This is a genomic window from Streptomyces sp. NPDC041129 (assembly GCF_055592265.1).
This window is the reverse complement of sequence record NZ_JBVIYV010000009.1, coordinates 170195-227233: the sequence shown is the minus strand read 5'-3', so window position 1 is coordinate 227233 and position 57039 is coordinate 170195. Positions and strand designations below refer to the sequence as shown.

General features: G+C 71.8%; 49 protein-coding genes and 3 pseudogenes. 10 read left to right on the top strand and 42 right to left on the bottom strand.

Going from position 1 to position 57039, the window contains the following annotated elements; genetic code table 11:
- Positions 1-130: 130 nt before the first annotated feature.
- The 17 genes and pseudogenes from ACZ6B1_RS26755 to ACZ6B1_RS26675 form a co-directional block, all read right to left on the bottom strand.
- Positions 131-688, bottom strand: a complete 558-nt coding sequence (locus tag ACZ6B1_RS26755; protein ID WP_468782586.1) for a TetR/AcrR family transcriptional regulator — start codon at positions 686-688, stop codon at positions 131-133.
- Between the two features lie 65 nt (positions 689-753).
- Positions 754-1593 (bottom strand): RNA polymerase sigma factor WhiG, encoded by an 840-nt coding sequence (gene whiG / locus ACZ6B1_RS26750; protein ID WP_468782385.1) that lies wholly within the window; start codon positions 1591-1593, stop codon positions 754-756.
- A gap of 349 nt (positions 1594-1942) precedes the next feature.
- Positions 1943-3103: a DNA-processing protein DprA gene (dprA, locus tag ACZ6B1_RS26745; RefSeq protein WP_468782383.1), complete on the bottom strand. Its 1161-nt coding sequence runs from the start codon at positions 3101-3103 to the stop codon at positions 1943-1945.
- Positions 3100-4719 (bottom strand): YifB family Mg chelatase-like AAA ATPase, encoded by a 1620-nt coding sequence (locus tag ACZ6B1_RS26740; protein WP_468782381.1) that lies wholly within the window; start codon positions 4717-4719, stop codon positions 3100-3102. Before ACZ6B1_RS26740 ends, dprA begins: the two co-directional genes overlap by 4 nt.
- A 1-nt stretch (position 4720) precedes the next feature.
- Positions 4721-5116 (bottom strand): YraN family protein, encoded by a 396-nt coding sequence (locus ACZ6B1_RS26735; protein WP_468782379.1) that lies wholly within the window; start codon positions 5114-5116, stop codon positions 4721-4723.
- Between the two features lie 86 nt (positions 5117-5202).
- Positions 5203-5511: a DUF2469 domain-containing protein gene (locus ACZ6B1_RS26730; RefSeq protein WP_003965949.1), complete on the bottom strand. Its 309-nt coding sequence runs from the start codon at positions 5509-5511 to the stop codon at positions 5203-5205.
- A gap of 56 nt (positions 5512-5567) precedes the next feature.
- Entirely contained in the window at positions 5568-6092 is a 525-nt protein-coding gene (locus ACZ6B1_RS26725) for an NUDIX hydrolase (RefSeq protein ID WP_468782378.1), read from the bottom strand.
- A complete protein-coding gene (gene lepB / locus ACZ6B1_RS26720; RefSeq protein WP_468782376.1) occupies positions 6082-6858 on the bottom strand; it encodes a signal peptidase I in 777 nt (258 codons plus the stop codon). The genes ACZ6B1_RS26725 and lepB (ACZ6B1_RS26720) overlap by 11 nt, the downstream gene beginning before the upstream one ends.
- A gap of 111 nt (positions 6859-6969) precedes the next feature.
- Positions 6970-7983 (bottom strand): signal peptidase I, encoded by a 1014-nt coding sequence (gene lepB, locus ACZ6B1_RS26715; RefSeq protein ID WP_468782374.1) that lies wholly within the window; start codon positions 7981-7983, stop codon positions 6970-6972.
- Positions 7874-8968 (bottom strand): annotated as a pseudogene (gene lepB, locus ACZ6B1_RS26710) (signal peptidase I); the annotation flags it as partial. The gene lepB (ACZ6B1_RS26715) and the pseudogene lepB (ACZ6B1_RS26710), both read right to left, overlap by 110 nt.
- Complete coding sequence (gene lepB / locus ACZ6B1_RS26705; RefSeq protein ID WP_468782372.1) at positions 8961-9665, bottom strand: signal peptidase I; 705 nt, start codon at positions 9663-9665, stop codon at positions 8961-8963. The gene lepB (ACZ6B1_RS26705) and the pseudogene lepB (ACZ6B1_RS26710), both read right to left, overlap by 8 nt.
- A gap of 45 nt (positions 9666-9710) precedes the next feature.
- Positions 9711-10061 carry a 50S ribosomal protein L19 gene (gene rplS, locus ACZ6B1_RS26700; protein ID WP_199212174.1) on the bottom strand — a complete coding sequence of 117 codons (351 nt, stop codon included), beginning with the start codon at positions 10059-10061 and terminating at the stop codon, positions 9711-9713.
- Between the two features lie 135 nt (positions 10062-10196).
- Complete coding sequence (gene trmD / locus ACZ6B1_RS26695; protein WP_468782370.1) at positions 10197-11030, bottom strand: tRNA (guanosine(37)-N1)-methyltransferase TrmD; 834 nt, start codon at positions 11028-11030, stop codon at positions 10197-10199.
- Positions 11027-11572 (bottom strand): ribosome maturation factor RimM, encoded by a 546-nt coding sequence (gene rimM / locus ACZ6B1_RS26690; RefSeq protein ID WP_468782368.1) that lies wholly within the window; start codon positions 11570-11572, stop codon positions 11027-11029. Before rimM ends, trmD begins: the two co-directional genes overlap by 4 nt.
- Positions 11573-11655: 83 nt before the next feature.
- The gene (locus tag ACZ6B1_RS26685) at positions 11656-11895 is read right to left on the bottom strand and encodes an RNA-binding protein (RefSeq protein WP_005479813.1); all 240 of its coding nucleotides are present in this window, start codon (positions 11893-11895) and stop codon (positions 11656-11658) included.
- Between the two features lie 5 nt (positions 11896-11900).
- Complete coding sequence (gene rpsP / locus ACZ6B1_RS26680) at positions 11901-12320, bottom strand: 30S ribosomal protein S16 (protein ID WP_468782365.1); 420 nt, start codon at positions 12318-12320, stop codon at positions 11901-11903.
- A gap of 325 nt (positions 12321-12645) precedes the next feature.
- Positions 12646-13242 (bottom strand): hypothetical protein, encoded by a 597-nt coding sequence (locus ACZ6B1_RS26675; RefSeq protein ID WP_468782363.1) that lies wholly within the window; start codon positions 13240-13242, stop codon positions 12646-12648.
- Positions 13243-13767: 525 nt separating this feature from the next.
- Here ACZ6B1_RS26675 and ACZ6B1_RS26670 point away from each other — a divergent pair.
- Positions 13768-14634: a class I SAM-dependent methyltransferase gene (locus tag ACZ6B1_RS26670; protein WP_468782361.1), complete on the top strand. Its 867-nt coding sequence runs from the start codon at positions 13768-13770 to the stop codon at positions 14632-14634.
- 33 nt (positions 14635-14667) lie between these two features.
- Here the strand turns inward: ACZ6B1_RS26670 and ftsH are convergent, their stop codons facing one another.
- The 6 genes from ftsH to nsdA form a co-directional block, all read right to left on the bottom strand.
- Positions 14668-16605, bottom strand: coding sequence for an ATP-dependent zinc metalloprotease FtsH (gene ftsH / locus ACZ6B1_RS26665; protein ID WP_468782359.1), 1938 nt, complete (start codon positions 16603-16605; stop codon positions 14668-14670).
- A 90-nt stretch (positions 16606-16695) separates the two neighbouring features.
- A complete protein-coding gene (gene ffh / locus ACZ6B1_RS26660; RefSeq protein WP_468782357.1) occupies positions 16696-18243 on the bottom strand; it encodes a signal recognition particle protein in 1548 nt (515 codons plus the stop codon).
- Between the two features lie 114 nt (positions 18244-18357).
- Entirely contained in the window at positions 18358-20808 is a 2451-nt protein-coding gene (locus tag ACZ6B1_RS26655; protein ID WP_468782355.1) for a [protein-PII] uridylyltransferase, read from the bottom strand.
- 26 nt (positions 20809-20834) lie between these two features.
- Positions 20835-21173, bottom strand: coding sequence for a P-II family nitrogen regulator (locus tag ACZ6B1_RS26650; protein ID WP_100828472.1), 339 nt, complete (start codon positions 21171-21173; stop codon positions 20835-20837).
- Positions 21170-22519, bottom strand: coding sequence for an ammonium transporter (locus tag ACZ6B1_RS26645; protein WP_468782353.1), 1350 nt, complete (start codon positions 22517-22519; stop codon positions 21170-21172). The genes ACZ6B1_RS26650 and ACZ6B1_RS26645 overlap by 4 nt, the downstream gene beginning before the upstream one ends.
- Before the next feature lie 331 nt (positions 22520-22850).
- Positions 22851-24329 (bottom strand): transcriptional repressor NsdA, encoded by a 1479-nt coding sequence (nsdA, locus tag ACZ6B1_RS26640; protein ID WP_468782584.1) that lies wholly within the window; start codon positions 24327-24329, stop codon positions 22851-22853.
- Between the two features lie 456 nt (positions 24330-24785).
- Here nsdA and ACZ6B1_RS26635 point away from each other — a divergent pair, with 456 nt between their 5' ends.
- Positions 24786-25448 (top strand): bifunctional DNA primase/polymerase, encoded by a 663-nt coding sequence (locus ACZ6B1_RS26635; protein WP_468782351.1) that lies wholly within the window; start codon positions 24786-24788, stop codon positions 25446-25448.
- Between the two features lie 157 nt (positions 25449-25605).
- On the opposite strand, the gene ftsY is transcribed toward ACZ6B1_RS26635, so the two are convergent.
- On the bottom strand, positions 25606-26808 hold the full coding sequence (gene ftsY, locus ACZ6B1_RS26630) for a signal recognition particle-docking protein FtsY (protein ID WP_468782349.1): 1203 nt from the start codon (positions 26806-26808) through the stop codon (positions 25606-25608).
- A 169-nt stretch (positions 26809-26977) separates the two neighbouring features.
- Here ftsY and ACZ6B1_RS26625 point away from each other — a divergent pair, with 169 nt between their 5' ends.
- The gene (locus ACZ6B1_RS26625) at positions 26978-28450 is read left to right on the top strand and encodes a cytosine permease (RefSeq protein ID WP_468782347.1); all 1473 of its coding nucleotides are present in this window, start codon (positions 26978-26980) and stop codon (positions 28448-28450) included.
- Between the two features lie 96 nt (positions 28451-28546).
- Positions 28547-29525, top strand: a pseudogene (locus tag ACZ6B1_RS26620) (LLM class flavin-dependent oxidoreductase).
- Between the two features lie 139 nt (positions 29526-29664).
- On the opposite strand, the gene ACZ6B1_RS26615 reads toward ACZ6B1_RS26620, so the two are convergent.
- From ACZ6B1_RS26615 to ACZ6B1_RS26600, 4 genes are all read right to left on the bottom strand, one after another.
- Positions 29665-31083 carry a sugar porter family MFS transporter gene (locus ACZ6B1_RS26615; RefSeq protein ID WP_468782345.1) on the bottom strand — a complete coding sequence of 473 codons (1419 nt, stop codon included), beginning with the start codon at positions 31081-31083 and terminating at the stop codon, positions 29665-29667.
- Positions 31084-31308: 225 nt separating this feature from the next.
- Complete coding sequence (smc, locus tag ACZ6B1_RS26610; protein ID WP_468782343.1) at positions 31309-34881, bottom strand: chromosome segregation protein SMC; 3573 nt, start codon at positions 34879-34881, stop codon at positions 31309-31311.
- Between the two features lie 244 nt (positions 34882-35125).
- On the bottom strand, positions 35126-35329 hold the full coding sequence (locus ACZ6B1_RS26605; protein ID WP_018544743.1) for a hypothetical protein: 204 nt from the start codon (positions 35327-35329) through the stop codon (positions 35126-35128).
- A gap of 381 nt (positions 35330-35710) precedes the next feature.
- Positions 35711-35992, bottom strand: coding sequence for an acylphosphatase (locus ACZ6B1_RS26600; protein WP_468782341.1), 282 nt, complete (start codon positions 35990-35992; stop codon positions 35711-35713).
- A 181-nt stretch (positions 35993-36173) separates the two neighbouring features.
- On the opposite strand from ACZ6B1_RS26600, the gene ACZ6B1_RS26595 reads away from it, so the two are divergent.
- Entirely contained in the window at positions 36174-37271 is a 1098-nt protein-coding gene (locus tag ACZ6B1_RS26595; protein ID WP_468782339.1) for a CAP domain-containing protein, read from the top strand.
- 20 nt (positions 37272-37291) lie between these two features.
- On the opposite strand, the pseudogene ACZ6B1_RS26590 reads toward ACZ6B1_RS26595, so the two are convergent.
- A pseudogene (locus tag ACZ6B1_RS26590) lies at positions 37292-37659 on the bottom strand (tyrosine-type recombinase/integrase); the annotation flags it as partial.
- 370 nt (positions 37660-38029) lie between these two features.
- Between ACZ6B1_RS26590 and ACZ6B1_RS26585 the strand changes: the two are divergent.
- Positions 38030-38269 (top strand): hypothetical protein, encoded by a 240-nt coding sequence (locus ACZ6B1_RS26585; protein WP_468782337.1) that lies wholly within the window; start codon positions 38030-38032, stop codon positions 38267-38269.
- Positions 38270-38743: 474 nt separating this feature from the next.
- Here ACZ6B1_RS26585 and ACZ6B1_RS26580 read toward each other — a convergent pair whose 3' ends face one another.
- The gene (locus ACZ6B1_RS26580; protein WP_468782335.1) at positions 38744-39115 is read right to left on the bottom strand and encodes a DUF7144 family membrane protein; all 372 of its coding nucleotides are present in this window, start codon (positions 39113-39115) and stop codon (positions 38744-38746) included.
- Positions 39116-39500: 385 nt separating this feature from the next.
- On the bottom strand, positions 39501-40085 hold the full coding sequence (locus ACZ6B1_RS26575) for a flavodoxin family protein (RefSeq protein ID WP_468782333.1): 585 nt from the start codon (positions 40083-40085) through the stop codon (positions 39501-39503).
- Positions 40086-40202: 117 nt separating this feature from the next.
- On the opposite strand from ACZ6B1_RS26575, the gene ACZ6B1_RS26570 reads away from it, so the two are divergent.
- Positions 40203-40601, top strand: coding sequence for a winged helix-turn-helix transcriptional regulator (locus ACZ6B1_RS26570; RefSeq protein ID WP_468782331.1), 399 nt, complete (start codon positions 40203-40205; stop codon positions 40599-40601).
- 13 nt (positions 40602-40614) lie between these two features.
- Here the strand turns inward: ACZ6B1_RS26570 and mutM are convergent, their stop codons facing one another.
- The 8 genes from mutM to recG form a co-directional block, all read right to left on the bottom strand.
- Complete coding sequence (gene mutM / locus ACZ6B1_RS26565; protein WP_468782329.1) at positions 40615-41472, bottom strand: bifunctional DNA-formamidopyrimidine glycosylase/DNA-(apurinic or apyrimidinic site) lyase; 858 nt, start codon at positions 41470-41472, stop codon at positions 40615-40617.
- An 83-nt stretch (positions 41473-41555) separates the two neighbouring features.
- Positions 41556-42350: a ribonuclease III gene (rnc, locus tag ACZ6B1_RS26560; protein ID WP_468782327.1), complete on the bottom strand. Its 795-nt coding sequence runs from the start codon at positions 42348-42350 to the stop codon at positions 41556-41558.
- Between the two features lie 8 nt (positions 42351-42358).
- Positions 42359-42532, bottom strand: a complete 174-nt coding sequence (gene rpmF / locus ACZ6B1_RS26555) for a 50S ribosomal protein L32 (RefSeq protein ID WP_003951102.1) — start codon at positions 42530-42532, stop codon at positions 42359-42361.
- Between the two features lie 2 nt (positions 42533-42534).
- A complete protein-coding gene (locus ACZ6B1_RS26550) occupies positions 42535-43179 on the bottom strand; it encodes a YceD family protein (protein ID WP_468782325.1) in 645 nt (214 codons plus the stop codon).
- A gap of 145 nt (positions 43180-43324) precedes the next feature.
- The gene (locus ACZ6B1_RS26545; RefSeq protein WP_468782323.1) at positions 43325-44476 is read right to left on the bottom strand and encodes a cell division initiation protein; all 1152 of its coding nucleotides are present in this window, start codon (positions 44474-44476) and stop codon (positions 43325-43327) included.
- Positions 44477-44533: 57 nt separating this feature from the next.
- The gene (coaD, locus tag ACZ6B1_RS26540) at positions 44534-45013 is read right to left on the bottom strand and encodes a pantetheine-phosphate adenylyltransferase (RefSeq protein ID WP_468782582.1); all 480 of its coding nucleotides are present in this window, start codon (positions 45011-45013) and stop codon (positions 44534-44536) included.
- Between the two features lie 26 nt (positions 45014-45039).
- On the bottom strand, positions 45040-45627 hold the full coding sequence (gene rsmD / locus ACZ6B1_RS26535) for a 16S rRNA (guanine(966)-N(2))-methyltransferase RsmD (RefSeq protein WP_468782322.1): 588 nt from the start codon (positions 45625-45627) through the stop codon (positions 45040-45042).
- Positions 45628-45739: 112 nt separating this feature from the next.
- Positions 45740-47956 (bottom strand): ATP-dependent DNA helicase RecG, encoded by a 2217-nt coding sequence (recG, locus tag ACZ6B1_RS26530; RefSeq protein WP_468782321.1) that lies wholly within the window; start codon positions 47954-47956, stop codon positions 45740-45742.
- 202 nt (positions 47957-48158) lie between these two features.
- Between recG and ACZ6B1_RS26525 the strand changes: the two genes are divergently transcribed.
- Positions 48159-49985, top strand: a complete 1827-nt coding sequence (locus ACZ6B1_RS26525; protein ID WP_468782320.1) for an HSP90 family protein — start codon at positions 48159-48161, stop codon at positions 49983-49985.
- Positions 49985-52939 (top strand): tetratricopeptide repeat protein, encoded by a 2955-nt coding sequence (locus tag ACZ6B1_RS26520; RefSeq protein WP_468782319.1) that lies wholly within the window; start codon positions 49985-49987, stop codon positions 52937-52939. Before ACZ6B1_RS26525 ends, ACZ6B1_RS26520 begins: the two co-directional genes overlap by 1 nt.
- 25 nt (positions 52940-52964) lie before the next feature.
- Here the strand turns inward: ACZ6B1_RS26520 and ACZ6B1_RS26515 are convergent, their stop codons facing one another.
- Entirely contained in the window at positions 52965-54674 is a 1710-nt protein-coding gene (locus tag ACZ6B1_RS26515; RefSeq protein WP_468782318.1) for a DAK2 domain-containing protein, read from the bottom strand.
- 260 nt (positions 54675-54934) lie between these two features.
- On the opposite strand from ACZ6B1_RS26515, the gene rpmB reads away from it, so the two are divergent.
- Positions 54935-55120 carry a 50S ribosomal protein L28 gene (rpmB, locus tag ACZ6B1_RS26510; RefSeq protein WP_003993230.1) on the top strand — a complete coding sequence of 62 codons (186 nt, stop codon included), beginning with the start codon at positions 54935-54937 and terminating at the stop codon, positions 55118-55120.
- Positions 55121-55274: 154 nt separating this feature from the next.
- Here rpmB and thiD read toward each other — a convergent pair whose 3' ends face one another.
- Positions 55275-56057 (bottom strand): bifunctional hydroxymethylpyrimidine kinase/phosphomethylpyrimidine kinase, encoded by a 783-nt coding sequence (thiD, locus tag ACZ6B1_RS26505; RefSeq protein ID WP_468782317.1) that lies wholly within the window; start codon positions 56055-56057, stop codon positions 55275-55277.
- The gene (locus tag ACZ6B1_RS26500) at positions 56054-57019 is read right to left on the bottom strand and encodes a thiamine-phosphate kinase (RefSeq protein WP_468782316.1); all 966 of its coding nucleotides are present in this window, start codon (positions 57017-57019) and stop codon (positions 56054-56056) included. Before ACZ6B1_RS26500 ends, thiD begins: the two co-directional genes overlap by 4 nt.
- Positions 57020-57039 lie beyond the last annotated feature (20 nt).

Below are 57039 nucleotides of genomic sequence, written 5' to 3'. Positions count from 1 at the left end.
GCCGGAGCAGCGGTCGCGGGCACCCGAGCCCGCGAAGCCGCGGGCATGCGTGCCGCCTGCGGCGGCACAGGTGGGCGCGGCCCAGAAGCGCGGGGCAACCCGAACCCCGGCCGGCCCCGCCGCGGCGCCCTCAGCCCTGAACCCCCCGCAGAGCCATCCGCACAGCGGCGTCCGTGATCCGAGCCGGCTCCTCCGCCGCACCCAGCTCGATCCGCCGCACGGCCGCGTCCACGACCCCCTGCAGCAGCATCGCCGCCAGCCGGGGCTGCTCGTGCCCCATCTCCGCCAGCGCCTCGACGACCATCGCCACCAGCCCGCCGTGAGCCGCACGGATCTTCTCGCGCGCCCCCGCGTCCAGCTCACTCGCCGAGATCGCCACGACGGCCCGGTGCCGCCGGTCCCCGACCAGCGCGAGCTGCTGCCGCACGTACGCCTCGACCTTGCCCTCGGGTGTCGCCGCGCGCTCCATCGCCGCCGCGACCTCCGCCGCCCAGACGGGGAAGTCGACCTCGCACAGCTCCTCGACCACGGCGGCGCGCGAGCGGAAGTACTCGTACACGGACGACCGCGCCAGGCCCGTCCGTTCGGCCAGCGCGGGAAAGGTCAGCGCGTCGGTCCCGCCGTCGGACAGCAGGGACCGAGCCGCGTCCAGCAGGGCGGCTCGCTGCATCGACCGGTGCTCGGCCACGGAGGCCGCTCGAATCCTTGGCACGTCGACCACTTTACGGACGCGCCCCCGCGAACGGGAGCGACTCAGCGTCCGAAGCCCGCCAGCTTCGCCCTCAGCTGCAGCACCGACTTGGTGTGGATCTGGCTGACCCGGCTCTCGGTGACCCCCAGCACATTGCCGATCTCGGCGAGGGTGAGCCCCTCGTAGTAGTAGAGCGTGACGACGGTCTTCTCCCGCTCCGGCAGGGTGTTGATCGCGCGGGCGAGGAACCGCCGCAGTTCCCTGTCCTCGGCGACCTCCACCGGGTTGTCGGCGGCGGTGTCCTCGAGCGTGTCCATGAGGCTGAGCCGGTCGCCGCCGTCGCCGACGTGCAGCAGCTCCTCCAGCGCGACCACGTTGGCCAGCGACAACTGGCTGAACACGGCGTGCAGCTCGTCCACCTCGATGTCCAGCTCGGCGGCGACCTCCCCCTCCGTCGGGGTCCGCCGCAGCCGGGCCTCCAGGGTGGCGTAGGCCCGTTCGACGTTGCGCGCCTTCTGCCGGACGGACCGGGGGATCCAGTCCAGCGCCCGCAGCTCGTCGATCATTGCGCCCCGGATCCGGGTGATCGCGTACGTCTCGAACTTGATCTCCCGGTCGATGTCGAACTTCTCGATGGCGTCGATCAGTCCGAACACCCCCGAGGAGACGAAGTCGGCCTGCTCCACATTGGGCGGCAGACCGACGCTGACCCGGCCCGCCACGTACTTGACCAGCGGCGAGTAGTGCAGGATCAGTTGCTCCCGCAGCCGGTCGTCCCCCGTCGCCTTGTACGACCGCCACAGTTCGTCGAGCGTCGAGGGAGCGGGCGGCCGCACGCTGCCACCGTCGCGGGCGGCTGGTGGGACCGCCGCCCGGTCGGAGCCGGAGGTGTGCTGGGGCATTCGTCGCCTTGTGCCGTTCTGCCGTGAAGTGCCGTGATCTGCCGTGAGGTGCTGGGAGGTGGGCCGGTGAGCGGAAGTGGTGCGCGGGGAGTCACCGTGGGTGAAGTGATGCACCCGGGTGAGCTGTCGGTCTTGTGTCGAGTCGGCGCGGTCTGCGCCCGGACTTCGTGAGCGTAGCGTGACTGTGGAGTCGCGGTGCGCGAACAACGAGGCACCACCCCCATGCGAAGGTCCTCCACCGGTCGGCCCACCACAGTCGGCCGTTCGCTCTGCGTGACCGGCCGGATGCGCCAACTCCGGGAAATCCCAAGGGCGTAGGGCGTTCCCTCGGACGGCCGAACACGCTCGGTCAGCATGGAGGTGGGGAGCCCCGGGCCGAGATCAGCGCCTGGCGTGTCAACTTCCAGCCATCGCCGTGTCGTTCGACGTAACCAAGTGCTCGGAGTTCGTACAGTCTGGCGATCGCCTCGTCCGGGGTGGTCCGCGCGCCGCGCGCGATCTCACCGGCGCCGGCCGGGCGGTTGCCGGGCAGGGCGGCGAGAACGGCCCGCGCGGCCGGTTCGAGCAGGTCACGCGGGAGGACGGGGCCGCGCCGGGGCGGGGCCAGCTCACCCATGTCACCGACGAGTTCGATGACGTCCGCGGCATCGGTGACCACCGTGGCCCCGCCGCGCAGCAGTTCGTGCACACCGGAGGAGAGAGAGCTGGTGACAGGACCGGGGACACCCATCGTGAATCTACCGAGCCGCTCGGCGGCCCGCGCGGTGACCAGCGAGCCGCTGCGGCAGGCGGCCTCCACGACGACGGTGCCCCGGGTGAGCGCCGCGATCACCCGGTTCCGCAGGATGAACCGGCTCGGCGTCGGATGATCGCCGGGCGGCAGCTCGCCCACCACCAGTCCCTGCTCCGCGATCCGGCTGATCAACGCGGTGTGCCCGCGGGGGTAGGGCCGGTCGACGCCGCAGGCCAGCACGGCGACGGTGGCCCCGCCGGCGGCGAGGGCGCCCCGGTGGGCGGCCCCGTCGATGCCGTAGGCCCCGCCGGACACGACCACCCATCCCCGTTCGGCCAGCTCGGCGGCGAGGGTGGCCGCCATATGCGTCCCGTACTCGGTGCAGGCGCGAGCCCCGACCACGGCGACGGAGCCGAGCGCCCATATCCGCAGACTGGGCGCGCCGCGCACCCAGAGGCCCGTGGGTCTTCCGTCGCCCAGGTCGTCGAGCCGCCCCGGCCATTCGGTGTCGCCCGGGCAGACGAACCGCACACCGGTGTTCCGCGCCGTCTCGAGATCCCGCTCAGGTTCGGCCCCTTCGGCCCGCGCCACCAGCCCGGCCCACCTCTTCCCGCTCACCCCCGGCAGCCGCGGCCCGCCGTCGCGCAGCCGCCGAACCACTTCCGCGACCCCGAACTCCCGCAGCCACCGTCCGCCGGCCTCGTCCCCCGGCTCGATGACCCGGGCGAGGAAGACCCGCCCCAGCCGCTCCTCCCTCACGTCGGCTTCCGCGCTCACGCCAGGGTCCCGAGGGCCATGGGCACGCCCCGCGGGATCCCGGTGCGCAGTTGCAGGGCGAGGCAGACGTCGCCGGCGTCCGGGCGGTCGTGGCCGACGAGGTCCGCCACGGTCCAGGCGACGCGCAGCACCCGGTCGATGCCGCGGGCCGTGAGCACGCCCCGCTCGAGGCTGCGCTCGGCCTGTTCCATCGCGCCGGCGGCGGCGTGGAAACGACTGCGCAGCTCTCTTCCGGGCACCTCGCTGTTGGTGCCCCAGGGTGTTCCGGCGAGACGGCCCGCGGCCCGCTCCCGGGCCGCCCGGACCCGGTCGGCGACGGCCGCCGAGGACTCGCCCCGGGCCCCGGGTTCGGTGAGCTGGGCACGGGTGACCGGGTCGACCTCGACCCGCAGGTCGACCCGGTCCAGCAGCGGGCCGGACAGCCGAGCCTGGTACCGGCGGATCGCCGACGGCGGGCAGTCGCACAGGGAGTCCCGCTGCGAGAACCGCCCGCACGGGCAGGGGTTGGCCGCCAGCACCATCAGGAACCGGGCGGGGAACCGGACCACTCCCGCGCTGCGGGCGATCACCACGTGCCCGGACTCCAGGGGCTGCCGCAGGGCGTCCAGGGTCTGGCCATGGAACTCGGGCGCCTCGTCCAGGAACAACACTCCTCGGTGGGCCAGGGACACGGCGCCGGGCCGCGCCACGCCCGGGCCGCCCCCGACGAGGGACTGCATCGTGGCCGAGTGGTGCGGGGCGCAGTAGGGCGCGACCTCGACGAGGGGTTTGCCCGGGGGCAGCAGTCCGGCCACCGAGTGGACCGCCGTGACTTCCAGTGACTCCTGCCGGGTGAGCGGGGGCAGCACGGCGGGCAGCCGCTCGGCGAGCATGGTCTTGCCCGCTCCCGGCGGGCCCTCGAGGAACAGGTGGTGCCCGCCGGCGGCGGCCACCTCGACGGCCGTGCGCGCCGAGGTCTGGCCCACGACGTCGGCCAGGTCGTGGTCCGGCTGCTGGGCGCCTGAGCCGTGCATGCCGGTGGCCGCCCCGGCGCCGGGCACGCGCAGGCCCGCCAGCAGGGGGTCCGGGCGTCCCTGCCCGTCCGGTTCCTCCTCGGGCACGGGCTCGTCGGTGAGCACGGCGATCAGCTGCCGCAGGCTGCGGACGCCGAGCACGGACACCCCGGGGACCAGCGAGGCCTCGGCGGCGGCGCTCTCGGGTACGACCACCTGTTCGTACCCCGCGTCGGCGGCGGAGAGGACGGCGGGCAGGATGCCCCGCACCGGCCGCACCCGACCGTCCAGGCCCAGCTCGCCGATCATCACGATCTCGGCGAGGACCCGCGGGTCGATCCGCTCGGCGGCGCCGAGCACCGCGCAGGCGACGGCCAGGTCGAAGCCGGAGCCGGCCTTGGGCACGGACGCCGGGCTCAGTCCGACGGTGAGCTTCTTCTGCGGCCATTCGCCGCCCGAGTTCACCACCGCGGCCCGGACCCGGTCCCGGCTCTCCGTCAGGCTCTTGTCCGGCAGGCCCACCAGAGTGAAGGCCGCCACCCCGGGTTCCAGGTCGGCCTGCACCTCGACGACCACGCCCTCGACGCCGACGAGGGCGACGGAGCACGTACGGGCGAATCCCATCTCAGACCACCCCCCGCGCGTGTTCGACGGCCGGGGCTCCCCGGCGGGGCAGCAGCACGCCGACCAGGTCGATGCGGACGCCGCCCGGCGGGGCCCCGCCATGGGCCTGGATCCATCGTTCGGCCAGGCCGTGCAGGCGTCGGGCCTTCTCGGGCGTGAGAGCGGCCATCGGGTGCTGGAAGACACCGGCCCTGCGGGTCTTCACCTCGCAGACGACCAGTGTGTCCCCATCCCGGGCCACGATGTCGATCTCGCCGGAACGACCGCAGCGCCAGTTGCGCCGCAGGATGGTCATCCCCGCCTCGGTCAGCCGCCGCGCAGCCAGCTCCTCGCCGTACCTGCCGAGTCCCCTGCATGCCCTGCTCATGTCGGCACCACCTCCGGCACCCACGGTCACGCAGCAGGGGAACAGAAGTGGATCTTGGTGGGCTACTCGCCGGTTGTGGAGAACCCCGTCACCCGTAAGACGGAATGCGAGGCCCGTCAGCCGCCCGGAAGCTCGAGGTCGCTCTTGTTCAGTTCCTCGATGTTCACGTCCTTGAACGTGAGGACGCGCACCTGCTTCACGAACCTGGCCGGCCGGTACATGTCCCAGACCCAGGCGTCCGCCATCGACACCTCGAAGAACACCTCGCCCTGGACCGAGTGCACCTGCATCTCGTAGTCGTTGGTGAGGTAGAAGCGCCGCTCGGTCTCGATCACGTATTTGAACAGACCGACGACATCTCGATACTCCCGGTAGAGCTTCAGCTCCATCTCGGTCTCGTACTTCTCGAGGTCCTCGGCGCTCATGGCATGTTCCCCTTCAGCCGTGCGATCCCCCCATTGTGCGCCAGTCCGACGAGCCCTCAGACGATTTCCGTGTCCAGAGTCACGGGCCTGGCGGGGGGACCTTCGTCGAGCAGCGTGCGCAGCAGCCCGGCGAGTCTGGTCGGATACACCGTCTCATGTGCCCGGGTCAGTTCCTGGCACGTCCACCAGCGCGCTCCGGCGACACTGCGCCGCTCCAGCTCGGTCAGGCCCAGGGCCGCGGTGACCGTCTGGGTCGTGCGGGCCAGGTAGTACCACTCGTCCTGGTCCCAGCGCCGGCCCGCGAACGGGAAGGAGCAGCGCCGGCGCCACAGCACGGGGCCGAGGGCGACATCGGTGATGCCGGTCTCCTCGGCGAGTTCCCTCAGCGCGGCCTCTTCGCGCGTCTCGTCGCCCTCCAGACCGCCACCGGGGGTGAACCACCAGTCGTCGGCCGGGTCGTCCGGCTCATGGCCGTGCAGCAGCAGGATGCGGTCCTCGGGGTCGAGCAGGACCACCCGGGCCACCCGGCGCAGGCCGCCCTCGTAGGTGTCCTCGCCCGGCCGCGCGGTCTCAGCGGGCACCGGCGGGCCCCGGGCGGTTGCGCTTGCGGCCCAGCCGCTTGGCGACGGAGCCGTACGCGCCGCCGCCGAGGACCAGGACGGCGCCGGCGACGATCACCAGCTCGATGGTCCTGAGCGGGCCCGGCCGGGAGAGGGCGCCCAGCGTCTCGAATCCGGCAGGGCGCTCGAGCATGCCGTTCATGGGCCAGACGACGGAGTCGACACGCGCGGAGACGGCGCCACGCGCCACCGTGCCCCGGGCGGCGTCGGTGAGGTGGGCGGTGGAGTCCAGGGAGCCCTGGCGTTCGTCGCCGAGGAGGAACAGCCGGCCCTTGGGGACGGTGACGGTGGGGAAGTTGGTGATCTCGGCCGGGCTGCCCGCGGGCAGGTAGGGCTCGTCGATCTTCTTGCCGTTGACGGTGAGCTTGCCGTCGGTGCAGCAGGAGACGGTGTCGCCGCCGACCGCGACGACCCGCTTGACCACGTTGGCGTCGGTGACCCAGCTCTTGTCGCGGAAGACGACCACGTCGCCGCGCCGCACCTCGGTGCCGTCGACACGCTGGGCCAGCACCCGGTCACCGGCGTCGATGGTCGGCGTCATCGAGCTGGTCGGCACGGTGTACGGCCGGTAGACCACGGCTCCCCAGGCGAAGCCGCCGAGGAAAAGCACCAGGCCCAGCGCCATGGCCACCCCGGACAGCCGCTCCCCGAACCGGCCGCCGCCGGCCCGTGCCGTGCCTGTGCCCGCGGTGCGCGGGGCCGTACGCGTCGTGCTCTCGCCGCTCATGGACCCGCACCCTACCTGCCGGTACCGAACGGGGGCAGCCCCTCTTTCAGGACCCTGGGAACAGCTTTCCCGGAGCTTCACAGAGGGGCCTCACACGCACGGCCGTAAGGCTCAGCGCCTTCCGGCGGCCACCGTGGCCCGGACGCCGGTCCGCGGCCGGTCCGCGCGCCTGCGGCGCCAGACCGCCACCGGCAGCACGGCCGCCAGCGCCACGCCCTGCGGCGCCACGGTCAGGGACGCCGCCGCGGAGGACTGCTTGCCGAGGCCCGTCTGGTCGAAGGTGGCCGGCACCGGCAGGGTGCCCCAGCGGTTGACCGGCCAGGCTCGCACGATGGCGCGGCCGACGACCTTGTCCACGGGGACCATGCCCTGGTGGCTGTCGGACTGGTTGTAGCGGGAGTCACGGGAGTTCTGGCGGTGGTCGCCCATCACCCAGATGTAGCCCGTGGGGACCTTCACCTTGAACTGGCCCCCCTGGTCGTCCAGGCTGCAGGGCGTGTTGCCGGGGTAGACGTACGGCTCGTTCAGCGCCTTGCCGTTGACCCTCAGCGGGCCGTTCTTGTTGCACTCGACCGTGTCGCCGCCGACCCCGATCACCCGCTTGATCAGGTCCTTCTCCTCCGCGGACGGCATCAGGCCGATCCAGCTCAGGACCTTCTGCACCGGGTTCGGATTGGGCGCGGGCTCGCCCGCCAGCCAGTTGTCCGGGTCATGGAAGACGACGACCTCGCCGCGCTCGGGCTCGGAGCCGAACCACGGGGTGAGCTTGTCGACCAGGACGCGGTCACCCTGCTGGAGGGTGTTCTGCATCGAGTCCGAGGGGATCGAGAACGCCTGCACCAGAAACGTCTTGATCAGCAGCGCCAGGACCAGCGCGATGCCGATCAGGATCGGCAGCTCCTTCCAGAAGGAGCGCGGCGCCTTCGGCCGGTTCGCCGTCCCGTCCGCGCCCTCGCCGTCGTTCTGCTGCCGGTGCTCCTCCGGCCCGCCGTCCCCGGACGCCGAGAAGCCGGAGTTCCCGGACGTCACGGCGCCGTCCGGAGCGGGGGCGTTCGCTTCCACGGGGTGCCCGCGGTGCTCCTCGCCGTCGTGTCCCGACCGTGCGCCAACCGCCACATCCCCCACGCCAACTCCTTACTCTCTGCCGCCGCCTGCGCCATCCACGGTGCAGGCCCACCACTCCCATAACGAGCGGGAGTTCCGCAGGGGTCGGGAGGCGGGTCATTCCGTTCGGATCGCCGGAGGCAACCCTATGCGACAGCGGAGGGGCCGCGGTCGACCCCGACACGGAGTTGGCAACGCTTGCGAAGGTTTTAGGTTCGTCGAGGCTGGTCCAGTGGCCGATGGGCCAGCCGATCACCATGGCGCGGCCCACCACCGAGTCCTCGGAGACCGTGCCGCCGTACGGGGTGTTCTGGTGCGCGCGGGAGTCGGCGGAGTTGTCGCGGTGGTCGCCCATCACCCACAGCCGTCCCTGCGGCACGGTGATGTCGAACGGGGTGACCGACGGGGCGCTGCCCGGATTCAGGTAGCCGGTCTCGCTGAGCGGACTTCCGTTGACGGTGACCCGGCCCTGCGCGTCACAGCACTTGACGTGGTCCCCGCCGACTCCGATGACCCGCTTGATCAGGTCCTTCTCGTTGTCGGAGGGCAGCAGGCCGATGAAGGTGAGGCCTTCCTTGAACTGCTTGACGACCACCGGGTCGTCCTTCTTCCGGGTGGTCTGCTCGTCGGCGAGCCAGCCGCCCGGGTCGTGGAAGACGACGACGTCCCCGCGCTGCGGCTTGGAGCCGAACCACGGGGTGAGTTTGTCGACCAGGACACGGTCGCCGATCCGGATCGTCTGCTCCATGGAGCCGGACGGGATCACGAACGCCTGCACGAGGAACGTCTTCAGGACCAGGGCTATGAGCACCGCGACACCGACCAGAAGGGGGATCTCCCGAACGGCTGACCGCCTGCGCTTGCGCTTCACCTTGCGCTGGAGCTTGCGCCGCTCCGCGCGCGTGCGGCCACCGCCCGTTCCGGAGCCGGTGCGGCGGGTCCCCGTGGGCAGCAGGCTCTCGGCGGCGGTCGCCGGCGCTCCGCGCGGCTTGCCACGGTTACCCATGCGCGCCCTCCGCGGGGGTCGCCGCGGGCACGCGCGCGTAGGCCGACGGCCGCGTCAGGTGCCGCCAGTGACCGTACGGCCAGGCGACCCAGTCGGCCCGGCCGATGACGTCGTCCACCGGGATCATGCCGCCGCCGGGCGAGCCCAGATGGTCACGGGAGTCGCTGGAGCGACTGCGGTGGTCCCCGAGGACGAACAGGCGGTCCGCGGGCACGACGACGTCGAAGGGGACGCTGGACGGGCTGTCCCCGGGATGGAGGAACGCCGTCTCGTCGACCGGCCGGCCGTTCACCTCGAGCCTCTCCTCCTTGTCGCAGCAGACCACGTGGTCTCCCCCTACCCCCACAACGCGCTTGACGTAGTCGGCGTCCCCGAAATACCCGGTTCCGTCGAAGACAACCACGTCACCGCGGAGCGGCTGGGCACCGAAACGGTACGCCAACTTATTTACGAGGACGCGGTCACCGATCCTCAATCCCTGTTCCATGGATCCGCTCGGAATCTGGAACGGTTGCACCACGAAAGCGTTGAGGAGGAGCAAAAACGCCAGGCAGACGAAGAGGGTGAGGGTGATCCGGCCGCCCGGCAGCCATGCGGCTGTCCGCGGCACCAACGCGAAACGCGACCGTCCCTCCGTCCCCGTGGTACCGGGTCGGGAGGAGCGGTCGCGTTGCGTCGGCTGTGCTTCGGTGTCCATCGGAGCCAGATGCTATCCGCCCCGATGTGACCGAAGGAAAAGCGCTCAGTTCTCGCGCTTCTCCTTGATCTTCGCGGCCTTGCCGCGCAGCTCACGGAGGTAGTACAGCTTGGCGCGGCGCACGTCACCACGGGTGACCAGCTCGATCTTCTCGACGATCGGGGTGTGCACCGGGAAGGTGCGCTCGACGCCGACGGAGAACGAGACCTTGCGGACCGTGAAGGTCTCGCGGACACCGGAGCCCTGGCGACGGATCACAACGCCCTTGAACTGCTGCACACGGGAGCGGTTGCCCTCGATGACGCGGACGTGGACGTTGACGGTGTCACCCGGGCGGAAGGCGGGGACGTCGCTGCGCAGCGACGCGGCGTCGACGGTGTCGAGCAGGTGAGACATTTCGTCTGCTTTCTTCGCTGATGCCACAGGTCATCAACGGGAACTAGGTTTCCAGGAGGACTGCCGTGCGGGTCGGTGCGGGCGTCGTGTCCCCCTGTGGCAGGGGCGCACGCCGGACGGACGCACAACAGCGGCCTATTGTTCCACGCCGTCGGCGTGGCGCCAAAACCGGCCGTACGGCTCCCCTTCCGGGTCCGGTTCCCAGCCCAGGATGGAGAGCGTCTCCCGGTCCTTCTTGTCGAAGGCCTTGGGGTCGCAGCGCTCGATCAGGTCGGGCCGGTGAGCGGTGGTGCGCCGCAGGGCCTCGTCCCGCCGCCAGCGGGCGATCCGGCCGTGGTGGCCGCTGAGCAGCGTCTCGGGGATGTCCCGGCCGCGCCAGACGGGCGGCTTGGTGTAGACGGGGCCTTCGAGGAGACCGGCCATCGCGCCGGGCGCGAAGGAGTCGTCCCGGTGGGACTCGGCGTTGCCGAGGACGCCGGGCAGCAGCCGGGCCACGGCCTCGGTGACGACCAGGACGGCCGCCTCGCCGCCGGCGAGGACGTAGTCGCCGATGGAGACCTCGTAGACGGGCATCCGGGTCGCGTACTCGTCCATGACACGCCGGTCGATGCCTTCGTAGCGGGCCGGTGTGAAGATCAGCCAGGGACGCTCGGAGAGCTCGACCGCCAGTTCCTGGGTGAAGGGACGGCCGCTGGGGGTGGGCACGATCAGCGCGGGGGCCCGGGCGCCGGTCTCGTAGCCGTCGGCGAGCACCGTGTCGAGCGCGTCGCCCCATGGCCCGGTCTTCATGACCATGCCGGGGCCGCCGCCGTAGGGCGTGTCGTCGACCGTGTTGTGCCGGTCGTACGTCCACGCGCGCAGGTCGTGCACCTGGACGTTGAGCTGCCCACGCGCGCGTGCCTTGCCGACGAGGGAGACGTTCAGCGGCTCGAGGTACTCGGGGAAGATCGTGACGACGTCGAGCCTCATGCGTCCTCTTCCCGGGACGAGGCGATCTCGGCGCGGTCGTCGATCAGGCCCGGCGGGGGCGCGATGACGGCCTTCTGCTCCTCGAGGTCGATCTCGGTCACGATCTCCTCCACGAAGGGGATCATCACCTCGCTGCCGTCCGGGCGCTCGACGATGAACAGGTCCTGGGAGGGCAGGTGGGAGATCTCGGTGATCCGGCCGACCTCCGTGCCGTCCTCGGTGACCACGTCGAGGTCCATGAGCTGATGGTCGTAGTACTCGTCCTCACCCTCGGGCAGTTCCTCGGGATCGATCTCGGCGATCAGCAGGGTGTTGCGCAGGGCCTCGGCGGCGCTGCGGTCTCCGACGCCCTCGAAGCGCAGCAGGAGGCGGCCGCTGTGCACCCGGCCGGTGGCGATGGTGAGCGGTCCGGCGGAGGCCGGGTCGGTGGCCAGAACGGCTCCCGGGCCGAGCCGCAGCTCCGGCTCGTCGGTACGTACCTCGACGGTGACCTCGCCCTTGATGCCGTGGGCGCGGCCGATCCGTGCGACTACCAGCTGCACTGTGCTTGTTCTCCTGTCATACGACTACGGGCCGGGGACGGCCCAGTGGCCCTCCCCGGCCCGAGCCGGTGCTGCGATAAGCGTCAGCGGACGTGGTCCACGTCGACGAGGTCGACGCGGACACCGCGGCCGCCGATGGCGCCCACGACGGTGCGCAGAGCACGCGCGGTACGGCCGTTGCGGCCGATCACCTTGCCGAGGTCGTCGGGGTGGACCCTGACCTCCAGCACGCGCCCACGGCGCAGGTCACGCGAGGCGACCTGCACATCGTCAGGGTTGTCGACGATGCCCTTCACGAGGTGCTCAAGCGCCTCTTCGAGCATGCTGCTCAGGCCTCGGTCGAGCCGGACTCGGCAGCGGCCTCGTCCTTCTTCTCAGCCTTCTTCTTCTGGGTGATCGCCTCACCCTTGCCCTCGTCGTCACCGCCGAGAGCCTCGAACGACGGGCGCGTGGACTTCGGCTCGGCGACGAGCAGCGGCGCGGGAGCCGGCTCGCCCTTGAACTTCTGCCAGTCGCCGGTCTTCTTCAGGATGGCGAGAACGGGCTCGGTCGGCTGCGCGCCGACACCCAGCCAGTACGCCACACGCTCGGCGTCCACCTCGATGACCGACGGGTTGTAGGTCGGGTGGTACTTGCCGATCTCCTCGATGGCCCGGCCGTCACGGCGGGTACGGGAGTCGGCGACGACGATGCGGTAGTGAGGCGAACGGATCTTGCCCAGACGCTTCAGCTTGATCTTGACTGCCACGGGAGTGGATTCTCCTGGTTTTGACGTGGTTGGGCACGGCGAGCTGCCGCGTGGGGTTGCGGTACCCGAATGCCCGATGGACGCGTCAGCCGGAGGAGAGAGGGGTCCTATGCGACTGTCGAGTACAGCTAGCCATTGTGCCATACCCGCCGGGTCGCTCTCCGCCACGGGGTACGGGCTGAACCTGGGCATGCGCCAGCGGCACCCGGCGCGGGGGTGAGGTCGCGTCGGGTGCGTCGCTCGGCGCCGCGCGGTGCCGTCGGCAGCCACACGGGGACGAGCCCGCTTCCGGCACCCACGAGATGCCGGTACTCGCGGCTCGCGGCTACGCCACTCCCACGACCTCCGGGATCCGGAACGGCTTGCCGCAGCCGCCGCACACGATGGGGGCCTGGGCCAGGACCGAGGGCACCACCCGGACGTTGCGGCCGCAGTCGCAGACCGCCTTGACGCGGACGCCGCCGCCGGAGGAGCCGTGGCGGGCGGCCGGGCCGCGGAAGGTGCGGGAGGTGTCGGCGGAGGTGGCCGCCGTGTGGGCCTTCAGGGCTCGCTGGAGGCGCTCGATGGTCGGACGGTAGCGCCGCTTCGCCTCGGGATTGAGCGTGACCAGCGAGAAGCCACTGCTGGGGTGCGGCTCCTCGGGGTGGTCCAGGCCCAGTTCCTCGGCGATCGCGAGGAAGCGGCGGTTGTGGTAGCGGCCGGCGCGGGAGGTGTCGCGGACACCCCGGGCGGCGGCGACGCCGTGGACGGCCTCATGGAGCAGGCGCTCGAAGGAGAGTTCGTGACCGCACGCGGACGACGACTCCCCGATCAGGGACTCTGGCGCGGCAAGGTCCGGCAGCTCGGGGTGGTACCGCTGAATGTCGGCCCACGCCTGTGCCAGCTCTGCGGCGAGAACAGGTGGTGTCTGTGTCGTGCTCACGTAATGACAACGAGCGTGGGTGCCACTGTGTTCCTATTCCGGGGCATCCCAAATAATTTGCACGTACCCGTCAGTTGCCACTGATGCGTCCTGACGAGGGCGGGTGCGCTGATCTGCGGAGAAGCTTCACAGCTCGTACCAAGCCGGTGCGTAGTCCGACGTACGACGCGGCGTGTAAGCGCTGCTGTGGCGGTGGGCGGTGGATGCGCAAGGCGCGTTTCGGCCGCTCTCGCGTGAGGCCGTGACCTCGGTCGGCGTCCGCGCCGATCGTGACGTTACCGGGTGGGTCCCCGCCCCTCGTCACCGGCCCGTCCCCCGCGGGAGCCGACACCATAAGGTCGCCCGGGTTGCGTGGATGTGAAATCTCGCCACTTGTGCGCTCAGTCCCCAAGCAGGGCCCCACGACCCCTGGACGGCATCGCGAGCCGGGAGTTACCTGACATAGGTGGAGGGTGCGAGCGATCGGCACGGGGGCCTCGCAATCGGGCACTGCGACGAACTGTCGGCGGATTGGGGCGCTTACCTATGACACCTACGCTCGTGCGGGAGCACTTGTCCCACCCGGGTTCCGTACCACCCGGTGCGAACCCGTGCGCACGCGCGCGTGACTGGTCCGAGATCCAGGAGCGGATGCTGGTCCCGCTCTACGAGGCCGTCTACGAACGGCTCGAGGTGGGCCCGGCGACACGGCTGCTCGGCCTGCACTGCGGTTCCGGTCTCGCCCTGCTGATGGCGTCCTCCAGAGGGGCCGCCGTGACCGGCGTCGACTCCTGCCGGGAACTGCTCGCCCTCGCGCGCGAGCGCCTGTCGCCGGACCCCCCGTGCGGCACGCGCGCGCGTACGCGTCCGGGCCCGAGGCTCGTCGAGGACTTACCGGACGACGCGGCCGGCGCGGAGACGCCCGCGTACACCCTGATGACCGTCTTCGAGCCGATCGGCTGTCTGGCGGGCGACTCCGAGGGCCTGGGCGGCCTGCCGGCGGCCGCGCTGCCGCTGGCCGCGCGCGGGGCGGCCGTGGTGCTGGCCGGCTGGGGCCCGCCGGAGCGCTGCGCCACCTCCTCCGTGCTGCGGGTGGCGACGAAGCTCGCGGATCCGCTGCGCAGCCCGGGCAGCTGGCGGCCCGCCCGCCGTGACGACCTGGAGGAGGTCGCCCAGCGGGCCGGGCTGAAGCCGGACGGCTCGGGGCGGGTGGCCTGCCCGTTCGGGTACGCCGATGTCGACAGCGCCGTACGCGGCCTGCTGTCGACCGGGCTCTTCGACGCGGCGATCGCCGCAACCGACGGCAAGCAGGTGGACAAGGAGCTGACGGAGGCGCTGCATCCGTACCGGCGCGCCGACGGGACGGTGTGGATGCCGAACGTCTTCCGCTATCTGGTCGCCCGTGTGCCGTAGACGTGCTCCCCGCCCGGTACCGCCGGGCCTGTCCTAGGCCTCCGCCTCCTTGGTCAGGCGGGTGATGCCGGCGATCCGGTAGGCGTCCGCCTCCTCCAGCGTCTCGTTCTCCAGCAGCGCGTTCGCCAGCGCGTCCAGCCGGCCGCGGTGGTCGCGCAGCTTCTGGCAGGCCTCCTCGTAGCACCCGTCGACGATCCGGCGCATCTCGGAGTCGATCACGTCGAGGGTCTGCGGGGCGGCCGACAGCCCGTACGCCTGCTGGGCGTCGCTGGGGAGCGCGGAGAGCCGGCCGACGCGCTCGCTCATGCCCCAGCGGGCCACCATCCCGCGCGCGATGTTGGTGACCTGCTCGAGGTCGCTCTCGGCGCCGGTGGTGACGACTCCGTAGACGACCTCCTCCGCGGCCATGCCGCCCAGCGCGCCGATGATACGGCCGCGCAGATAGCCCTCCGAGTGCGCGTACCGCTCCACCTCGGGCGTGGACATGGTCACCCCGAGCGCCCGGCCGCGCGGCACGATGGTGATCTTGCGGACCGGGTCGGCGCCGGTCTGCAGCATGCCCAGCAGGGCGTGGCCGCTCTCGTGGTACGCGGTGCGGCGGCGGTCCTCCTCGGGCATCACCAGGGTGCGCTCGGCGCCGAGCTGGACCTTTTCCAGTGCCTCGGACAGGTCCGCCCGCGTCACTTGCTCCTGTTTTCCCTTGACCGCGAGCAGCGCGGCCTCGTTGGCGAGATTGGCCAGATCCGCCCCCGTCATACCGGGCGTCACCCGCGCAAGCTGGGCCAGGTCCACATCGGCGGCGAGCGGCATCTCCCGGGTATGGATCCGCAGGATCGCCTCGCGTCCGCCGCGGTCCGGCGGGGCCACGCTGACCACCCGGTCGAAGCGGCCGGGCCGGGTCAGCGCCGGGTCGAGGATGTCCGCGCGGTTGGTCGCCGCGATGACGATCACGCCCTCGGAGCCGGAGAAGCCGTCCATCTCGGTGAGGATCTGGTTCAGGGTCTGCTCGCGCTCGTCGTGGCCGCTCATCGAGGCGCCGCCGCCGCGCACCCGTCCGATGGTGTCGATCTCGTCGATGAAGATGATCGACGGCGCCACCTTGCGGGCCTCGGCGAACAGCTCACGGACCCGGGACGCGCCCACGCCGACGATCATCTCGATGAACTCGGACGCCGAGGCCGAGAAGAACGGCACGCCGGCCTCGCCCGCGACCGCGCGCGCGAGCAGGGTCTTGCCGGTGCCCGGGGATCCGGCCAGCAGGACTCCGCGGGGCAGTTTGGCGCCCATCCTGCGGTAGGTGTCGGGGTGCTTGAGGAAGTCGACGACGTCGTCCAGCTCGCCCTTGACCTCGTCGATGCCGGCCACGTCGGCGAAGGTGGTGCGCCCGGTGCCGGGCCGCAGCTCGACCGGTCTGGGCGGCGCCTTGCGCCCGAACATGCCGCCCGCGCCACCCAGCCCCGTGCCGGCCCGCCGGGCGATGAAGATCCACACCGCGGCCAGCAGCACGATCGGGATCAGGGAGATCAGCAGGTTGGACAGGAGCCCGCGCTCCTGGACGACCGGACGCGCCGTCACCGTGACGCCGTGGCTGCTCAGGTTCTGCCACAGCTTGTCGTCGGCGAAGGCGGGCCGCTGCGTCCGGAACTTGGTGTAGTCGCCGCCGCCGTCGGGGTTGGCCCGGGGGCTCTTGAGCTGGCCCTGGATCGCGTCGCCCTTGGAGTAGATCTTGGCGACGTTGCCGGCGCCGACCTCCTGACTGAACTCCGTGTAGGAGATCGTCGGCTCGTTTCCCTGGCCCAGGTAGTTCAGGCCGACGTACGCCAGCAGAAAGACGATCACCGCGGTGACGAGCAGGCCCCACCACTTGCCGCCGCGCAGTCCGCCGCCGGACGGCCGGGGCGTCTCGTCCGGGGTGCCCTCGGCGCGCCACGGCTGGTCAGGGGCCTTGCGGGGTGGCGCCGCATTGCTCATACCTGGACGTTACGGCACCGCGCCTGCCTCGGCATGCGCTGAGGGCGCCCCCTGGTCCAGGGGGCGCCCTCAGGGACGTACCGGCGGGAATCAGCCCATGAACTTCTTGAACTCGTCCGGCAGCTCGAACTCCTGGCCGCCCTGCTGCGGCAGACCGAAGGCACCGCCCTCGGCGGCCGCGGCGCGCCGGGCCGCCTCCTCCTGCTCCTGCTGCTTGCGCTTCATCGGGTTGCCGGAGCGCTGCTTGCCCTTGGCCTTCTTCGGCTGCTTCTTGGTCCGGCCGGGGCCACCGCCCATGCCCGGGATGCCGGGCATGCCGGGCATGCCGCCGCCCTGCGCCATGCGGGACATCATCTTGCGGGCCTCGAAGAACCGCTCGACGAGGTTCTTCACCGCGCTGACGTCGACACCGGAGCCCTTGGCGATACGGGCACGGCGGGAGCCGTTGATGATCGTCGGGTCCTGGCGCTCGACCGGGGTCATCGACTTGATGATCGCGGCGGTGCGGTCGACGTCCCGCTCGTCCAGGTTGTTGATCTGGTCCTTGATCTGGCCCATGCCCGGGAGCATGCCGAGCAGCTTGGAGATGGAGCCCATCTTCCTGACCTGCTCCATCTGGGCCAGGAAGTCGTCCAGGGTGAAGTCCTGGCCCTTCTTGGACGCCAGCTTCGAGGCCATCTTGGCGGCCTCTTCCTGGCTGAAGGTCTTCTCCGCCTGCTCGATCAGGGTGAGCAGGTCACCCAGGTCGAGGATGCGGGAGGCCATCCGGTCCGGGTGGAAGGCGTCGAAGTCGTCGAGTTTCTCGCCGTTCGACGCGAACATGATCGGCTTGCCGGTGATCTGCCGGATCGACAGGGCAGCGCCACCGCGGGCGTCACCGTCGAGCTTGGAGAGCACCACGCCGTCGAAGCCGACGCCGTCGCTGAAGGCCTGGGCGGTGTTGACGGCGTCCTGACCGATCATCGCGTCGACGACGAACAGGATCTCGTCCGGGGAGACGGCGTCGCGGATGTCCGCGGCCTGCTGCATCATCTCCTGGTCGATGCCGAGCCGGCCCGCGGTGTCCACGATCACGATGTCGTGGACCTTGGTCCGCGCGTGCTCGATGGAGTCCCTGGCGACCTTCACCGGGTCACCGACGCCGTTGCCCGGCTCCGGCGCGTAGACGGCGACGCCGGCGCGCTCGGCGACGACGCTGAGCTGGTTCACGGCGTTCGGGCGCTGGAGGTCGGCGGCGACGAGCAGCGGCGAGTGCCCCTGCTCCTTCAGCCACCGGCCGAGCTTGCCCGCAAGGGTGGTCTTACCGGCACCCTGCAGACCCGCGAGCATGATCACGGTGGGCGGCTGCTTGGCGAACCGCAGCCGGCGGGTCTCGCCGCCGAGGATGGTCACCAGTTCGTCGTTGACGATCTTGAGGACCTGCTGGGCGGGGTTCAGCGCCTTGGAGACCTCGGCGCCGAGCGCGCGTTCCTTGACGTTCTTGATGAACGACCGGACGACGGGCAGGGCCACGTCGGCTTCGAGAAGTGCGATGCGGATCTCGCGCGCCGTGGCGTCGATGTCCGCTTCGCTCAGTCGGCCTTTCCCACGGAGGTTCTTGAAGGTCGCGCTGAGGCGGTCGGAGAGGGTATCGAACACGGCGGCGTCGGTCCTCGGGAGTCGGGGGCGTTCTGGGCTGCCCTCCAGGATATCCGCCCGGAGAGCGGATATCCCCCGCCCGCCCCCCGCGGCGGACGGGGAGCGGGACCCGCGTCAACCGCGCAACGTCTCCTCCAGCACCTTGGCCGTCGACGCCGCGTCCTCCGGGGGCAGCGGCGCCCCGGTGCCCGTCGTCACGTAGAAGGCGTCGACCGCGTTGGCTCCCAGGGTGCTGACGTGCATGCTGCGCACCCGCATCGCCGCCTTCTCCAGCGCCATCCCGATCCGGAACAGCAGCCCGGGGGCGTCCTGGGCGCGTACCTCGATCACCGTGGCGTGGTGGGAGGCCGCCGGGGCCACCGTCACCCGGGGCGGCGGGGCCACCCAGCCGCGGCGGCGCGGATAGGCCGCGTCCCGCTCGGCGAGGCGGCCGGCGATGTCCAGGGAGCCGTCGAGGGCCCGGACGAGGTCGGCGCGCAGCCGGGTGGCCTGCGGCAGGAAGCCGTACTCGGCCGCGACCCGCCAGTTCAGCAGCAGGACCGACGCGTCCTCGACGTCGTGGGGCAGGCGCAGGGCGCGCAGTTCGGCCGTGCGGACGGTCAGCCGGTGCACGGCGAGGACACCGGCGACCGCCGGCAGCACGCCAGGCTGGTCCGGTACCGCGATGAGCAGCTCGACACCGAGCGGTTCGGGCTCGCCTGGGGCGTCCTCCCCGGCTGCCGGTTCGGTCTGCGCGCGCAGGGCGAGGACGGGGCTGCCGGTGCGGAAGGCCTCGATGGCGAGGCGTTCCTGCGCGGCGGTGGGCGCCGCGGGCTCGGGTTCCTCGACCGCGTCGCCGGCCAGGACCGCGGCCACGCGGCGCACCAGGTCGGCGACGAGGGAGCCGCGCCAGGTGGACCAGGCGGCGGGGCCGGTCGCGAGCGCGTCGGCCTCGGTGAGGGCGTGCAGCAGTTCCAGGGTGCTCTGGCTGCCGACGGCCTCGGCGACCGAGCGGACGGTGGCGGGGTCGTCAAGGTCGCGCCGGGTGGCCGTCTCGATCAGCAGCAGATGGTGCCGGACGAGCGTGGAGAGCACCGTGACGTCGGCGCGGTCGAAGCCGATCCGCGCGGCCACGTCCTTGGCGATGATCTCGCCGGCCACGGAGTGGTCGCCGGGCCAGCCCTTGCCGATGTCGTGCAGCAGCGCGGAGACGAGGAGCAGGTCGGGGCGGCCGACGCGGCGGGTCAGTTCGGAGGCGCGGACGGCGGTCTCGATCAGGTGCCGGTCCACCGTCCAGACGTGGACGGCGTTGCGCTGCGGCCGGCAGCGGACCCGTTCCCAGTCGGGCAGGAGCCGGCTGATCAGACCCTCCGCCTCCAGTGCCTCCCAGACGTCGATGGTCGGGCGGCCGGAGCCGAGCAGCGTGACCAGTTGCTGGCGGGCCTCGGCGGGCCAGGGCGTGGGCAGCGGGCGTGTGGTGGCGGCCATGCGCCGTACGGCGTGCAGGGAGAGCGGAAGGCCGGCCTGGGCCGCGGCGGCCGCGGCACGCAGTGGCAGCACGGGGTCGCGTTCGGGGCGTGCGGTGCGGGCGAGCACCACCTCGCCGTCCTGTTCGACCACGCCCTCGGCGAGCGGCGACCGCTCGGTGACCGGTTTTCCGCCGCCCAGCATGGCGCGCAGGCGCGGGCGGACGGCGCGCGAGCGCAGCACGCGCCCCACCTCGCGCCAGGTGACGTCGCTGGCGTACGAGATGACGCGCGCGGCCTCGTACACCTGGCGCAGCAGGGTGTCGGCGTCCAGCAGGCCCAACCCGGCCGCGACCTGGTCCTGTTCCTGGAGTGCGAGCCGGTCGGTGGCGCGGCCGGTGGCCAGGTGCAGGGCGTCCCGGACGTCGAGCAGGCGCCGGCGGGCGTTCGCGAGGCCCTCACGCGGGGCGTCGGCCAGCCAGGAGGCGGCCACGGCGCGCAGGGCGGTGGCGTCCCGGAGGCCGCCGCGGGCCTCCTTGAGGTCGGGCTCCAGGAGGTACTGCAGCTCTCCCTGCCGTTCGGCGCGCTCGGCGCAGAGTTCCCGCAGCTCGGGGAGGCGTTTGGGGGCCTGGTTGCGCCAGTCGGCCAGCACGGTGGTGCGCAGTTTGGCGGTGAGGCCGAGGTCGCCGGCGAGGTGCCGGGCGTCCAGCAGGCCCAGCTGGACCTTCAGGTCCTCGCCGGCCGTTCGGCGGGCCTCGGCCGGGGTGCGCACCGAGTGGTCGAGCGCGAGGCCGAGGTCCCAGACCGGGTACCAGAGGCGGTCGGCCAGGGCGGCGATCTCGCCGGGGTCACCGCCGTCGTGCAGCAGCACGAGGTCGAGGTCGCTGCGCGGGGACAGTTCCCCGCGGCCGTAGCCGCCGACGGCGACGAGCGAGACGCCCCTGAGTCCCCCGGCCGCGGCCGTGAAGAGGCCGGAGAGCCAGTCGTCGGTCAGCTCGGAGAGGGCGGAACGGCGCGGCGGCCCGGACCGCGCCTCCTCGGTGAGGAGGCGCAGCCGGGCCGCCGCGTAGCCGCCGGGTCCCGAGTCGTCCGTCTCTTTCCCCACATCCGTACCCGTCACCCAGCGACTCCTGTCCTCGCGTCGTGTCAGAGCGCGTCCGGGCCGCGCTCGCCGGTGCGGACCCGTACGGCCGTCTCCACCGGCAGCGACCAGACCTTGCCGTCACCGATCTTGCCGGTACGGGCCGCCTTGACGATGACCTCGACCAGCTGCTCGGCGTCGTCGTCCTCGGCCAGTACCTCTATGCGGATCTTGGGAACCAGGTCGACCGTGTACTCGGCACCGCGGTAGACCTCGGTGTGGCCCCGCTGACGACCGTAACCGCTGGCCTCGGTGACCGTCAGTCCGTGGACGCCGAAGGCCTGAAGGGCCTCCTTGATCTCATCCAGCCGGTGCGGCTTGACGACGGCGGTGATGAGCTTCATGCGTCCACCTTCTTGGAGGGCTTGGCGGCCTGGGCCGGGCCGGGGGCGGGGGCGGTGGAGCCGATGACACCGCCGCCGGTGCCGCTGAAGTCGTAGGCGCTCTCGGCGTGCTCGGCCTGGTCGATGCCGGAGATCTCCTCGTCCTCGGAGACCCGCATGCCGATCGTCCTGTCGATCAGGAAGGCCAGGACCGCGGAGGCGACCAGGGAGTAGGCGAGGACCGCGAAGACACCGGCGCACTGCTTCCAGAGCTGGTCGAAGGAGTGGTCGCCGTAGAAGACGCCGGTGGCGTCGGACTGGCCCTTTCCGGTGGCGAAGAAGCCGATGAGCAGCGAGCCGATGATGCCGCCGACCATGTGGACGCCGACGACGTCGAGGGAGTCGTCGTAGCCCCACTTGAACTTCAGTCCGACGGCCGCGGCGCAGGCGACACCGGCGATGGCGCCGACGGCGATCGCGCCGAGCGGGGAGACCGCGCCGCCCGACGGGGTGATCGCGACCAGGCCGGCGACCGCGCCGGAGGCGGCGCCCAACGTGGTGAACGCGCCGTGGCGGATCTTCTCGTAGGCGAGCCAGGCGAGCATGGCGGCGGCGGTGGCGACCTGCGTGTTCACGAACATCAGCGCGCCGACGCCGTCGTCGTTGCCGAGCCAGGAGCCGGCGTTGAACCCGAACCAGCCGAACCACAGCAGACCGGCGCCGAGCATGACCAGCGGCAGGCTGTGCGGGCGCATGGGGTCCCTCTTGAAGCCGACCCGCTTGCCGATGACCAGGATGACGCCGAGGGCCGCGGCACCGGCGTTGATGTGGACCGCGGTACCACCGGCGAAGTCGATCACGCCGAGCTTGTAGGCCCAGCCGTCGGCGCCCCAGACCCAGTGGGCGACCGGGACGTAGACGATCGTGGCCCAGAGCGCGATGAACAGCGACCAGGCCGAGAACTTGACGCGGTCGGCGAGGGCGCCGCTTATCAGGGCCGGCGTGATGATGGCGAACATCAGCTGGAAGACCATGAAGACGTAGACCGGGATCGTGTAGCCGTCCCAGAGCTCCGTCAGCCCGATGTTGCTGAGGCCGAGCCAGTCGGCGTTCCACCCGATCAGGCTGGATCCCGTCCCGAAGGCGAGGGAGAAGCCGTAGAGCACCCAGAGGATGGTGATGATGCCCATGCTGATGAAGCTCATCATCAGCATGTTCAGGGTGCTCTTGACGCGGACCATGCCTCCGTAGAAGAAGGCCAGGCCCGGGGTCATGATCAGCACCAGGGCGGAACAGATGAGCATGAAGCCTGTGTTCGCGGCGGACAACTTGGGTGCCTCCGCGGCAAGCGTGATGGCTGGTGCCATCGGCGTCTCCTCGTCGGTTGGTACGGCCCTGTGCGGGCGGTGCCTGAGCGGGCCGGTCGGGTGAGGGGTGGGCCGGTTATGCGCCAAGAGACTGGCGCAGCGCGGTTTCGGTGGAAGCCCCTCGTTGTTTCGCCGGGGTGACGAAGGCGCCCTGCGTGTTACGCATCGATGAAGTGCCGGATGTCCGGCTGCGGGATCGTTATCGTGGCGCAACCTTCGCGGTGCGAAAAAAACCGGCCGCGGCGGGCCTCTCCGATGACCTGGCGCGGGGGAGCCGAGTCGGGCGGTTCGGGAGGACCGGCCGCGGCCGGCGCATCGGGTGTCCTGCGGGTCAGCCGGCCTCCGCGGCCTCCGGCAGGTCCACGGCGAGCTGGTCGGAGAGGTCGACGACGGCGCTGAGGTCGCCGAAGTCGCGTACGGCGGTGTCGACCGTCTTGCGGATCCGGGTGTTCACCCGCTCGGACCGCACCTTCTTGGCGACCCGCATGGCGTCGGAGGCGTACTGGGTGCTCTGCTCGGGCTCGCGCCGCAGCAGGTGCACGGTGGCCATGCCGATCAGGTTCAGCGCATACGACCGCTGGTGCTCGTGATCCTCGGCGAACAGTTCCACCGCCCGCTCCATCAGCGGCTGGGCCAGGGAGGCGTAGGTGGGGCTGCGGCCGGCCACGTAGGCGAGGTCGCGGTAGGAGTGGGAGTTCTCCGCGAACAGTTCGGCCTCGGAGAAGAAGCGGATCCAGTCGGGGTCCGGCTCGTCCCACTCGGCGGCATCGGCGAAGGTGTCCTCGGCCATACGGACCGCCCGCTTGCACTTCCCGGGCTGGCCCATGTTGGCGTAGGCGCGGGCCTCCATCGCATACAGCATGGCCTGAGTGCGCGGACTGGCGCAGTCGCGGCTGCCGTACTGCGCGAGGTGGATCAGCTCCAGGGCGTCGTCCGGCCGGCCGAGATGGATCATCTGGCGGCTCATGTTGGAAAGGATGTAGGAGCCGAGCGGTTTGTCGCCGGCCTCCTTCGCGGCGTGCAGGGCGAGGACGAAGTACTTCTGCGCGGTGGGCTGGAGGCCCACGTCGTACGACATCCAGCCCGCGAGCTCGGCGAGTTCGGCGGCGACCTTGAAGAGCTTGCGGCCGGTGGCCTCGGGCTGGGGTTCCTGGAGCAGGTCGGTGACCTCGTGCAGCTGGCCGACGACCGCCTTGCGGCGCAGGCCGCCGCCGCACTGGGCGTCCCACTGGCGGAACATCCGCGTGGTGGACTCCAGCAGGTCCAGCTCGGGCTTGGACAGCCGGCCCGGCCTGCGGGAGTCGAGAGCGGTCTCGGGCTCCGGCGGGACCTGTGAGGAAGGGGCCGGCACGAGCCAGCGCTGCAGCGGCTCGACCAGGGACGGCCCGGCGGCCAGGGCCAGCGAGGTCCCGAGGAAGCCGCGCCGCGCCAGCATCAGGTCGCTGCGCGAGAACTCGCTGAGCAGGGCGACCGCCTGCGGGCCCGTCCAGGGCAGGTCGACGCCGGACACGGAGGGTGACTGGCGGGCGGCGCGCAGGCCGATGTCCTCGATGGAGACGACACAGCCGAAGCGCTCGGAGAACAGCTCGGAGAGGATGCGCGGGATCGGCTCGCGCGGGTTCTCGCCGTCCAGCCAGCGACGCACCCGCGAGGTGTCCGTGGAGATGTGGTTGGCACCCAACTGGCGTGCCCTGCGGTTCACTTGGCGGGCCAGCTCACCCTTGGACCAGCCGCTGCGCACGAACCACGAACCGAGCAGCTCGTTGGGGCGCTTGTCAGCGTTCGTCCCGCTTCCGCCGTTGCCGCCCACTGGCACGCCCCCATCCCTGAGACCACTTGTCACCGAGTGCGCCAAGCCCTATCAGAATGCCGGTAAATAGGGCCTCCCGTCCGTCGGTTCTCACCCTTCGAACGAACCGACGACTTGCCCCCGGCATACCCGCGAGAGCATGTGCCCCCAGGCCTCACACACTCACAGTAATCCCACGATCACCCGTCCAGCCATGGCGAACCTGGAAACGCCACCATTCGCCACCCCTTCGAATGAACTCACGGTCTACGCAACGCGATTCACTTGACATAGGACGACAGGACGTCGGCGGGGTGATGCACGCGGGGGCGCACGATCCTCCTCGCGCCACCCACGAAGCTTCGACGCGCCGCCTCGGCCTCACGGAGCGAGCGGAACCGCGGCCGTAGCGTCACGTTCCGCTTCCGTCTCGTTCCGCGTCGTAACCACCGGCGCGCCGGACCCGTTGGAGGGGGCATGGGCTTCACGATCGGCGGCATTCGCGAGATCCGTTCCGGCACACGCCGGCGCGGCCGTTCGTCGGAGTGCACCGCCGTCGCCGAGTTCACCGGGCTGTGGGGCTGGGACGTGGTGCCGGGCGCCCGGGCCGCGGCGGGTGTCTGCTCCTGCGGGCACGCCGGCTGCCGGGCCCCGGGCGCGCATCCGCTCGGCTTCGCGCCGCCGGTGCCGGCCGGCGCCACGCTCGACGAGGTGGCCAGGGCCTGGGCCGAGTTCCCGGGCGCCTCCGTGATGCTCGCCGTCGGCCGCGCGTTCGACGTCATCGAGGTGGCCGAACCCGCCGGGCGCCGCGCCCTGGTCCGGCTGGAGCGCATGGGTCTCCCGCTCGGCCCGGTCACCGTGACCCCCGACGGACGCACCCACTTCCTCGTCGCCCCCGGCGCCGCCGCCGACCTCCCCCAGCTCCTCTACCGCATGGGCTGGGACGACCCGTCGGCGCTGGACCTGCGCGGCCTCGGCCCGGGGACGTACATCACCGCGCCGCCCTCCGACCGGGGCGGCCTCGGCCCGGTGCGCTGGCTGCGCCCGCCCGCGCTGGACTCGGCCACCCGGCCGCCGGCCGCCCGGCTGCTGCTCGGCACGCTGGCGTACGTGGCCCACCGGTCGCGGGCAAGGGCCTGAGCGCCCTCCGCGTGAGGGCCTTCCGTACGGGCGCCCTCCACACGAGCGTTCGTCCGCGCGACCGCCCGGTGACGGGTGCCGGAAAGGGCGAAGCGCCCGCCCCACTTGTCCTGGGGGCGGGCGCTTCTTCGATCCGGCGGGTGAGCACACCCCGTCGTCAGTCACCGATGAGCGCATCCACGAACGCCTCGGGCTCGAACGGCGCCAGGTCGTCCGCGCCCTCGCCGAGGCCGATCAGTTTGACCGGGACGCCCAGCTCGCGCTGGACCGCGACCACGATGCCGCCCTTTGCGGTGCCGTCGAGCTTGGTCAGCACGATGCCGGTGATATCCACGACCTCGGCGAACACACGGGCCTGCACCAGTCCGTTCTGGCCGGTGGTGGCGTCCAGGACGAGCAGCACCTCGTCCAGCGGCGCGTGCTTCTCGACCACGCGCTTGACCTTGCCCAACTCGTCCATGAGGCCGGTCTTGGTGTGCAGCCGGCCGGCGGTGTCGATGAGGACCACGTCGACCCCCATCTCCTTGCCCTCCTTGACCGCGTCGAAGGCGACGGAGGCGGGGTCACCGGCCTCGGGGCCGCGCACGGTGTAGGCGCCGACGCGCTCGCCCCAGGTCTGGAGCTGGTCGGCGGCGGCGGCCCGGAAGGTGTCGGCGGCGCCCAGCACGACGGTGCGGCCGTCGGCCACGAGCACCCGGGCGAGCTTGCCGGTGGTGGTGGTCTTGCCGGTGCCGTTGACCCCGACGACCATCACGATGCCAGGCTTGCGGTCCTCGGGCTCGGTCCTGACCGAGCGGTCGACCTCGGTGCCGACCAGCTTGAGCAGCTCCTCGCGCAGGAGGCCGCGCAGCTCCTGCGGGGTGCGGGTACCGAGCACCTTCACCCGCTCGCGCAGCCGCTCGACCAGCTCCTGGGTGGGCTGCACACCGACGTCGGCGGTGAGCAGCGTGTCCTCGACCTCCTCCCAGGTGTCCTCGTCGAGGTGCTCGCGGGACAGCAGCGTGAGCAGGCCCTTGCCCAGGGCGTTCTGCGAGCGGGAGAGACGGGTGCGCAGGCGGACCAGCCGTCCCGCGGTGGGCTCCGGGATCTCGATCTCGGGAGCCTCGACGGTGGGCGGCTCCTCGACGACGACCGGGGCGGGGCCGCCGGGAAGATCCACCTCCTCGATCGTCCGGCGCGGTTCGTCGCGCGGCGTCTCGGCCTCTTCGCCGACGTGCGGCTCGGCCGGGGGCGCGGTGATGTCGGGCGTCCTGGGCGGCGGCGGGGGCAGTGGCTTGCGGCGCCGGCTGCCGACGATGAGCCCGCCGAGCGCGCCGAGGACGACCACGGCGATGACTACAGCAAGGATGATGGTTTCCATAACGCGTCCAGTATCGGCCATGGGTACGCCGCCGCCGGGTTCGTGGCTTCCTCCGAGAGACAAAAGCCACTGGAAGGTAGGAGTCGGATCAAAGTACGATGGTATTGGCTCCGTCCACGCGCGTAGAGTCCCCGTCGTCCCGTCCCCCCACACCGAGGCACCCTCTTTCATGAGCAAAACAGCCGAGGCCGAAGGCGCTCTCGAGACCCGTGGCATCGAGCAGGTACCCGACCACGAGCGGACCGCGAGAACCCGCGAGCTCTTCCCGACCTGGGTCGGCGCCAACATCAGCGTGCTGCTGCTCACCATGGGCGCGAGCCTGGTGGTGGCGTACGGCCTCAACATCTGGCAGGCCCTCGTCGTCGCGGCATCCGCGCCCGTCGTGGCGTACGGGCTGGTCGGCCTGATCGGCATCGCCGGCAAGCGGGGCGGCGCCCCGGGCATGGCGCTGTCGCGGGCGGTGTTCGGCCAGCGCGGCAATCTGCTGCCCGGTTCGCTGATCTGGGTCGCCCGCTGGGGCTGGGAGACGATCAACGCGGTGACCGGCGCGTACGCGATGCTCACCATCCTGGACATCGTGTTCGGCATCAGGGCGAACAGCGTGCTGGACATGGTGATGCTGCTGGCCTTCGTCGTCGCGACGTTCGCGATCTCCGGTCTCGGCATCAACGCCGTGCAGAAGTGCAACAAGTACGCGACCTACGTGTTCGGCGTCTTCTCCGTGCTGGTCCTGGGCTACCTGGCCGTGAACACGGACTGGTCGAAGGTGATGCACCACGGCGCGGGTTCCACGGCCGCCGTGATCACCGGCATCGGGATGATCGCGGCGGGCGGGGTCAGCTGGATCCCGTCCGCGCCGGACTTCACCCGGTACCTGCCGCGCACCGCGTCGTCGAAGGCGATCGTGGGCACGGCGGTGGGCGGCGCCGGAATCGTCGTACTGCCGATGGTGCTGATGGGCGCGGTCATGGCGGTCTCGACGCCCGACCTGGCCTCGGCGGCGGACCCGGTCTCCTTCCTCGGCGAGATCCTGCCGACGTGGATCGCGGTGCCGTATCTGCTCATCGCGCTGATCGGCATGCTGCTGATCAACTCCATGTCGATGTACTCGGCGGGCTTCACCGCGCAGACCCTGGGCTTCAAGGTGCCGCGGCACTGGGCGGTCTCGGTGAACGCCGTGATCTCGCTCGTCCTCGGCGGGGTGCTGATGCTGGTGGCGACGAGCTTCATGGGCTCGTTCATCGCCTTCCTCTCCCTGCTGGCGGTCGCCTTCTCGGCCTGGGTGGGCGTGTTCGGCGCGGACATGCTGCGCCGCACGGAGTACGACGGCCGGGCCATGGCCGACACCACGCGCACCAGCGCCTACTGGTACCGGGGCGGCTTCTCGCCCGCCGCGGTGGCGGCCTGGGCGGTCGGTCTCGTCGCGGGCCTGCTGTTCACCACCTCGGACTGGTTCACCGGCCCGCTGGCGAAGAACAACGTCATCGGCGAGTACGGCCTGGGCTGGGTCGCCACGGTCGTCATCTCCGGGCTGCTGTACATGGCCCTGCCGAAGCCGGCGGTGGTGCGCCCGGCGGGGGCCGGCGAGACCGCCGCCGGATCGCTGGAGCCCGCCGTGGAGCCCGCGACCACCGGGGTCTGACCGGCCCTCGCAGCGCCGCGCCGCGTCAATGGCGATCTGACACTCCGTCAGCCAGCGTCCCCCTGCACACCCATCCGGTGACAGGGGGACGCAGCCATGCCCGTCACGGTCGTACGTTTCAACCTGGCCGAGCCCGGCGCCACTCCCGCCTCCCTCTCCGCCCGCTACCGGGCCGCGCTGGAGATGGCCGCGTACGCCGACGAGCACGGGATCACCACGGTGCAGACCGAGGAGCACCACGGCGCCGACGACAACTGGCTGCCGTCGCCGTTCACCTTCGCGGGCGCGGTGCTCGGGGCCACCCGCCGGATCGTGGTGACGGTGGCGGCCGCGATCGGCCCGTTGCGCGATCCGCTGCGCCTGGCCGAGGAGATCGCCGTGCTGGACCTGCTGAGCGGCGGGCGGCTGGTGACGGTGAGCGGCATCGGATACCGGCCCGAGGAGTACGCCCTGTTCGGCGTCGACTGGCGGCAGCGCGGCCGGCTGCAGGACGAGCTGCTGGAGACCCTGCTGAAGGCGTGGACCGGCGAGGAGTTCCGGTACCGCGGCCGCACGGTACGGCTCACTCCGCGCCCGTACACCGAACCGCACCCGCCGCTGCTGGTGGGCGGTACCTCCCGGGCCGCCGCCCGCCGGGCCGCCCGGCTCGGCCTGCCGTTCTTCCCCGGCGCGCACCTGCCGGAGCCGGCGGCCTACTACGGCGGAGCGGCTCACCGAGTACGGCACCGAGGGCTGGACCATGATGCCCGCCGCCGAGAGCCCGCTGCTGCACCTCGCCGAGGATCCGGAGCGGGCCTGGGCCGAGTACGGCGAGCACTTCCTGGACTGCCAGGAGGCGCGGACGTACGCCTCCTGGCAGTCCGGCGGGATCCGCTCGGCGGTGCGGTCGGCGGCCACGACGGTCCGCGACCCGCGCGCGGAGGGCGTGTACCGGGTCCTCACCCCCGAGCAGTGCGTGAGCCTGGGCCTGGACGGCCTCGTCCTGCATCCGCTGGTGGGCGGGATGCCGCCGGCGGAGGGCCGGCGGAGCCTGCGGCTGTTCGCGGAGCGCGTGGTGCCGGCGCTGGACGGCTGAGCCGGGCGGGGCCGGCCGCCGGCGTGCACCTGGACGCAAGGAGCCGCCCCCGCTCGGGCAGTGACCGAGCGGGGGCGGCGGGGTTCGAGGAGAGGGGCAGCGGGGACTTGGCCCTTCTCCTCGGGACTCGGCGGGGCGGTTACCCCATCTCCTCCAGCGTCTTGCCCTTCGTCTCCTTGACGAACTTCAGGACGAACGGGATGGAGAGCGCGGCGAAGACCGTGTAGATCACGTACGTGCCGGACAGGTTCCAGTCGGCCAGCGACGGGAAGCTCGCGGTGATCGCCCAGTTGGCGATCCACTGGGCGGCGGCGGCCACGCCCAGCGCGGCGGCCCGGATCCGGTTCGGGAACATCTCGCCGAGCATGACCCAGACGACCACACCCCAGGACAGGGCGAAGAAGAGCACGAAGACGTGGGCGGCGACCAGGGCGACCCAGCCCTGGGTCGCGGGCAGCTTGCCGTCGACGAGGTGGTACGAGAACGCCCAGGCCTCCAGCGCCAGGCCCACGGCCATGCCGACGGAGCCGATGAGGGCGAGCGGCTTGCGGCCGACCCGGTCCACGAAGATCATCGCGATCACGGTGCCGACGATGTTGATGATCGACGTCGTGAAGGAGTAGAAGAACGAGTCCGTCGGGTCGACACCGACCGACTGCCACAGCGTCGAGGAGTAGTAGAACGCGACGTTGATGCCGACGAACTGCTGGAACACCGACAGGCCGATACCGACCCAGACGATCGGCTTGAAGAAGAAGCCACCGCCGAGCAGGTCCTTGAAGGTGGACTTGTCCTCGCTCTTCATCGCGTGCTCGATCTCGGCGACGCGGGCGTCCAGGTCCACGTCCTTGCCCTCGACCTCGGCGAGGATCGCGCGGGCGCGGTCACGCTTGCCGACGGAGAGCAGGAAGCGCGGCGACTCGGGGATGGCGAAGGAGAGCAGACCGTACAGCACGGCGGGGACCACCATGACGCCGAGCATGACCTGCCAGGCCTCGAGGCCCATCAGCTTGCCGCGCTGGTCGCCGCCGGCGGCGTTCAGCAGACCCCAGTTGACGAGCTGGGAGATGGCGATGCCGACGACGATCGCGGCCTGCTGGAAGGAGCCGAGCCGGCCGCGGTAGGCGGGCGGGGCGACCTCGGCGATGTAGGCGGGGCCGATGACGGAGGCCATACCGATGGCGAAACCGCCGACGATGCGCCAGAAGGCGAGGTCCCACAGCGCGAAGGGCAGCGCGGAGCCGACGGCGCTGACGGTGAACAGCGCGGCGGCGATCTGCATGCAGCGGATGCGGCCGATCCGGTCGGCTATCCGGCCGGCGGTCGCGGCACCGATGGCACAGCCGATCAGGGCGATGGCGATGACCTGGGCCAGAGCAGCGGACCCGATGTCGTAACGGCCCCGGATGGCCTCGACGGCGCCGTTGATCACGGAGCTGTCGTAGCCGAACAGGAAACCGCCCATGGCGGCCGCCGCCGCGATGAAGATGACGTGCCCGAGATGATCGGGGTGAGCCGTCGCGGCTCTTGACTGGGGTGCCTGCGCTGTGCTGGTCACGAACAACTCCTCGGGCCACGGCAACGCTGCCGGTGGGGGTGAGCCCTTACAGGTATCCCGTGGCGTCATGTTCACACCACTTAGACCTGAAGGTAAAAGCAACGTTGCAGAGACTATGCCTTCAAGTTTCGAAGTCAATACCTGTTCGGCTGTGAGTTTTGAGACGCAACAGTTCACCTTGTGTTCAAAAGGTGAACATGAGGTGGGTTGATCTTGGAATGGGATTCAGCGCAGGCGTTGCGAGATGACCTTCGACACGCCGTCACCCTGCATCGAGACGCCGTAGAGCGCGTCGGCGACCTCCATCGTGCGCTTCTGGTGTGTGATCACGATGAGCTGCGAGCTCTCCTGGAGCTCCTGCATGATCCGGATCAGCCGCTGGAGGTTGGTGTCGTCCAGGGCCGCCTCGACCTCGTCCATGACGTAGAAGGGGCTGGGCCGGGCCTTGAAGATCGACACCAGCAGCGCCACGGCGGTCAGCGAGCGCTCGCCGCCCGAGAGCAGCGACAACCGCTTGACCTTCTTGCCCGGCGGCCGCGCCTCGACGTCCACGCCGGTGGTGAGCATGTTGTCCGGATCGGTCAGCACCAGGCGTCCCTCGCCGCCCGGGAAGAGCCGGCTGAACACGCCCTCGAACTCCCGGGCGGTGTCCCGGTAGGCCTCGGTGAAGACCTGCTCGACGCGCTCGTCCACCTCCTTCACCACCTGGAGGAGGTCGGCGCGGGTCTTCTTCAGGTCCTCGAGCTGCTCGCTGAGGAACTTGTGCCGCTCCTCCAGCGCCGCGAACTCCTCCAGCGCCAGGGGATTGACCTTGCCGAGCTGCTGGTAGGCGCGCTCGGCCGCCTTGAGCCGCTTCTCCTGCTCGGCCCGCGCGAACGGCCTGGGCCGGTTGCGCGGGTGCTCCGGGTCCTCGGGCAGCTCCTCGCCGGCGGCGGGGAGCGAGGGCGGCACGAGCTGGTGCGGGCCGTACTCCGCGACCAGACCCGCCGGCTCGACGCCCAGCTCCTCCAGCGCCTTCGTCTCCAACTGCTCGATCCGCAGCCGCTTCTCGGCGCCGAGCACCTCGCCCCGGTGCACCGAGTCCGTCAGCTTGTCGAGTTCCGACTTCAGCTCGCGGCCCGTGTTCCTGGCGGCGGTCAGCTCCTGCTCCCGCCGGGCCTTCGCGGCCTCCGCGGCGGCCCGCTCCTCCTCCGCCCGGCCGAGGGACACCTCGACGTGCGCGAGCAGTTGCCGGGCACCGGAGGCGACGGCCTCCGCGACGGCGGCCTCATGCCTGAGCCGGGCCCGACGCTGCTCGGCACGCGCGCGTGCCTCACGCTCCGCTCGGGCGGCTCGGTCCAGCGAGTCGGCGCGTCCCGCGAGTCCCTTGACCCGTTCCTCGTGCGTACGGACCTGGAGACGGGCCTCCATCTCGGTCTGCCGCGCGTTGGCGCCGTCAGCGGCGAGCCGGTCCCGCACCGAGGTGTCCGGCTCCTCGTCGACCGGCATCTCCTCGGCGACGGCAAGCCGTTCGGCCAGCTCCTCGGCCTCCTGTACGGCCTTGTCCAGCGCCTCCTGCGCGCGTGCCGCGGCCGCGGCCGACCGCTCGGCCTCCCCCGCCGCGCCCCGCGCCTGTCCCGCGAGCCGCCCGAGCTGCTGGGCCACCGCCGACTTCTCCCGGTCGGCGGCGCGGCGCCGCTCCCCCAGCTCCTCCACGAGCGCGGCGGCTCCGGTGCGTCGTTCGGCCGCCGCGTGCTGGGCCTCGGTCAGCTCCTCGCAGCGGACGGCCAGCTCCGCCAGCTCGGCGGCCGCCTCGTCCACGGAGGCCTGCACCTCCAGCAGGCTGGGCGCGCCGGCCGAGCCGCCGTGCGCGAAGTGCGCGCCGAGCAGGTCGCCCTCGGCGGTGACGGCGGTCAGCTCCGGGTGCGCGTGGACGAGGTCCTCGGCGTCCTCCAGAGTGCCGACGACCACGATCCGGCGCAGCAGCCGTCGCACGGCGGGCATGAGCTCGGCGGGACCCCGCACCAGGTCGGCGGCGTAGCGGGCGCCGTCGGGGGGCCCGTCGCCCGGGGCGTCCGGGCCGCCGGCGGGAGCCTCCCGGGTGTCGGTCAGGAGCAGGGCCGCCCGGCCTCCGTCCTGTTTGCGCAGGAGGCGGATCGCTTCGGCCGCCGAGGCCGGGGACGTCACGGCGACGGCGTCGGCCGCGGCGCCGAAGGCCGCGGCCAGCGCGACCTCGTGGCCGGGGGTCACCGTCAGCAGTTCCGCCGCCGGAACCAGGACTCCGGTGAGGCGGTCCCGGGCGCCCAGGAGTATGCCGGTGCCGTCCTTGCGCCGCAGGCCCAGCGCCAGCGCCTCGTGCCGGGCCCGGGTCGCGGCGCGCCTGCGTTCCGCGGCGGTGGCCGCCTCGCGGGCCTCGGTCAGCGCGGACTCGGCCTCGGCGAGCGCCCGCTTCGCCGCCTCGTGCCGTTCGGCGAGGTCGGCGTCGTCGGCGTCGAGACCGTCGACCTCGGCTTTCAGGGCCTCGTACTCCTCCTGGGCCCGGACCGCGCGCTCCTGGGCCTCGTCGCGGCTGGCGGCCAGCCGGTCGATCTCGGCCTGGGCCGAGGCGGCGCGCGAGCGGGCCGCGTTGACCTGCCCGGAGAGGCGGGCGAGGCCCTCGCGGCGGTCGGCGATGGCGCGGGCGACGTCCTTCAGCCGGCGTTCCTCCACACCGAGCTCGCGCTCCAGCTCGGCGCGGTGGGCGACCGTGTCGTCCAGGGCCCGCTGGGCGGCCTCCAGAGCCGCCTCCAGTTCGGCCTCCTGCTCGCGGATACGGGCGGCCTCGCGCTCCATGTCCTCGGGGTCGCGGCCGCGCCGCTCGTCGGGTGGCGCGGAGGTGGCGCTCTTCACCCGGGCGTCGGCCAGCGAGACGGTGCCGCGGACCCGCTCGGCCAGCTGGGACAGCTCGTACCAGGTCTGCTGGGCGCGCTGCAGGCGCGGCGTGAGCCGCCGTACCTCGTCCTCCAGCGAGGTCTCCCGCTGGAGCGCCTTCCTCAGCTCCCGCTCGGCGGACTCCTTGCGTTCCTTCAGGGCGGCCTCGTCGGCGATCTCGGACTTCAGTGCCTCGCGCAGGCGTACGAGGTCGTCGGCGAGGAGACGTAGCCGGGCGTCGCGGAGGTCCGCCTGGATGACGGCGGCGCGGCGGGCCACCGCAGCCTGCCGGCCGAGCGGCTTGAGCTGGCGGCGCAGTTCATCGGTGAGGTCCTGCACGCGCGCGAGGTTGGCCTGCATCGCGTCGAGCTTCCGCAGCGCCTTCTCCTTGCGCTTGCGGTGCTTGAGGACACCCGCGGCCTCCTCGATGAACGCCCTGCGGCCGGTGGGGTCCGCGTGCAGGACGGAGTCGAGCTGGCCCTGGCCGACGATGACGTGCATCTCGCGGCCGATGCCGGAGTCGGAGAGCAGGTCCTGGATGTCCAGCAGACGGCAGGTGTCGCCGTTGATCTGGTACTCGCTGCCGCCGTTGCGGAACATGATCCGCGTGATGGTGACCTCGGCGTACTCGATGGGCAGGGCGCCGTCGGAGTTGTCGATGGTCAGGGACACCTCGGCGCGGCCCAGCGGCGGGCGGCCGGTGGTGCCGGCGAAGATGACGTCCTCCATCTTGCCGCCGCGCAGCGATTTGGCGCCCTGCTCGCCCATGACCCAGCTCAGCGCGTCCACGACGTTGGACTTGCCCGAGCCGTTCGGGCCGACGACACACGTGATCCCCGGTTCGAACCGGAGTGTGGTCGCCGAGGCGAACGACTTGAACCCGCGGAGAGTCAGGGCCTTGAGGTGCACGCCGCTGGACTCTACCCGCCGCCGCTATCTCACTCCACGGACACTCGCAACCGCACGGTTTCGCCATTGAACACGCAGGGCAAACCAAACGTTAAAGACGGTGAAAGGATGCACGGGGGAAAGAAAGAAGGGACGCCGAAGCGTCCCTTGCAACTCTGGCGACCGGGTCGCGGTTGCCGTCAACTAGTGCGGTTGATACGGGCACCCCAACCGCTGCGAATGCTGTCGTGGAGCGATGCAGCGATCAGGTGAGCGCAGGCTCCGCCTGGTGTGCGTCGATGCTCTCCATGATCCTGTCCTGAGAAGCGGCAGCCGCCAGCGCGTCGTTCTCGGCCTGGATCCGTACGAGCTCGGACTCCAGGTCCTGTACACGCTGCTGAAGCCGTCGCATCTCGGCGAGGAGTCGAGGGTCGGAGCCGCCGACGTAACCGAGAAGCGCCTTTGCCATGATGGATGGTCCTCCACAATGAGTGACCGACCGATGCGGTGTGGGTCGTGAGGGATTCGCACCCGCGGTGCTTGACACACTCGAGTGTTGCTCTGCGTTCCTACATGCCAAACAGCTAAGGTGCGCGGGGCTTTCAGCGTCTCACCAAAAAGTTTGACGGTCAACACGATCACACCCCGTATTGGCGGGCGAACCCGGGGCGCGCGCCCACCGGACGGTGGCGCTGCGTCTCCTGCGGGGCCCTCAGGGCGTGGCGATCAGCTGTACCAGCGGAGCCTGCCACGTGGCGCTCCTCTTGGCAACCACCAGCCCATTTCTGCTGCGGGCATGTGCCAGGGGCAGGTCACCGCGCGGTGGCCTGGGCGGCTTTACAGAATCGGTTCAGCGGATGGCGAAGCCGTCGTAGCCGCCGCGGGGTGTGTCCCAGATCTCGGTGACACCGTCGACGCGTCCGGGCGTGTCGCCGTCCTGGAGCCAGTCCAGCAGGCCCTCGCAGCCCGCCCGGGACCCCTCGGCGACGACCTGGACGCGACCGTCGCCCAAATTGAGAGCAAAACCACTCAGGCCGCCCAGCTCCAGCGCCTTGGCCCGCGTGAACCAGCGGAAACCCACACCTTGGACGCGTCCCCGCACCCAGGCGACCAGTCGAACATCCTCGCTCATGGGTGCAACCTAACCGGCCAATGTCACTCGGGACACACCCCGCCCCAGTGGCATGCGGTACCGTCCGGATCCAATGAATCTCATATGAAACTCACTCGTTCGAGTGAGTGGAGTTGACCATACGGAGTCGCTCACCACCGTGGCGCCGGGTCGACCGCGAGACGAGGAAGAGGGCAAGGGCATGGGACGCCACCGACGCTCCGCCGCCGGCCGCGCCGCCACCGGCCGGGCCACGGGGGTCACGCAGACCCACCACTCGGCCACGGGCGGCGAGAACCCGCGGGAGTCGTACGCGGGCGACCACGCGCCCATGGGTATCGCGCCGTATCTGCACCCGGAGGCGTACGCCGAGACCACCGCCCGGAGCACCGCCTACCTGTACTCGGTGGACGACGAGCCCGCGCAGGCGCCCGGCGACGACGGCTTCACCCCGGCCGGCGGCCCGTCCCACGGCCGCCGGCGCAAGAAGAAGGCGGCCACGCCGGTGCGCACCGGGCTGCTCGGCGTCTCCGCCGCCGTCGCCCTCGGCACCGTGGCGGTGGCCACCGGCGCGGTGCCCGGCCTGGAGAACTACCAGCTCGGCGGCGGCACGAACACCACCGGCGGCGAGCAGGTGCAGGCGGCGGACTCCCCCAGCAACACCACCTCCGAGCAGGGCGGCAACTCGGGCAGCGCGGACAGCCGCGGCGGCGGCTCCGCCGCGAGCCGCGACAGCCGGCGGGCGACCTCGCCGACCCCTTCCGACTCCGCGTCCGGATCCGCCTCGGCCTCCCCCGCCCCGACGAAGGCGCCGTCGAAGAAGCCCTCGTCCACGGCGAAGGCCCCCGAGCGGGAGAACACCCCGTCGCACCCGGCGACCAAGGCTCCGAAGCGGACCTCCGCACCGGTGACGGTGTCGACCCAGGCCGCCGTCGAGGCCGAGGTGCTCAAGCTGGTCAACGAGGAGCGGGCCAAGGTCGGGTGCAGCGCGCTCTCGGCGAACTCCTCGCTGACCTCGCTGGCCGAGGCCTTCAGCGACGACATGGCCGCTCGGGGCTTCTTCGACCACACCGACCCGGACGGGGCCACCCCCTGGGACCGGGCCGCGAAGGCGGGCATAACCGACCTCGGCGGCGAGAACATAGCCCGCGGTCAGGCGGACGCGGCGGCCGTGATGGAGGCCTGGATGAACAGCCCCGGCCACCGCGCCAACATACTGAACTGCGACTTCAAGACCCTCGGAGTCGGCGTGCACCTGGGCTCGGGCGGCCCCTGGTGGACGCAGGACTTCGGCTATTGAGATAACCGCAGGTCAGACGACTAAGCACCCTCCTGGGCCGTGTCCGGGCCGTCAGCCGTGGGTTCCTCGTCCGCGAAGACGCGATCCACGGCGGCCCGGGTCCGGGTCCCGCTCGACGGCATCAGGTGCGTGTACGTCCGCAGCGTGAAGCCGGGGTCATGGTGGCCAGGTACTCGCTGAGAGCCTTGATGCTCTCCCCCGCGTCCAACAGCACCGAGGCGTAGAAGTGCCGCAGCGCATGCATGCCGTTGTCCCGTCCGGTCTCGACGCCCCCGGCCCGAAGTGCCGGCCGCCATACCCGGTCGTTGAAGCGGTTCCGATCCAGCGGCAGCCCCATGGGTCCGGTGAAGATCAGCGATGCCGTGACGGGCGGACCGTCAAGCACCCGTCGTCGCTTCGCTCCTCCGGGCGGGCGCACGGAGCATGAGGTCATAACACGTCGTGGCTGGGGCGGTCGGCTCCACGGCTTTTAGGCAGCCACTTTGGCGCGAGCCTCGCAGATCATGGCCCCAACGTCGTGCTTCAGCGGGCAGGTCCACGGACTGCCCGACGCGCCGGGAGCTTACGGGGCCATGATCACTCGCGCCAAAGCAGCTCCAGCCCAAAGCCGCTCCACCGACCGCGTAGCGCGAAGCGGGGCGCTGGCTGGCGTCAGAGGTGTCACCTGGGGACGACTGACGCGTTGACATAGCGAGCAGGCAACGCCTCCCGTCGGGCATGGCGTGCCAGAAACCTCAGCAAAGGATCGAGTGACGCAAATGATCAAAACCCCGCGGATTGCGGCTGTCGCGCTTCTCGCTGCTGGCGGGCTCGGCGTGACCGCCTTCAATGCCTCGGCGGCCGCGCCTCTCGCGGACCCTCAACCAGTGGGTCTGAATGTCGGGGGTCTCCTTCAGTTCCCGCCACCGGCGCAAGGCACCAACCCCGACGGGTCGCCCACCGGCGGGGTGCTGTACCAGTTGGTGAAGCCCATCCCATTGGTGTCGGGCGCGCTGTAGGGGCAACCCCGACTAGGGCGTCCATCGTCCGGGAAAGCCGTTACCGGACGGCCCTCGCAAAACGGTGACTGCGATACAGCATGGAAGTACAGAGACCGTGCCGACCACAGGCAGCCGCCTTGGACCGTTACCGTCCCCGTCACCTGCGCGGGAACATCCAAGAGCCTGGTGCCCGTAGTTCGCATCCAGGTGCCATGCACGACACCCCCGCTCGGGCCGTCTCCGGGCCGTGCGGGGGTGCTCAGCGACGACCAACGCTGACAACCACCGACAACTAAGTCGCAGGTCGCAGCGTTGATCAATTGCACGGTCGCAGGTCAGAGACCCTGCCTTTCACTTCTTCGGCTACTGACACAACAGCAGGTCAGCGCCCCGGACGCCGTCCTGGGCCGGCAGTGGCCGGCGTGCGCCGGATGGTCCGAGGCCACGTTGGGCCGTGATCTTCCTCCGAGGCGCGCCGCGAGGCGGTCAGGTTCACCGGCCGCCGCTGGTCTCGATATGCACCCTCGTCAGCGCGAACAGGATCAGGAGGTCGAGGGTCATCACGGGGATGGCCCACAGCGGGTAGTACGGAACGAACATGAACTGGGTGATCAGGCTGATCGCCGCCACCGCCGCACCGGCCCCGCGGCCCCAGCTCTGTCCTGCCAGGAGTCCCAGGCCGGCGATGACGAGTGCCAGGCCGATCACGAGGTGGATCCAGCCCCAGGTCGTCAGGTCGAACCGGTAGGCGTACCGGGACGCCGCGAACAGGGTGTCGTGTGCGATTCCGGCCGCGCCCATCAGAATGCTGAGGGGCCCGCTGAGCATCATCAGGATCCCGGCGAACCTCGAGGCGTGGTCCACGGTTACGCTGCTGGGCCCGCCGTGTCCTCGCTGTGTCCTGTTCGGCACCGTCGTCATGGCAGCAGCCTTCCTCTAGCGGTCACCGATGCCCACCGCCCGCGCTCCCCTGTCAGCATGGCCGCAATCCTTCGTCAGCGCGACCGCAACCCCGTGCCGCCGCCTGGGTGTTGCCGCGGGTGACCAGGCCAGGACCCGGCCCGCGGCTGGAGAGGAGTGCGATGCTCACAGCATCGTTCAGCAGGCGGTGCACCTGGCCTCAAGATGCCGTACTGATTGCCGAAGCCGAAGCCGACGCCGTCGCACAGCAGAGCGCCTTTCCTCGGGCCGTAACGGGCCGTGGAAGGGCGCTTGCCAGGGGTGGGTGCGCTGACCGCTTCCCGCCCGCTCAGGCCGCCGCGCGGCCGCGGGTCATTACGCGGGCCGTCTCGGTGACCCGCCGGCCCAGGTGCTCCGCCGTGGCGATGTCCGCCTTGTGCACGGCGTCCGGGCCCTCGTCCACGTTGGTCTGGGCGGCCGCGCCCGCGAAGACGCCGAGGCGGTTGAGGTCGTGCTCGGAGCCCTCGCTGTTGTTCCAGCCCGGGTGCAGACCCAGGTTGACCCAGTGCATGCCGTGCTGCCCGGCGAGGATCTGGAAGAACTGCAACGTGTGCAGCTTGTCGCCGCTCTTGGAACCGGAGTTGGTGAAGCCGGCCGCCAGCTTGTCCTTCCAGTCCTGGCCGAACCAGCGCTTGGAGGACGCCTCGGCGAAGACGTGGAAGGCGCCGGAGGCGGTGCCCATGTAGGTGGGCGAGCCGAAGACGATCGCGTCGGAGCGGTCCAGCGTCTCCCACTGCTCGTCGGTGATCTCGTCGACCTTGATCAGGTGGACCTCGGCACCCGCCTCGGCGGCACCGGCGCGGACGGCCTCGGCGAGCACGGCGGTGTGGCCGTAGCCGGAGTGGTAGGCGATGGAGACAACGGGCGTGGTCATGACGAACTCCTAGGGAATCCCGCGACGGGGCAGCTAACTAACGATGACGAAAGGAAAGCACTAACTTCTGGTAAGTGCAACCTAGTGGTGAGCGCTGCGTTCGCGTACGCTTGTGGTATGAGCACAGACCAGCAGCCCGTCATCGCGGACGACCTCGCGTTCAACGTGTTCGCCAAGGCGTGCCCCTCGCGCGGCACGCTGGAGCACGTCACCGGCCGCTGGGGCGGACTGACGCTCGGCGCGCTGCAGGAGGGCTCGCTGCGCTTCAACGAGCTGCGCCGCCGGGTCGACGGCGTGAGCGAGAAGATGCTGTCGCAGACGCTGCACGCGCTGGAGCGCGACGGTCTGGTGCACCGCGAGGCCCAGCCGACCAACCCGCCGCGCGTGGACTACGAACTGACCCCGCTCGGCCACCGGGTCGCGGAGCGGCTGCTCGCCCTCATCCACTGTGTGGAGGACTCGATGGACGAAGTGCTCGCCTCCCGCGCGGCCTACGACGCCCGGCAGCCGTCCTAGGGCCTGCCGCCGGCTACTGGCCGCGCGGGGCCCGTTGGCACTTCGGGCAGAAGTAGCTGGACCGGTTCATCCACGGGCGGCGCCGCATGGGCGTCCCGCAGCGCTTGCAGGGCAGGCCCTCGCGACCGTAGGCGTCGAGGGACCTGTCGAAGTAGCCCGACTCGCCGTTGACGTTGACGTAGAGGCTGTCGAAGCTGGTGCCGCCGACGGCGAGGGCCTCGTTCATCACGTCCCGGACGTGGCCGAGGAGTTCGGCGGTGCGCGGCCTGGTGAGGCCGGCCGTGGGCCGTTCGTAGTGGAGGCGGGAGCGCCACAGCGCCTCGTCCGCGTAGATGTTGCCTACCCCGCTGATCAGCGACTGGTCCAGCAGGGCCCGCTTGACGGTGGTGCGCTTGCGGCGCAGGGCCTGATGGAAGGCCTCGTCGTCGAACAGCGGATCGAGGGGGTCGCGGGCGATGTGCGCGATGACGTCGGGCAGGCCGTCCGGGGTGTTGTCGTGCAGCGAGAGACCGCCGAAGGTCCGCTGGTCGACGAAACGCAGCTCGGTGCCGAGGGAGTCGGCGAACCGGACCCGGATGCGCAGGTGCTTCTCGTCCGCCGTCTCGTGCTGCTGCACCAGGAGCTGGCCACTCATGCCGAGGTGGGCGAGGACGGACTGGTTCGTCTCCTCCAGCGGCAGCCATAGGTACTTGCCGCGCCGGCTGGGCGTGCCGACGTGGTGGCCCTTGAGCCGGTGCGCGAAGTCGTCGGCGCCCGCGACGTGCCGGCGCACGGCACGCGGGTGCAGCACCTCGACCTCGGCGACCGTGCGGTGGGCGACCCACCGCTCCAGGCCGCGCCGGACGACCTCTACCTCGGGCAACTCGGGCATCGTAACCCCCGTACGGACCGTGGGATGAAGGCGAGCGCCCACCCCGGCGTGAACGGCGGGGCGGGCGCTCGGTGTTGCTCTCGTCAGGCGGGCGCGGACGACGTGTCGTCGTCCTCCTTGACGGCCTCCACGGCCGCCTTGGCGCGCTCGTCCGCGGCGGCCCGGATGGCCCGCCAGGCGGACTCGGCGGCCTGCTGCTCCGCCTCCTTCTTGCTGCGGCCGGTGCCGGTGCCGTACGAGACGCCTCCGACGCGGGCGGCAGCAGTGAAGGTCTTCTCGTGATCCGGGCCGGTCTCCGTGACCAGGTACTCGGGGACACCGAGCCCTTCGGTCGCGGTCAGCTCCTGGAGACTGGTCTTCCAGTCCAGGCCGGCACCGAGATTCGAGGACTTCTCGATCAGCGGGTCGAACAGGCGGTGCACCAGTTCGGAGGCCGCGTCGAGGCCCTGGTCGAGATAGACCGCGCCGATCACCGCTTCAAGGGTGTCGGCGAGGATGGACGCCTTGTCCCGGCCGCCCGTGCCCTCTTCGCCCCGGCCGAGCCGGATGAAGGCGCCGAGGTCGAGGCCACGGCCCACCTCCGCCAGCGCACGCGAGTTGACCACCGCGGCCCGCAACTTGGCCAGCTGGCCCTCGGGCAGGTCGGGGTGGGTGCGGTACAGCGTGTCCGTGACGACGAGGCCGAGGACGGAGTCCCCGAGGAACTCCAGCCGCTCGTTCGTCGGCAGACCGCCGTTCTCGTACGCGTAGGAACGGTGGGTCAGCGCTCGCACCAGAAGGGCGGACTCGAGCTGATAGCCGAGCCGCCCTTCCAGAAGCGTGTGGGACGAGGCCTGGTTTTCCGCCGCCTTCTTGGGACTGGACACAGTGCCTCTCACCAGCCCGCTCAGACTTCGAGGACCTGGCGCTTGTTGTAGGTGCCGCAAGACGGGCACGCGATGTGCTGCTGCTTGGGCTCGTGGCAGCGCTCGCACGCAACCAGGGTGGGGACCGCAGCCTTCCACTGCGACCGGCGGTGGCGCGTGTTGCTGCGCGACATCTTCCGCTTCGGAACAGCCACGGCTACTTCTCCTGCTTCTCGTCGACGCCCGCTTCGGCGCCGCTCATCTCGTCCTTCTCGCCGTCCTGCATGGTGCCGGCGAGTCCCTGCAATGCCGCCCAACGAATGTCGACGGCGTCATGGTGGTGGTCCGGGTCGTCCGCGAGCCGCGCTCCACACTCGGAGCACAGGCCCGGGCAGTCGTCCTGGCACACCGGCTGCATCGGCAGTGCGAGCACCACCGCATCGCGCAGCAGAGGTTCGAGGTCGAAGAGTCCGTCCTCGAGGAAGAACCTGTCCTCGTCGTCCTCGACGTCGTCGCCCGGTTCCGCGATCACGCGGCCCCGGTCGTCGGCGTCAGGGTACGAGAACAGCTCCTGGAAGTCCGCTTCGAGTTCCAGCCCGAGCGGCTCCAGACACCTTACGCACTCCCCCTCGGCCTGTGCACGGGCGGTGCCTGTGACGAGCACCCCTTCCATGACCGACTCGAGCCGGAGTTCGAGCTCCACCGGGGCGCCTTCCGGCACTCCGATGACTCCCTGCAGACCGAGGTCCCTGGGGGCGTCGATCGTGCGGGTCAGGCGCTGCAGCGCGCCAGGACGCCGACCCAGCTCGTGCGTGTCGAACACGAGGGGGTTGCGGTGGTCTAGGCGGGCGTTGGAAGCCATTCCTGCTTTCGATCTTCGAACTCGGAGGGCCGCCGCCCGTCGGTGTTCCGGGCAGCGGTGATCGCGGACGTACACGCGACCGAAGAGCCAGGATACTGGACCTTTCGCTCAGGGCCCAATCCGGTGCCGGCTCCAGGGGCACCGGCTACAGGCCGCGCCCCTGTTCGTACGCCCGCAGCTGCTCCGCGCTGATCATGCTGGTGTCGAAGAGGCTGGTCTCGTCAAGGGCGTAGCCCTGCTGGTCCTGCGCCTGCTGGGACTGGTGCGGCTGCTGGGACTGGTGCGGCTGCTGGGACTGGTGCGGCTGCTGGGACTGGTGGACCTGCTGCGGGTCGTACGGGGCCTGCTGCGGGTCGTACGCGGTCTGCTGGGGGTCGTAGCCGCCCTGATAGGCGTAGGGGTCGGCCTGCTGATAGCCGTACTGGTCCTGCTGCGCGTAGTCGGGCTGCTGCGGGAAGCCCCCGTACGGGTCGGGCTGCTGCTGGTAGCCGTAGGCCGGCTGCGGCTCGTACGACGGCTGCGGCGGCTCGACGGGCCGCGGCGGCTGCTGGGCCGGTGCGGGGCGCTCGGCCGGGGCGTCGGCGAGGCCCGCGAGGTCGGCCAGGTAGTCGGCGTCGCTGGAGTGCTGGAAGGTCGTGGTGTCGTCGGCGAGGGCGCCTAGGTCGTCCGTGGCGATCCGGCCGTGCAGCTTCTGCCGGCCGCGGCCGACGGCCTCCAGGGTCTTGGCGAGGACGGCCTCGAAGGCGCCGAGCTTGACGTCGACGTACGCGTCCGCGTTGTGGCGCAGGGTCTCGGGGTCCTGGCTCCGCTCGGGCGCGTCCTCGTCCTCGTAGCCGTTCTCGTCCAGGCCGGGGCCGGTGCCGAGCAGCTTCTCGCGGCCGCGGCCGACCGATCCGAGGGTCTTGGTGAGGACGACCTCGAAGTTGGCGAGCTTGGAGTCGACGTAGTCGTCGGCCTCGGCGCGGATCTCCTCGGCCTCGGTGCGGGCCTCGGCGAGGATCCGGTCGGCCTCGGCCTGGGAGCGGCGGGCGATCTCGGTGTCGGAGATCAGCGAGCCGCGCTCGGCGTGGGCGTTCTCGATGATCCGCCCGGCCTCCACGCGGGCCTGCTCGACCATCTGCTCACGGTCGCCGATCAGCTCCTGGGCCTGCGCGAGCGAGCCGGGCAGCGCCTGTCGCACCTCGTCGAGGAGCGCGAGCAGCTCGGCGCGGTTGACCACGCACGAGGCCGACATCGGCATGGACCGGGCGCCGGTGACCGCGGCGACGATCTCGTCGAGCTTCTTCTGGACGTCCACCTGTGCTCGCCACTCTCTACAGCTGTGTTGGAGACGGACGGGACGACTGTAGTCCCATCAGCCCTTGCGCAGACGCCCGTTCAGGGCCTCGAGAACCACGGGCGGCACCAGGTGGGAGACGTCGCCGCCCCAGGCCGCGACCTCCTTGACCAGTGAGGAGGAGAGGAAGCTGTAGGTGGGGTTGGTGGGCACGAACAGCGTCTCGACGCCGGTGAGGCCGATGTTCATCTGGGCCATCTGCAGCTCGTAGTCGAAGTCGCTGACCGCGCGCAGGCCCTTGACGATGGCGGGGATGTCGCGCTGCTTGCAGAAGTCGACCAGGAGGCCGTGGAAGGCCTCGACCCGGACGTTGCCGTACTCGGCGGTGACCTCGCGGATCAGCTCGATCCGCTCCTCGATCTCGAACAGGCCCTTCTTGGACTGGTTGATCATCACCGCCACGTAGACCTCGTCGTACAGACGCGAGGCGCGGGCAATGATGTCGAGGTGTCCGTTGGTGATCGGGTCGAACGACCCGGGACAGACGGCGCGGCGCACTTGTGATCCCTCGCTCTCCGGTCCGGTCATCGTGCGTCTTCGCACGTAGAGGCGGCGCGACCGTACCAAAACGTTCCCTCGCCGTAGCGACGGGACCGGATCGCCTCGAAGCCGTCCGGCCAGTGGAATTGGCCGCCTCTGGTGCTGCGCTCCACGGTGACGAGGGCTTCCTCGGCGAGCCAGCCCTCCGTGCGGAGTGTGAGCAGAATCTCCCGAAGATCGTCGTCCGTGACGGCGTACGGGGGATCCAGGAAGACCAGCCCGTAGGGGGCGGCGGGGGGTGCCGTTCTGATCACTTGTTCCGCTTTGCCCGCTCTCACCTCGGCGCCGGGCAGGCCGAGGTTCCGCACGTTGTCCCGGACGGTCTTCGCCGCGCGGGCGTCCGCTTCGACCAGGAGGGTGTGTCCGGCGCCCCGCGAGAGGGCCTCCAGGCCCACGGCACCGGATCCGGCGTAGAGGTCGAGGACCCGTTCGCCGTCCAGGGGGCCGCCGAGCAGGGACTGCCAGGTGGAGAAGAGACCCTCGCGGGCGCGGTCGGACGTGGGGCGGGTTCCGGTGCCGGGTGGTACTGACAGGCGCCGTCCGCCGGCCCGGCCGGCGATCACGCGGGTCATGTGGGGGTCCTTCTCCGTGGGCGGGTGTACGCCTCATTGTGGCCGGTCGCGCCCGTGCGGTGGTAGCCGCGTACGGAGTACGGCCCGGCGCCCCTGCTCCGGGCGGTCCGCGTCAGCCCTTCTCCAGGTACTGCTCCCTCTCCTCGTCCAGCAGGGCGTCCAGGGCGGTCCGCAGTCCCGGAAGGCTCTCCAGCTCGGGGTCGGCCGCCACCACCGCCGCCGCCTCCTGCCTGGCCTCGGCGATGAGTTCCTCGTCCTCGATGACCGCGAGGACGCGGAGGCTGGTGCGGGCGCCGGACTGGGCCTGGCCGAGGACGTCGCCCTCGCGACGCTGCTCCAGGTCGATGCGGGAGAGCTCGAAGCCGTCGAGGGTGGAGGCGACGGCGTTCAGGCGCTGGCGGGCGGCACTGGCCTCGGGCATCTCGCTGACCAGCAGGCACAGGCCGGGGGCCGAGCCGCGGCCCACCCGGCCGCGGAGCTGGTGGAGCTGGGAGACGCCGAAGCGGTCCGCGTCCATGATCACCATGGCGGTGGCGTTGGGTACGTTGACACCGACCTCGATGACCGTGGTGGCGACCAGGACGTCCGCCTCGCCGGCCGCGAAGCGGCGCATGACGGCGTCCTTGTCGTCCGGGTGCATACGGCCGTGCAGCACCTCGACCCGCAGGCCCTGGAGCGGACCGCGGGCGAGCTGGTCGGCGACTTCGAGCACCGCGAGCGGCGGGCGTTTCTCGGCTTCGTCCTCCGCGGATTTCTTCGCGCCCTTACCGGGGTCGTCCTCCTCGTCGCCGATCCGCGGGCAGACCACGTAGGCCTGATGGCCGTTCTCCACCTCCTCGCGGACCCGCTCCCAGGCGCGGGCGAGGAAGTGCGGCTTGTCGGCGGCGGGCACGACATGGCTGGCGATCGGCGAGCGGCCGGCCGGGAGCTGGTCGAGGACGGAGGTCTCCAGGTCGCCGAAGACGGTCATCGCGACCGTGCGCGGGATGGGGGTCGCCGTCATGACCAGCAGGTGCGGGGGCTGCTTGCCCTTCCCGCGCAGGGCGTCGCGCTGCTCGACGCCGAAGCGGTGCTGTTCGTCCACGACCACCAGGCCGAGGTCGTGGAACTGGACCTTGTCCTCGATCAGCGCGTGGGTGCCGATGACCAGGCCGGCCTCGCCGGTGACCAGGTCCAGCAGGGCCTGGCGGCGGGCGGCCGCGCCCATCGAGCCGGTGAGCAGCACCACCTTGGTGGCGTGCTCGGCGCCGCCCAGCATGCCTGACTCGGCCAGCTCGCCCATCATCTCGGTGACCGAACGGTGGTGCTGCTGGGCGAGGACCTCGGTGGGCGCGAGCATCGCGGCCTGGCCGCCCGCGTCGACCACGGCGAGCATGGCGCGCAGCGCGACGAGGGTCTTACCGGAGCCGACCTCGCCCTGGAGGAGGCGGTGCATCGGGTGCTCGGTGGCGAGGTCGTCGAAGATCTCCTCGGAGACCTTCCGCTGGCCCTCGGTGAGGGTGAAGGGCAGCCGGTCGTCGAAGGCCGTCAGGAGGCCGTCGGGCCCGGGTCTGCGGGCCACCGCCGGGAGCTGGGCGTCGGCGTGACGGCGGCGGGCGAGGGCTACCTGGAGAACGAAGGCCTCGTCCCACTTCAGGCGGGCCCGGGCGTCGGCGATGTCGGCCGGGGTCTGCGGGCGGTGGATCTTGAGCAGGGCCTCGGGGAGGGTGACCAGGCCGCGGCCCTCCCGCAGCGAGGGCGGCAGGGGGTCGACGGCTTCCTGGGCGCTGGGCAGCACCGTCTGGACCGCCTTGCCGATCTTCCAGGACTCCAGTTTGGCGGTGGCCGGATAGATCGGGATCAGGGCGCCGGCCCAGGTCTCGACGGTCTCCTCGCTGTCGCCGCGCAGCAGTTCGTAGGCGGGGTGGGCGAGCTGAAGGCGGCGGTTGAAGACGGAGACCTTGCCGGCGAACATCGCGCGCGTGCCCGGCAGCAGCTCCTTGTGGGGCTTGTGCACGCCGTGGCCGAAGAAGACCAGCTGGAGCCTGCCGCTGCCGTCGGTGATCGTGACCTCGAGGCGCTGCCCCTTGCCGCGCGGGGCCCTGGACGAGGCGAAGGTGTGCAGGCGGGCGTCGGCGACCTGGGCGACCACCGTGACGTGCTCGTCCATCGGGAGCTCGGCGAGGGGGGTGAGCCGGCCGCGCTCCTCGTATCTGCGCGGGTAGTGGTGCAGGAGGTCGCCGACGGAGGTCAGGCCGAGGTGCTCGGCCATCACCTTCGCGGTGGCGGGGCCGAGCACTGACTTCAGTGGCTGCTTCAGTGGTTCTTCCAGTGCGGGCACGAGATCCATTGCACACCACCACACTGACAAAGCCGTAGAGGCCGCCCGGCGGCTCCGGGTCCGCGAGCCGTACGGGTTCGGGAAACCGCTGGTCAGGTGGTCCGTTCCGGCTCTAGGATGGCGCGCTCCGGCCATCCCCCGCGGTCACCGCCCCATCCGGGACCGCCCGACCCCGCGCCGAACGCACGCTCCCCCCGCCGGCGCTGCGACGATGGACTCCCAGACCTCACAGTCATCCCAGACATCCCAGTCACCCCACACGTTCCAGGTCGACCTACGCGGTCTGGTGGACCTGCTCTCCCATCACCTCTACTCCAGTCCCAAGGTCTATCTGCGCGAGCTGCTGCAGAACGCGGTGGACGCCGTCACGGCCCGGCGGGCCGAGGATCCCGGCGCTCCGGCCCGGGTGCGGCTGCACGCGGCGGACGGGACGCTCCGGGTGGAGGACACCGGCGTCGGGCTCACCGAGTCGGACGTGCACAGCCTGCTGGCGACCATCGGCCGCAGCTCCAAGCGGGCGGACGGCGTGCAGGAGGCCCGGTCCGACTTCCTCGGGCAGTTCGGCATCGGTCTGCTGGCCTGCTTCGTGGTCGCCGAGCGGATCCGGGTGGTCAGCCGCAGCGCCCGTACGCCCGGGGCCCCGCCGGTGGAGTGGACGGCCCGGGACGACGGCTCGTACACCGTGCGCACGCTGCCGGACGCGGAGCGGCCCGAGCCGGGCACCACCGTGCACCTGGTGGCGCGGGCCGGTGCGGCGGAGTGGCTGTCGCCCGAGCGGGTCCGTGCCCTGGCCCGGGACTTCGGTTCGCTGCTGCCGTACGACGTCCGGGTGGACGAGGAGGCGGTCACCGACCTGCCGGCGCCCTGGGACCGCCCGTACCCCTCTCCGGCCGCCCGGAGGGTGGCGCTGGCCCGGCACTGCCACGAGCTGTTCGGGTTCACGCCCCTGGACTCGATCGGCCTGGACGTGCCGGTCGCCGGGATCCGCGGGGTGGCGTACGTGCTGCCGTCCGCGGTCAGCCCGGCGCAGCGGGCCACGCACCGGGTGCACCTGAAGGGCATGCTGCTCACCGAGCAGGCCGAACAGCTCCTGCCGGACTGGGCGTTCTTCGTGCGCTGTGTGCTGGACACCGACAGCCTGCGGCCCACGGCCTCGCGCGAGGCACTGTACGAGGACGAGACGCTGGCGGCCGTGCGGGAGGCCCTGGGCGAGCGGATCAGGTCCTGGCTGACCGGACTGGCGGCCGGTGACCCGGAGCGGCTTTCCGCGTTCCTCGCCGTGCACCACCTGGGGGTGAAGTCCCTGGCCCGGCACGACGGGGAGATGCTGCGCACGATGCTGCCGTGGCTGCCGTTCGAGACCACCGACGGTCAGCTCTCCCTGGAGGAGTTCGCGCAGCGGCACCCGGTGGTGCACTTCACGCGGACGGTCGAGGAGTACCGGCAGGTCGCGCCGATCGCCTCCGCGCAGGGCGTCGGGGTGGTCAACGGCGGTTACACGTACGACAGCGAGCTGGTGGAGGCGCTGCCCTCGGTGCGGCCGGGCACGGTGGTCGCCGAACTGGACGCCGACACGGTGACCGCTCACCTGGACGCGGTGGATCCGGCGGAGGAACTGGCGCTGTCCGGCTTCCTGGCGGCGGCGCGGGCGAAGCTCGACCCCCTGGGCTGTGACGTCGTCCTGCGCGCGTTCCACCCGCTGTCGGTGCCCGCGCTGCACCTGGACGACCGGGCCGCCCGGCACGAGCAGGCCCGGGCCGAGGCCGAGGAGCGGGCCGACGACCTGTGGGCGGGCATCCTGGGCTCGCTGCGCGGCAGCGCACCGCGCGCGCGGCTGGTGCTCAACCATCTCAACCCGCTGATCCGGCGCATCGCTTCGGTCCGCGACCCGGAGCTGATCGGCACCGCCACCGAGTCGCTGTACGGGCAGGCGCTGCTGATGGCGCAGCGCCCGCTCAGGCCGGCGGACTCGGCGCTGCTCAACCGGGCGTTCATCGGCCTGCTGGAGTGGGCCACACACGGGGAGAACGGGCACTGATGGGTGAGATCACGGACTTCGACGCGCTGCGCCGGGCGATGGCGGAGAACTCCGGGCAGCCGGAGGGGCCCGCCCGCAACGCGCGCGCGGAGCGGTTGCTCGCCGAGGCCGAGCGGCTGAACATCCCGCTCGCCGTGATCGAGGCGCTCGGGCACCAGCTGAAGGTCTACAACTACAGCTCCGAGAAGGACAAGATGTTCGTCCCGTTCGCGCGGCTGCTGCGCATGTGGGACGAACGGCCCGAAGACTTCGACGAGTACGAGACGCACTCGCTGCACTGGGTCTTCAAGTGGATGTCGGCGGGCATGCTGGACCAGCCGCACGTCCCGCTGGCCTCTGTCGAGAAGTGGCTCGGCGAGATGGAGCACCGCTACCGGCTCGCCGGGCACTCCGAACGGGCCGTGCGTGCCGCCGAGTTCAGCGTGGCCGCGCACATCGGTGACCTGGCCCGGGCCCGGCGGGCGTACGCCGCCTGGCTGGCCGCGGACCGGGACCGGATGGCCGACTGCCACGCCTGCGAGCTGCACGGGCAGGGCACCTGGCAGGCCGAGTGCGGCGAGGACGCGGAGGCGCTGCGGCTGTGGGGGCCGGTGCTGGAGGGCGAGTACAGCTGCGCCCACGAGCCGCACACCGTGCTGGCCTCCTCGCTGGCGCCGCTGCTGCGCCTCGGCCGGACGGACGAGGCCCGCGCCCACCACCTGCGCGGTTTCCGCCTCGTGCGCCCCATGGAGAGCATGCGCGGCGCCTACGCCGACCATGTGGAGTTCTGCGCGCTGACCGGCAACGAGGCGCGCGGCCTGGAGCTGCTGGCCGAGCGGCCGGCGTACTTCACGGACACCGGGCATCCGCGCAGCCGGCTGGACTTCCTGGCCGTGGTGGCCCTGCTGACGGACCGGCTGACCGTCCTCGGTCTGGGCGGGCAGCGGGTTCCGGGACCCGCCGGGCGGACTTGGACCGCCGGGGAACTGGCCGCCCACGCGCGCGCGGAGGCGCTGGAACTGGCCGCGCGGTTCGACGCGCGCAACGGCACGTCGTACGTCGGCGACCGCGTCCGCGCGCGGATGGCCCAGGAGCCGCTGGTGGAGCGGCTGCCGCTCGGGGTGCGCACGGTACGCGCCCACCCGGCGCCGGTGGCCGCGCCGCCCGTGCCCGAGGCGCCCGAGGGGGACGCGGCTTCCGGCGGGTCCGGCCTGGCCGCCCTGCTGGCCGAGGCGCGCCGGTTGTCGGACACGCTGCGGCCGCACGCGCTGGAGGCGTGGGCGGCGGTCGCGCGGGCCGCGGAGGGGATGGAACTGGAGCCGCGCGACCGGGCGGAGATCGCCGACCACGAGGCGATGGAACGCGGCCCCGAGGGCGCCCCCCTGTTCGAGCGGGCCGCCGCGCTGTACGCGGAGGCGGGCGACCCCGGCGAGGCGCTGGCGGCACGCGCGCGCGGTGCCCATGTGCGGGCGATGGCGGGCGAGGTGGACGCCGCGGTGACGGCGGTCGCCGCGCTCCGCGACGAGGTGCTCGCGCTGTACGCCGCGGAGGGCACCGGTGTACGGCAGACGGCGGGGGTGCTGATGAGCCGGGCGCGGATCCTCGTGCGCCGGCTGCACGAGTACGCCGGGGACGGCGACGGCGGGGTGGGCGGTGACCCGGAGGAGGCGCTCGCTGAGGCCGGTCGGGCCGTGCGGGAGGTGCAGGCACTCGTCGGGGGACGCGCGGACGGCGACGTGCGGCTGGCCGCCCGGGCCGCCGAGGCGTGCGGGATGCTCGCCGGGCTGGCGGCGCTCGCCGGGGACGCCGAGCGGGCCGCCGAGGGTCACCGGCTGGCCGCCGCCGAGTACGTGGCGGCAGGTCTGCCCTGGTTCGCGGTGGAGCACGAGGTCGAGGCGGCCGGGCTGGCCCACGGGCTCGGCGACCCGGACGGGACCGAGCGGGCGCTGCGGTCGGCGCTGGAGCACGGCGGCCCGTACCTGGAGCCGGCCGGGCGGGCCCAGCTCCATCTCCAGCTCGCCGAGGTGATCGGCGCCCGGGGCCGGACCGGGGAGGCCGCGGAGCACGCGCTGGAGGCCGCGCACTGGGCCGACGAGGCGGGCGAGAGCGGCACGCTGGGCGCGTGGGCACGCCACCAGCTCGGCGGTTTCCTGCTGCGCGAGGGGCGGTGCGCGGAGGCCGCCGAGGTGCTGGAGTCGGCGCTGCCCGACCTGACCGCCGAGACACACGGCGAAGGGGCCGTCGTACAGGCGCAGTGGTGGCTCGGGGACTGCCTGAGCGAGCTGGGCGAGCACCGGGCGGCCGCGGAACGGCGGCTGCGGGCCGCCGAGATCGCCCGGCACTGGCCCGAGCAGCAGGACCACGCCACGCTCGCCCATCTCGCCGCGGAGTCGCTGGGCGACGCGGGACTGCTCGAGGACGCGGACCGTGCCTATGCGCGCGCGTGCGAACTGTGGCGCGGACTGGGCAACCCGTACTTCCTGGTGCGCTCGCTGCGTGCCCGTGCCTGGCTGGCCCTGCGCGGCGAGGGGCCGGCGGACGGGGCGCGGGAGCTGATGGCGGAGGCGGTGCGCGAGTGCGAGCACGCCCTGGCGGCGGCGGAGCCGGCGGTCCGGGACCGACTCACCGCGGAACTGGCGAACACCCACCGTCAGTTCGGTGATCTGCTGGCCCGGTCGGTGGGGGGCTCCGAGGACGGGGACCAGGAGACCGAGGAGGTCTTCGAGGCGGCGCTGGCCCGGATGGACCGCGCGGCCGAGCTGTTCGGCACGCTCGGCGCGGAGGGGCTGCACGGCCGCACCGGCGCCGAACTCGCCGCAGGCCGGCTGGAGGCCGACCTCGGCCGTCCGGCTCGGGCGGCCGCACGCGCGCGTGGTGTCCTCGCGGCCTACGAGGGCACCGGCACCCCGGACGACACGGCCCGCTCCCGCCGCGCCGGGGCCGAGGAACTGCTCGGCGCCCTGCCGGACCACTGAGCGGGCGCCGCGCACGGCACCGGGGTCACTCCACGCCGATGAGCAGCGGGGATCCCTGGCGGCCGCCTCGGTACACCAGCGTGTCCACCGCCAGGTAGGACTCGCGGACGTGGGCCTCCAGGTGGGCGGCGACGGAGTCGGGTGCCTCGTCGCCGACGACCAGGGTGACCAGTTCGCCGCCCGCCCGGAGCATGCGGTCCAGGAGGGTCTCGGCGGTGGCGGTGAGGTCCGGCCCGATCACCGCCACGTCGCCGTCGATCAGGCCCAGCACGTCCCCGGCCTGGCAGATGCCGGCCGAAGTCCAGGCCTGGCGTTCGGCGACGAGGACCTCGGCGTACCGGGTGGCGCCCGCCGCCGAGGTCATCTGGACGACGTCCTCGTCGAACCGGCGCTCCGGCTCGTGCACGGCGAGCGCGGCGATGCCCTGGACCGCCGAGCGGGTCGGGATCAGCGCGACCCGGATGCCCTCGGTGCGGGCCTGCTCGGCGGCCGCGGCGGCGGTGTGGCGCAGCTCGGCGTCGTTGGGCAGCAGCACCACCTCACGCGCGTGGGCGCGCCGTACGGCCTGCACCAGCTCCCCGCTGGCGGGCGGCTCCCCGGGACGGGCGAGCACGGTGGTCGCGCCGGCCTCGCTGTACAGCCCGGCGAGACCCTCGCCGGGCACGACGGCGACGACCGCCCGCTGGGCGCGCTCGCCCGGCGGCCGCTCGCCGCCGGTGTGCACGTCGCCGGCCCCGAAGTGGGTGATGCGGATCCGGTACGGCCGGCCCGCCTCGACACCCGCCTCCACGGCGGCCCCCGCGTCGTCGACGTGCACGTGCACGTTCCACAGTCCGTCGCCGCCGACCACGACGAGGGAGTCCCCGAGGGCGTCGAGCCGCGCGCGCAGCCGGGCCACGGCCTCGTCGCCGGCCTCCAGGAGGTAGATCACCTCGTAGGCGGGGCCGTCGTCGTCGGTGGCGTCGGCGCAGGTCTCGTGGTCGGAGACGGCCTCCGCGCGCGCGTGCGCCTCGGCGACCGCGGCCACGTTCTCGCGGACGGCCTCCCGCGCCCTGGGGATCTCGTTGACCGCCTCTCCCGTGCACGCCTCCACCAGGGCGCCGAGCACGGTGACCAGCCCCCGGCCGCCCGCGTCGACCACTCCGGCCCGGCGCAGCACGGCAAGCTGGCCCGGGGTCGCCTCGAGTGCCCTGCCGGCGCCCTCGTAGGCGGCCCGGGCGACCGCCCCGCAGTCGCCCTCCGACGTCTCGGTGGCGGCCGCGGCATCCGCGGCCGCCGCGGCGACGGTGAGCACGGTGCCCTCGACGGGGTGGGCCACGGCCCGGCGGGCGGAGTCCGCGGCGTGCCGCAGGGCCAGGCGCAGCCCGGCGCCGTCGCAGCGGGAGGCCTCACCCGCCTCTCCCCCGGCGAGCACCTGGGCCATGCCCCGCAGGAGCTGGGCGAGGATCGTGCCGGAGTTGCCCCGGGCCCCGATGAGCGCCCCGTGGGCCATCGCGCGCGCGGCGTCCGCGAGGGAGGGCTCCCCGGCCCCCGTCCCGTACCCGGCGAACACGGCCTCCACGGCGGTGGCCGCCGATTCCACGGTCAGGTACAGGTTGGTCCCGGTGTCCCCGTCGGCCACGGGATAGACGTTGATCGCGTCGATCTCCTCGCGCGCCCGCCCGAGCGCGCCCAGCGCCAGACCGCACCAGGTGCGCACCGCGAGAGCATCCAGTGTCTGCGGCACCTGCGCCACCTGCGCCTCCCTGAGCTGCTTGGACGTGGACGCAGCGTAGACCCCGGAGCGGTGGCCCCCGGGAGGAGGACCGGGAGCGGGCCCCTGAGCTGCCATGGTAGTTTCGCGGTACGGACGCAGCCGTTGTATGCTGCTCCGGTTGCCCGATCCTGATCGGGCCATTCCCCCTGGCAACGCCACTCAAGATCTCAGATCCTAGGATCTCGATCCCGGCATGCCGGGATCAACCGTAAGTGCATCTGAAGTCTTTGGAGTGACCCGTGGCTGCCAACTGCGACGTCTGCGGCAAGGGGCCGGGCTTCGGCAACAACATCTCGCACTCGCACCGCCGTACGTCCCGCCGCTGGAACCCGAACATCCAGCGTGTGCGTACCGTGGTCGGCGGGACGCCGAAGCGCGTGAACGCCTGCACCTCGTGCATCAAGGCCGGCAAGGTCTCGCGCTGACGCTTAGCTGACGCGCGGCCACCGTCCGGTCCGCCGCACTGAGCCGGTCCACCTCCGGGTGGGCCGGCTTTTTGCCGTACCCGCGACCAGGTCCCGTACGGGCGAGATCGTCTCCGCCACGGGATCATCTCCCGCGGCGGCAAGATCACTTCGGCTACCGGAACCGCCACCCGTGGTCCACCGGCCCGATCCCCGCCCCCAGCGCGAATCCGGCGGCGATCGCCCCCGTCACGTACTCCTTGGCCCGGGTCACCGCCTCCGGCACGGTCAGGCCCTTCGCCAGCCCCGACGCGACGGCCGAGGCGAGCGTGCAGCCCGTGCCGTGCGTGTGCCGGTTGTCGTGGCGCGGGGCCCGCAGCCAGTGCTCCCGTGAGCCGTCCGTGAGCAGGTCCACGGCGTCGCCGGACAGATGCCCGCCCTTGATCAGCACCCATCGCGGCCCGTACTCCAGCACGGCCGCCGCGGCCCGGCGCAGATCGCCCTCGGACTCGACCCGGACCCCGGTGAGTTGGGTCACCTCGTCGAGGTTGGGCGTGGCCACGGTCGCCACCGGCAGCAGCCTGCCCCGGACCGAGTCCAGGGCGGAGGCGGCGAGCAGCGGATCGCCGTGCTTGGAGACGCCCACCGGGTCCACCACGGCCGGCGCGTCGGTGCCGGAGATCAACTCGGCGACCGCCTCGACCAGTTCGGCCGACGCGAGCATCCCGGTCTTCACGGCCTGTACGCCGATGTCGTCGACCACGCTGCGGAACTGGGCCCGTACGGCCTCCACGGGCAGCTCCCAGGCGCCCTGCACGCCCAGCGAGTTCTGCGCGGTCACCGCCGTGATCACGCTCATCCCGTGCACGCCCAGCGCCAGCATGGTCTTCAGGTCGGCCTGCACGCCCGCGCCGCCGCCCGAGTCGGACCCGGCCACCGTGAGTACCCGGGGGATCACGACTCGATGTCCCCGAAGTGGTCCCAGCCGCCCTTGCTGGTCCACGGAGCCCCGTCGACGGTCACCTGGGGCAGCGCCGAGGGGTTGAGGACCTCGCCGATCACCTTCCAGCGGGCCGGGAGCTTGACGTCCGGCGGGAAGGTGGCCACGATCGCGTGGTCCTCTCCCCCGGTCAGCACCCACTGGAGCGGGTCGACGCCGACGGCCTGCCCGATGTCGTTCATCTGCGTCGGGATGTCGATCGCGCCGGACCGGATGTCGATGCGCACCTTGCTGGCCTCGGCGATGTGCCCGAGGTCGGCGATCAGGCCGTCGCTGACGTCGCACATCGCGGTGGCGCCGAGCGCGGCGGCGGCCGGGCCCGCGTGGTACGGCGGCTCGGGGCGCCGGTGCGCCTCCACGAAGGCGCGCGGCGAGCGGAAGCCGCGGGAGAGCACCGCGTAGCCGGCCGCGGACCAGCCCAGCCAGCCCGTGACGGCCACGAGGTCACCGGGCTGGGCGCCGGCGCGGGTGACCGGCTCCTGGTTTCGCAAGTCTCCGAGCGCGGTGATCGACACCATGATGGTGTCCCCGCGCACCACGTCCCCGCCCACCACCGCGGCACCCGCGACCTGGCACTCGTCGCGCAGTCCGTCCATCAGCTCGGTCGGCCAGGTGACCGGGAGTTCGGCCGGGACGACCAGGCCGAGCAGCAGCGCGGTCGGTACGGCGCCCATCGCGGCGATGTCCGCCAGGTTCTGCGCCGCGGCCTTGCGCCCGACGTCGTACGCCGTGGACCAGTCGCGGCGGAAGTGCCGTCCCTCCAGCAGGATGTCGGTGCTCGCCACCACCCGGCGGTCGGGCGCGGCGACCACCGCGGCGTCGTCACCGGGGCCGACCCGGACCACCGGGGTCGTGGTGAGACGGGAGGTCAGCTCCCGGATGAGCCCGAACTCACCCAACTCACCCACTGTGCCCTTCATTGCCTCAAGCCCCTTCTGTG

Coding starts and splice junctions, on each gene's coding strand:
- ACZ6B1_RS26600 (WP_468782341.1), bottom strand. CDS start 35,992: ATGAGCGAGGATGTTCGACTGGTCGCCTGGGTGCGGGGACGCGTCCAA.
- whiG (WP_468782385.1), bottom strand. CDS start 1,593: ATGCCCCAGCACACCTCCGGCTCCGACCGGGCGGCGGTCCCACCAGCC.
- trmD (WP_468782370.1), bottom strand. CDS start 11,030: ATGAGGCTCGACGTCGTCACGATCTTCCCCGAGTACCTCGAGCCGCTG.
- ACZ6B1_RS26740 (WP_468782381.1), bottom strand. CDS start 4,719: ATGGGATTCGCCCGTACGTGCTCCGTCGCCCTCGTCGGCGTCGAGGGC.
- ACZ6B1_RS26500 (WP_468782316.1), bottom strand. CDS start 57,019: ATGAAGGGCACAGTGGGTGAGTTGGGTGAGTTCGGGCTCATCCGGGAG.
- rplS (WP_199212174.1), bottom strand. CDS start 10,061: ATGTCTCACCTGCTCGACACCGTCGACGCCGCGTCGCTGCGCAGCGAC.
- ACZ6B1_RS26595 (WP_468782339.1), top strand. CDS start 36,174: ATGGGACGCCACCGACGCTCCGCCGCCGGCCGCGCCGCCACCGGCCGG.
- ACZ6B1_RS26650 (WP_100828472.1), bottom strand. CDS start 21,173: ATGAAGCTCATCACCGCCGTCGTCAAGCCGCACCGGCTGGATGAGATC.
- ftsH (WP_468782359.1), bottom strand. CDS start 16,605: ATGAGCAATGCGGCGCCACCCCGCAAGGCCCCTGACCAGCCGTGGCGC.
- ACZ6B1_RS26575 (WP_468782333.1), bottom strand. CDS start 40,085: ATGACCACGCCCGTTGTCTCCATCGCCTACCACTCCGGCTACGGCCAC.
- recG (WP_468782321.1), bottom strand. CDS start 47,956: ATGGATCTCGTGCCCGCACTGGAAGAACCACTGAAGCAGCCACTGAAG.
- mutM (WP_468782329.1), bottom strand. CDS start 41,472: ATGCCCGAGTTGCCCGAGGTAGAGGTCGTCCGGCGCGGCCTGGAGCGG.
- lepB (WP_468782376.1), bottom strand. CDS start 6,858: ATGAGCGGCGAGAGCACGACGCGTACGGCCCCGCGCACCGCGGGCACA.
- ACZ6B1_RS26605 (WP_018544743.1), bottom strand. CDS start 35,329: ATGGCAAAGGCGCTTCTCGGTTACGTCGGCGGCTCCGACCCTCGACTC.
- ACZ6B1_RS26625 (WP_468782347.1), top strand. CDS start 26,978: ATGAGCAAAACAGCCGAGGCCGAAGGCGCTCTCGAGACCCGTGGCATC.
- ACZ6B1_RS26730 (WP_003965949.1), bottom strand. CDS start 5,511: ATGAGCGCCGAGGACCTCGAGAAGTACGAGACCGAGATGGAGCTGAAG.
- ACZ6B1_RS26570 (WP_468782331.1), top strand. CDS start 40,203: ATGAGCACAGACCAGCAGCCCGTCATCGCGGACGACCTCGCGTTCAAC.
- ACZ6B1_RS26685 (WP_005479813.1), bottom strand. CDS start 11,895: ATGCTCGAAGAGGCGCTTGAGCACCTCGTGAAGGGCATCGTCGACAAC.
- lepB (WP_468782372.1), bottom strand. CDS start 9,665: ATGGACACCGAAGCACAGCCGACGCAACGCGACCGCTCCTCCCGACCC.
- ACZ6B1_RS26635 (WP_468782351.1), top strand. CDS start 24,786: ATGGGCTTCACGATCGGCGGCATTCGCGAGATCCGTTCCGGCACACGC.
- ACZ6B1_RS26550 (WP_468782325.1), bottom strand. CDS start 43,179: ATGGCTTCCAACGCCCGCCTAGACCACCGCAACCCCCTCGTGTTCGAC.
- ACZ6B1_RS26585 (WP_468782337.1), top strand. CDS start 38,030: ATGATCAAAACCCCGCGGATTGCGGCTGTCGCGCTTCTCGCTGCTGGC.
- ACZ6B1_RS26525 (WP_468782320.1), top strand. CDS start 48,159: ATGGACTCCCAGACCTCACAGTCATCCCAGACATCCCAGTCACCCCAC.
- ACZ6B1_RS26520 (WP_468782319.1), top strand. CDS start 49,985: ATGGGTGAGATCACGGACTTCGACGCGCTGCGCCGGGCGATGGCGGAG.
- ACZ6B1_RS26670 (WP_468782361.1), top strand. CDS start 13,768: ATGACACCTACGCTCGTGCGGGAGCACTTGTCCCACCCGGGTTCCGTA.
- ftsY (WP_468782349.1), bottom strand. CDS start 26,808: ATGGAAACCATCATCCTTGCTGTAGTCATCGCCGTGGTCGTCCTCGGC.
- rsmD (WP_468782322.1), bottom strand. CDS start 45,627: ATGACCCGCGTGATCGCCGGCCGGGCCGGCGGACGGCGCCTGTCAGTA.
- ACZ6B1_RS26645 (WP_468782353.1), bottom strand. CDS start 22,519: ATGGCACCAGCCATCACGCTTGCCGCGGAGGCACCCAAGTTGTCCGCC.